Here is a 57,671-nt window from a genome sequence, read left to right as displayed (position 1 = left end):
CTTCCAATGAAAGTAAGGAGGGGGTTCCATTCAAAAAAGCGTTCATGTCGGTAACCCACCAATCTTCCGGGGCAAACATTATGGTGGATTCCTTACCGTCTTTGTTCAGATGATACGCCCTAAAGCTGCCTGATTCCACAAAAAAAAGCATATCGCAAAGCCGCCCTTGATGTATGATCAGTTCTTTTTTTGAAACCGGGATATTTTGAAAAAAAGAAAGTAGGGTCTCTGTTTCCGACCTTCCCAGCGATACATGCTTTTCAATATTCCTTAAAATTGTGGTCATGTGCAATCTATGTTACTCACCTTTGATTCTATTCTTTTACAAAATGAATGCGTCTGAAATAAATATAAAAGTATTCCGAATATCAACCGGAATTACCTCAACCCTTTTTGCGACCCGCACATTTATGACGATATTTAGAGTCTAAATTCAACCAAACCGAACAAAATGCGTAGCCTTCTACTTTCAATATCTCTTTTTGCCCTTTTAATCAGTTGTGAACAGAAACCCGAAAAAAAACTGCCTCGAATCGCCATAGCTGGCTTGGGTATCGAATCCAGTACTTTTTCCCCTGCTTTGACCCATGAAGAGGCCTTCCATGCCAAAATTGGAGATTCCATTTTCGGTCGCTACCCGTTTATGGCGTTGGATTCCACCTTGAGAAAACGCGCTGACTGGGTCCCTACTTTAGTGGGAAAATCGTTGCCCGGCGGCACGGTAACCCGTGAAGCTTATGAATCATTGGTGGCCCAAACGCTTCAACTATTGGAAGAAAACAAACCCTATGATGGACTTTTCTTTGATATTCACGGCGCCATGAGTGTAGTCGGTTTGGATGACCCCGAAGGTGACCTGATCAAAAGAATACGGGAAGTGGTGGGCACCGATGTGTTGGTCTCCACCTCCATGGACCTACACGGCAATGTTTCCAAGCGATTGGCGGAAAACAGCGACCTGATTACCTGCTATCGGATGGCACCGCACGAGGATGCCACCGAATCCAAAAGACGTGCCGTACAAAACCTGGTGGAACGTTTGGAGAATGGCAAGGGCAAACCCCAATACAAAGCTTGGATTCCCATACCTATTTTATTGCCTGGGGAAAAAACGAGCACCCGGGTAGAACCAGGGAAAAGTCTATATGCACAGGTGCCCCAAGTGGAGCAACAGGAAGGTGTGATCGATGCCGCCATTTGGATCGGGTATGCGTGGGCGGATGAACCCCGAAACCACGCCGTGGTCATGGTAACAGGGGACAACAAGGAGCAGGTAGCCAAAGGTGCCGAAAAATTGGCCGAGAGTTTCTGGGATGTGCGCAAGGAATTCGAATTTGTGGCCCCCACAAAATCGTACGAAGAGGCCCTGAACCTAGCTTTGGCAAGTGATAAAAAGCCCTTTATGTTGAGTGACATGGGAGACAACCCCACCGCCGGCGGTGCTGGGGATGTAACCTGGACCCTTACCGAACTTTTAAAACGAGATGAATTTCACACGCCGGGGGGCAAATCATTGATTTATGCCTCCATTCCCGGACCCAAATTGGTGGAACAGGCCTTGGAAGTTGGGGTTGGCGGAAAGGTGAGTGCCCCTGTAGGTGCCGAAATTGACAACCGATTTGCCCCACCTCTCATTCTGACCGGAGAGGTAACGGCCATAAAACAAGGGGACGTGCATGCCGAAACCGAGGTAGTAGTCAAAGTGGGCAATGCCAGCGTTATTGTCACCAAAAAAAGAAAGCCATATCACAACGAATCCGATTTTACAGCGTTGGGACTCGACCCAAGAAACACCGACATTGTCGTAGTAAAAATTGGTTATCTGGTACCTGAGTTGTACAACATGAGGGGCGATTGGATCATGGCGTTGACCCCAGGCGGCGTGGATCAGGATTTGGAGCGATTGGGACACAAACGCATCATCCGCCCCATGTTTCCGTTGGATGCCGATATGGAGCACCCCGATCTGTCCGCGCGCCTGCTGCGTGCTTCGGACCAACTGGATTAATGCTTAAACCGTTACCGTTCGGTTCAAATATTGACGGAACGGAAGCATTTCTTGGTACACTTCCACGATTTTCTCCTTGAAATTCGGTTGAAGGACTTCCTTTTGGGTCATTTCATGTACCACGGCAAAGGTTTTGTTCTTCAATAGGTCGATATGGGGATGGTCATTGGAAAACCCTTTCGGGGCATTGGTCAATTTTTCATCTTCATATAAATTACCGAACGTTTTTTGGAAGGAAGGCTTGTCCAATATTTGCTGTAACACTTCCCCATCATAATCAATGCCTTCCCGGATACTACGAAGGGTTTTCTGGTCGGGACGCCAAAAACCACCTGCCAACAAACAGTTTTTTAGACCAATTTCAATATAAAAATCCGCCGAATGAGGAGCCTTGTCCAACCCCGCACCAAAATGATCCTTGTACACCGGTTTATTGGGGTGGAACATGAGGTTATTGTTGATCCGATTGATGCCCTTTTTGCCCGGAGTCGGGTAATAATCATCGTGCAATTGGGCCATGGTCAGGTCCAAATCGTCCAACCAGGCGATGAAATCATGTCGAAGGGAGCGGTACCATTTACGGTTCGCATCCATCCATTCCTTATTGTTGTTTTGTTGTAGTTCTTCCAGAAAACGGAATAGGTCTTTAAAATCCATAGCCTACAAAAGAAAGGAAAATAGTGAATGGATCACTGGATTTTTGGATTTTTGAAGCGATTCTTCATCCCGATAGCTATCGGGACGTTCAGAATGACCAAGGAAGTATTACTTTAGGACAATTGTTCATTGTTCATTGTTTATTGTTTATTGAAATTAGGACCGAGAGATTCTTCACTTCGTTCAGAATGACATTGAAACGGCGCTAATCTATATCCTAATTACCAACTGCCAACTACTAAATACTTACTCCTAAAACCGATTATCCCCATCCAACAAATCGCCAAGTCCACCCAAAATACTGCCTTCCCCTTTGTCTTTTCCACCTCCTTTGGGAGCTGCGGCCCAAACACGACCTGCCAATCGGCTAAACGGCAAAGACTGAATATAAACGGTTCCAGGACCACGAAGGGTAGCAAAGAACAAACCTTCCCCACCAAAAACGGTATTCCGGATGCCCCCAACAAATTCAATATCATAATCCACGGTATGGGAGAAGCCCACGATACAACCGGTATCCACCTTTAAAACTTCTCCGGGAGCCAGCACTTTTTTGGCCATGGTACCACCCGCATGAACGAATGCCATACCATCCCCTTCCAATTTTTGCATGATGAAGCCCTCTCCACCAAAAAGTCCGCGCCCCAAACGTTTCGAAAACTCGATACCAATGGAAACGCCTTTGGCGGCACACAAAAAGGCATCTTTTTGGCAGATGAACTTCCCTCCTTTTTCCGAAAGATCGATGGGAATGATCTTGCCTGGGTATGGAGAAGCAAAGCTTACCTGTTTTTTACCTTGGCCCACATTCAGGAAAGCGGTCATGAACAGACTCTCGCCCGTAAGCAAACGTTTACCAGCGGAAAACAGTTTTCCAAGGACCCCGGTTTCTTGATTGGAGCCATCACCAAAGATGGTGTCCATTTTAATATCGGTGTCCATCATCATAAAACTACCTGCTTCTGCCACAACGGCTTCTTGTGGATCCAGTTCGATCTCCACATATTGCATTTCCTCTCCGTAAATGTGATAGTCTATTTCGTGTGCGTTCATTTTTTTGATTGTTTTTTGATTACTGTTTATATGTTGATTTGTTTGGAGTTTTGTTACAACACCCAATAGATATTTAGTTTGATTTGCCTTTCACCCTCACGGTCCACTCAAAATGAAAAGTAGAAACCTCTACCCCATCCGCATTGACCCCCACGGATTTCATCCAGCACGTTTGTCCCTCTCCCGTTTCCACGGTTTTTCGAATGGCATCGGCAATCAATGGCCCATCTTCACAGGTAAATGAAATACGCCCCGTTGCTTTTTTGGTAAAGGTGGCCTTGTTATTGGCCACGAGCATGGAAATTTTTTTGCCGCTTTTTTGAATCTCGTTCATCACCAAGGCACCCGTACTCAGCTCGGCGGCCATCCCCTGTACCGCCCAAAACATGGATTTGAACGGATTTTGATTCACCCATTTGTGCTTTACCGAGGTGACAGCCTTCCGCTCATCGATATATTTAAGACGAACCCCGCACCACCAGGCAGAAGGGAGTTTTAGAAACGTGAATGTGTTGATTTTACTGGGTGTAAGTGCCATAAGGAATTATTCTATGGCTTAAAAATAGACAAATTATCGCTATTATAAATTGTTAAAAATATGTTAATTATTAGTACTTTGTTTTGCATAGTACCATCCTTTGGATATATATTTGCATCGTAAGCTAATAGGTTTACCCGTTTACACATCAAAATCATCAATCAAAAATGGCAACTACATTAACCAAACACGAACGAAACTTATCTGCGATCATCCACGCATCTACGTTCTCGAAGTACTTTATCCCCTTCGGAAACTTTATTATGCCCTTGATCCTTTGGATGTCCAACAAAAAGCAGTACGACTTTGTCGATTACAACGGCAAACAGGCATTGAACTTTCAGATCAGCATGTTGTTGTATGCCATTGTGGCCGGTTTGATTACCATTCCTTTCTTTATCGGTTTTATGCCGGACCTTTTCGACTGGGATGTTTTCGGTTTTCACCGATTGAGCAACCTGAACAACTTGAATATCCACATCAGCAGTGACGATTTTAAGTTTGGTCGACTTTTTTGGCCGGCCAGCATTACAGGTCTGTTGCAGGTAGGTTTGGCCGTTGTGAACATTGTTTTCACCATTTTGGCCACCATCCGAACCAACGAGGGGCAACAATTTAAATATCCCTTCACCATTAAATTCATCAAGTAATGAAACAGATAAAAACATTATTCGCCCTTTCCCTTATCGGATTAACTACTATGGTGAACGCACAGGTTGGGCATGACTCTGAACTATACCAGACCATTGCCCGCATGGATAGCATTTATTTTAATGCCTATAATACCTGCGACATGGAAAAGCAGGCAGAGATCTATGACGAAGACCTGGAGTTCTATCATGACATGGGTGGTCTCTCTAAAGACAAACAAGGCATTTTGGAGAGCATTGAGAAGAACATTTGCGGAAAAGTGACCCGGGAATTGGTCCCTGGAAGCATAGAAGTGTACCCGATCAATGGCTTCGGAGCCGTTGAAATGGCACTGCACAAATTTCACAATAAGGAAGAACCAAATGCGCAATCCCACCCAAGTAAGTTCATCGTTATTTGGAAACAGGTGGGTGACCACTGGAAAATAAGTAGGGTCGTTAGCCTTCATTAAAATCAATCATCAATCAAAAAAAAGGAGTTCATTCATCAATCAAAAAAAAGGAGTTCATTCATCAATCAAAAAACGAAATCATCAATCAAAAAAGTGTTTCCACTCCCCTGCTCATCACAGGGGAATGGAGTGGAAACGAAACCAGACCCAGTTTGGTAAATCAAAAACGAACAGTTAATTTAATAGAACCATGAAGTTATGAACATAGAAAACACAAAAGCACAGATGCGCAAAGGGGTTCTAGAATACTGCATTCTGTCCATCTTAAAGGACGAGGACAAGTATGCCTCAGAGATTCTGGACGCCTTAAAGGACGCTAAGATGTTAGTAGTGGAAGGTACCATATACCCATTGCTCACCAGGCTTAAAAATGCCGGATTGCTCAACTACCGTTGGGAAGAATCCACATCGGGACCTCCCCGCAAATATTACGCCCTTACCGAAACGGGCCGATTGTTCCTAAAAGAATTGAACGGCACCTGGGATGAACTTAGAAATGCAGTAAATCTGGTAACCAACACAAAATAAGAATCAAAAAATGAACAAGACAGTAAACATAAATTTGGCAAATACGCTCTTCCATATAGATGACGATGCGTATAACAAGCTGAGGCGGTACCTGGAGTCCATTAAACGGTCCTTTGCCGGTACCACTGGAAGCGATGAGATCATAGCCGACATTGAGGCAAGGATCGCCGAACTCTTTTTGGAGAAAATGGAGAACGAAAGACAGGTGATCACCCATAAAGAGGTAGACCAGGTCATCAATGTAATGGGTCAACCTGAAGATTACATGGTAGATGAGGACATTTTTGAGGACGAACCCAAAAAGTCGCACACCCAACCGGAACCTAAGTCCAAAAAACTGTACCGTGACATTGACCATAAATATATTGGCGGTGTATGTGCAGGTCTGGAACACTACTTGGGTATAGACGCGCTTTGGATCAGATTGATCTTTATCCTTTTGGCCGTTTTCACTAGTGGATTTGGATTGATTGCCTACATCCTACTTTGGATCTTGGTTCCCGAAGCCGTTACCACTTCGCAGAAATTGGACATGCGGGGAGAGCCTATCAACATCAGCAATATAGAACGCAAAGTTAAAGAGGGGTTTGATGATGTTGCCGACAAGGTAAAAAGTGTTGACTATGAAAAAATGGGCAACAAGGTCAAAAGCAGCTCCAAGACCTTTTTTGATACTATCGGGGACGTTATATTGTTCCTGTTCAAGGTATTCGGTAAGTTCATCGGCATCTTGTTGATCATTATTGGCGCGGCCACTTTGATCGGTCTGTTCTTCGGACTGTTTACCGTGGGCATGTTCGATGCGGTACATTTTCCAGGAGTGGATTTTTATGAGATCGTGAACACCACTGGTGCACCTGTCTGGTTGGTATCCATCCTATTGTTCTTTGCTTTGGGGATTCCCTTCTTCTTCCTTTTATATCTTGGTTTGAAGATATTGGTGACCAATTTGAAATCCATCGGAAACATTGCCAAATTCTCACTTTTGGGGCTTTGGTTGATATCCATTGGTGTGTTGATCGCCCTTGGTATCCGTCAAGCTGCGGAATTCTCCAATACCGGAAGTGTGCATGAGCGCAATCCATTGGCAATGGAAAATATATCCGACACCTTGGTCATCAAAATGAGGAACCCTGGCTATGAATACACAAGGGATGATGTACACTTCGGTCGCATGTCCTTCGCGTACGATCAAAATGATAAAAGGATACTCATTTCGGATGCCGTGGAAATCCGTGTGAGAAAATCAGAGGACAGCTTGGTAAACATTACCGTTCGGAAAGATGCCGATGGCAGTTCTTCCTTGGCTGCCCGCGATAGGGCCAAAAATATTCAATTTGGCTACGAACTAACGGGCGATCAAATAGTGTTGGATGAATATTTGACCACCGACACTTCCAATAAGGCCAGAAACCAAGAAGTTTCCGTTACGATCCATGTGCCTGAAGGTAAAATGGTACGTTTTGAGCAATCCACCAAATACCACATCGCCAGAGGTATTGAAAACGACAGGGATTACTACAGAAGTGGTATTGTTGGATACCTATGGAGAATGGATAAGGATGGGGAATTGGAGTGTCTGGATTGTCCGGAATTGGACGATACCAATGATGGGGATGGCAACAACAAGATCATCATCAACGAAGACGGCATCGATATAGACATCAAGGACAACAACGATTCCTTTCAGATGAAGATCGATGAGGACGGTATCAAAATGAAGGCAGGGCAGAAAAATAACAATTGAGCTGCCATTTTTGACAGTTCAGTCAGATAAACTTCATTTCACAACCATTTAAAAGGACATTTACACTGATTCATTTCAGTACGAAACAAATCAATTTTCAAAATCAATCAATAATACATGCTCAGGTTAACCGGGCATAAAAAACAAACAATCATGACAACACTAGCAAGATTAGCCATCGCAGTCCTTCTTTCGTTGTTCGCATCGTCCTGTATGATGGATGTGAACTTTGGACAGGGCAAGACCGGAAACGGACAGGTCGTAGAGGAAACCCGTAACATTTCGGAGAAGTTCACCGAGGTTTTGGCTTCGGAAGGCATCGATGTATTTGTTACCCAAGATTCTGAGTTCAAGATCAAAGTGGAAGGTGACGAAAACATCATCGACTTGATCGGCACCGATGTAAGGGACGGTAAATTAAAGATCCATGCCATTGAAAACATTGGAAGGGCCACAAAGAACGTTTATGTTTCACTACCCACCATCACCGCGTTGAAAAGCTCCAGTGGTGCAGACCTGATCGTCCAAAACGTTATCGAATCCGGAAGCATTGAATTGGATGCCAGTAGTGGCTCCGACCTTACGGTGGAACTATCCGCAAGGGAAGTGACCGCCGATGCCAGTAGCGGTGCCGACATAAAGGTTTCCGGTAGGGCCGATATGTTGTATGCAGATGCCAGCAGTGGGTCGGATATTAAAGCTAGGGACCTTTTGGTAAAACGTTGCAATGCCGATGCCAGTAGCGGAGCCGATATTACGGTGAACGTAACCGAATCCCTGGTAGCCGATGCCAATAGTGGTGCGGACATCTCCTATACAGGCGAAGCCAGCGTACAGACCAAAAAATCGGTATCGGGTAGCGTTCGCAAATACTGATACCAAAACCAATCAAAAAATGAAGGGCCCATTGAAATTTCAATGGGCCCTTGTCTTTATTAACCGCTGCCGAAATGTTATCTTAGCGACTTTATAAATTTGGTCTTGATGCAAATAGAAATCCAAAAGCACACCCTTGAGTTAGCCCACACCTTTACCATTTCACGCGAATCACACGATACCCAGGACACCATGATCGTTGGGCTTTCCTTTGACGGGAAAACGGGTTATGGTGAAGCTACTTCCAATCCGTATTATAGCAGTACGGTGGAAAGCATGACGGCGGAAATTGAAGCTGTTCGGGAAGCGATAGAAAATTATGATTTTGACTCTCCCGAAAATTTCTACCAACATTTGGTATCATTAGGATTGCAGAACTTTACCCTTTGTGCCTTGGATTTGGCCGCCAACGACCTGTATGGAAAATTAAAAGAAAAGCCCTTATACGAGATTTGGGGAACCAATACAAGCTATTACCCGACTACCAACTATACCATCGGAATTGATACCATTGAAAAAATGGTCGAAAAACTGAAAGAAAAGCCGTGGCCGGTGTACAAAATTAAATTGGGCACCAAGGATGACGTGGCCATTGTTAGGGAACTTCGGAAACATACCGATAGTATCTTCCGTATTGATGCCAACTGTGCCTGGACGGCAGAGGAAACCATCAAAAATGCTCCATTGCTCAAGGAACTTGGGGTGGAGTTTTTGGAACAACCCCTAAAGGCAGATAACTGGGAAGGGATGAAAAAAGTAAAAGCATCTTGCGTACTTCCTGTCATTGCGGATGAAAGCTGTATTGTGGAAAGCGATGTGGAAAAATGCGGACCTTATTTTGATGGCATCAATATTAAACTTACCAAATGTGGAGGTTTGACCCCTGCACGGCGGATGATCACAAAAGGCAAGGAGCTGGGATTGAAAATAATGGTGGGGTGTATGACGGAATCCACGGTTGGTATTTCGGCCATTGCCCAATTGTTGCCCCAATTGGATTTTGTGGATATGGACGGAGCCATGCTTTTGAAAGGAGATATTGCTACCGGGGTTGAAATTCTTGAAGGCGGTAAAGTCGTTTTCCCTGAACTACCTGGTAGCGGGATAGCATTAATGTAATGGCCATTTCCATTCCCAGAATACCGGACCGATTGATCCAGGCCAATGGCACGGAATATCTCTATTTTGGAGGGACCGCCTATTTGGGACTTCAAGCATATCCAGCATTTACCGAGATTTTTTTAAAAAATGTGGAACGATATGGCATGCATTACGGGGCATCCCGTCGTTCCAATGTCGCGTTGGATATCTATCAACAAGCCGAAGCGCATTTGGCCAGTTGGGTGGGTAGCGCAGCTTGTTTGACCATGTCCTCGGGTTATCTGGCTGCACAATTGGTCATTCAGCATTTATTGGAGCAAGGACATGCATTATTCGCGGCACCGAATGCCCATACTGCCATGTTGATGAATGGCGTCAAGAAAACGAGCAGTTTTGAAGAGCTGAATCTGGCATTGCGAAAAGAGATTTCCAATAATAGACCCCTACCCGTTCTCCTTTTTGACACCATCGATTTTACAAGCAAACAGTTTCCCCATTTTGAGGCATTGCAACAACTCCCGTTGGATAAAATGATATTGGTGGGTGATGATTCCCATGGCATTGGCATAGTTGGCGATTATGGAACAGGCTGTTATGGCATTCTGAAGAAATTAAACCCAGTCCAATTGTTGGTCTGTTGTTCGTTAGGCAAAGGTTTAGGAATACAAGCGGGTGCTGTTTTTGGAAATAGCAAGCTTATAACATCATTGAAGGCCACTCCTTTTTTTGGTGGGGCAAGTCCGGCATTACCAGCATTTATGGGTACATTGATTGATGCCGAACCTGTTTATGAGACACGCAGAAAAACTTTGATGGAAAACTATCAGTTGTTCTTGGATACACTAGATAAACACCAATCTTTCCAACACATGATAGGGCATCCCACTTTTGAATTTGAAAATGCCACGTTGGCCCAAAAATTGGAAGAACGGGGCTTTATCGTCACCAACTTCAATTATCCAGATGCCAACGGCCCCTTAGTCAGTAGAATTGTATTGAGTGCCTACCACAAAAAAGAGGATGTTCTGCAATTGACCAACTGCTTGAACACCCTCTTGACTTAAGGATTGTATTTTACTATTTATTCATCCCACCAAACTGGGGTTACCGGTGTTTGCTGGTTGGCCAGTACATTGGCTTCATTTCTGGTCAATTCCGTATCAGGGTAATTGGCCCTTCGAAACCACTGCCCGGGAAACTCCGTATCCGCGCTCTCCACTTCACTTCTTATTTCCAATCCAGTGAATACATCATCTGAAAAATCATATCTGCGATAGTCTACAAAGGTTTCTGGATTCAGGAAGTTATGGATGTATTTTTCCTTCATGATGTGATGTAAGCTCAATGCCCCTTCACCAACCGCTACTGCGCCATCGGCCATATAATCTTCCCCATCAACACCATACATTTCCATACTGGCGGCTATACCGTCCATGTAAGCTTGATAGGCCGTTGCATTGGTCCCAACACTAGTAGTGGTACCTCCATTGGCCAAAAAGGCTGCCTCCGCTTTAATGAACAATACTTCAGCATAGGTAATCAACATTAAAGGGGAATCCACACTGGTATAAAAACCGTCTTCCCTGAAACGGGCATTGGCATCGGTACCATCAGGAGCGATTCCTCCTCCGCCACTAACAAAACCCTTATACTCTGCTTCGTCATTATTTTCGGCAAATAGGGGCAATCTAGGGTCTATTTCAACCAAACCTCCTTGGAATGGATAATAATCGCCATTCATGGAACTTACCAGTTGGCTCGCAATATCTTTGCTCAGATTTCCGGTACGTCTTGCCAAGATTTCTTCCGAATACCATGGATTGATATTTTTTTCATCATAGTACATGGCAAAATTATCGGCATTGGAAGTAAAGCCATTCTCGACAGTTGCCAGCACCTCGGCAGGGGTTACTATCCCTCTGTTCACCAAGTGCAATTGATATCTAGCCTTTAATGAATAGGCCGCCCTTAACCATTTATCGGTATCACCTCCGTAAATCAAATCCGATGAACCTAAACTAAATCCAGAGTCATCTGCAGCATTTAATTTAGCAATGGCATCATCCAACAGACCAAATACCTCGGTATAGATCTGCTCTTGGGTATCAAAGGATGCAAAATTGTTATCGGGTCCCTGGGTCGCTTCAGAATATGGAATATTGTCCCAAGAATCAGTTGCAATTCCAATATTGGCAGCAATTAGGATATCGGCAATGGCATCAATATGGTTTGCACCCGTCTCGGCGGCCTTTACTTTGACCGCTTTAAGATTCGGCAATACATACAGATAGACCTGGGTCCAAAGCCCACTCACGGACGTCTGCCCAGCAGCCCCTCCCCCTGTAGTCACAAAATTCTGGACGTAATTTCCGAATGAGAGTTCCGCCGAACGCTGTCCTTCCAAAGTACTGTGAATCACTGGGGCAATAAGATCTTGCATACGTAAATCCTCCAGCGGAGCCGTATTGGAGGGCGTATTCACATCAAAATAATCCTCACTACATCCTATGGCAAATACCATTAAGGAACATAGTAGGAACGATTTAATTATATCTGTTTTTTTCATAGTTCTTTTTTAAAATGCAATGTTTAATCCAAAGGAATAGCTTCTAGCCAACGGAATGTTCAATCCGGTAAACCCATATACGTTACTTCCTGCACTGTATTGGTTACCCTCTGGGTCATAGCCATCAAATGGGGTCCAAATAAGAATATTGTTGGCACTTGCCGATATACTCACCTTTTCCAAGCTCAGGTCTTTGATGATCTTGGATGGTAAATCGTAGGATAGGGAAATATTCCTAAGTTTTACCCAAGAGGCATCCTGCACCAAAATTTCGGATGCACGGTTATAGACATTGGAATTCCTATAATAGTTCTCATCAATGAAGAAAGACGTGGTGTTGGGCACAAAGCCGCCGTTACCATCATCCATTACACCATCCAAAACAACATCAACATACCTTTCAATGGTACTTTGGGGCGTTCCGTTACGGATGGCATTGCGGATCCCGGCATCGTACAGATCTCCACCTTTTTTCCATTCCAACAAGAAGTTAAAGCCTATACCTTTGTAGTGGAAATTACTCCCGATGGATGAAATAAAGTCGGGAAATGCATTACCGACAACCACTCTTTCATCTAAATTGATGGTCGGCAATCCATTTTCGCCAATATAGCGTTCCCCATTTTCATAGACCCATTTGTAACCATAAAGATTACCCATTTTGTCCCCTTCACGAACCTCGGATGTTATACCAGTAAATCCTGAGTCGGCAAAGACAACCGCCTCAATATCTTCTGGAATTTCCAAAACCTTACCCTCACTGGTTGACCAGTTGAGGATGACTTCCCATCTCAAATCTTGGTTTCTGATAATATCCGCGCTCAGTAAAATTTCGTGTCCAAAAACCTCAAAATCTCCCGCGTTCCTGGTTATCCCTGAAAGTCCTGAAGAATAAGCGGTCCCTACGGTGAAAATCTGATCTTTCACCCTGGTATTGTAATAGGCATAATCAAGACGGATACGGTCATTCAAGAATCTAAGATCGGCTCCAAATTCTGTGGATTGGTTCTTTTCAGGCACAATGTTCATGTCTCCCAACAAAGTACTTCTGCGATATCCACCCACTCCACCGAATGGAAAGTCACCATCGACTAGAAAGTACTGTCCAACATCCCCGAACCCAGGTCCTTTTCCTACTTCGGCCCACGAAGCCCTAAGTTTTCCAAATGTAAAAATGTCGTTGTCCCCGAACAGGTCCGATACATCATAGGCAAAACTTACAGATGGGTAGAAGAATGATCTATTTTCCTTTGGCAAGGTTGAAACCCAGTCGTTCCTTCCTGTAATGGATAGGAACAACTTGTCCTTATAACCCAATTTCAACTCTCCAAAAACACCCACATTCCTCAACTGTACAATATCCTTGTTGATGAAATAGTTTGTGGTGTTACCGATTTCATTGATACCCGGCACGTTCAACCCTTCACCCCTTGCTTCAAGATAGGTTCTTTTGGAATCGGACACTTGATGCCCTAAAGTTAAATCGGTAGTAAAATCCTCCGTCCAGTCCTTATTCAATGCCACCAAGAAATTGGATTCCAAGCCAGTAAAATTGATGTTCTGTTCCAAAACGAATCCACCAACTTGAGATCCACCATCCAGATCAGGACCCATGTATCGGTTTCTGGCATCGGAATAGTTGTCTATCTGTGCAGCATAGGTCACGGTCACCCAATCTTTTGGCGACCATGTAAGGGTCGTATTCCCGATCCAACGGTTCACATCATCTTCAAGATTACTTGTCTCCAAAAGATAACGGGGGTTATCAATAATTCCAAAGGAATAATCCCTTTCACTACCGTCGGCGTTTTTGTAATCGTTTATGGGGAAAGTACCTGAGTAATAATATAAGGCACTCATTACCGATTTATCACCTCCGTTGGCTCTTTTACCTCCAGAATTGGTGAAAGCCACCGACCCATCCAAAGTTATGTTGTCCGTAACTTTATAACCGGCCTTCAACCTAAAGTTGGTCTTTTTATAATCAGTATTGGGCAGCACTCCTTGCTCACTGTTGTTACCCATTGAAAAATAGTAATTCAATCGGTCACTTGCTCCGCTTAGGTTAAGGTTCAATTGAGTATTAAAACCTGTTCTGAAGATGTCGTACGGGCTATAGAACCTATCATCTGAAAGATCAACTATGTTACCGCCACCCAAATCATAAGAATCCAATGCATACTCCGGACCCCATGAATAAAATGAAGTGGAGTTCTGAACGCGGTTGAACCCGGTCTCTGAAGTAGGGTCGTACAATGTTCTTGGTGCCCCTGCGAATCCTTCACGATACTTGGTCTGTAGTTCAGGGGTTGTTTTAACATCCCTAAATGTAGTTGAGGCCGTTAAATTGATCTTTGCCTTCCCTTGTTTTCCTTTTTTGGTTGTAATGACAATGGCACCATTGGATGCCCTAACCCCATAAAGAGCCGTTGCCGCTGCACCTTTCAACACGTTGAAGCTTTCTATATCCTCAGGGTTTAAGTCCATTGCCCTGTTAGAGAAGGCAAATTGCTCAGAGCTACTTGGGGAATTGGATCCCGAACTAGGCCTTACCTCACCCGCAAAAGTGTCGTTGTTCAAGGCCAAACCATCCACAATGATCAAGGGTTGGTTGCTCCTGTTTGGATTAACCGATGTTACACCCCTGATCAAAATGTCAACTCCACCCCCGGAAGTTCCCGAGGAACGATTGATCTGTACTCCGGCCACCCGGCCTTGAAGACTTTCGATAGGGTTAGCCTGACCCGCAAGATTTAGGTCTTCTGTGCTTACCTTTGTAACAGAATATCCAAGTGATTTCTGCTTTTGCTCCACACCGAAAGCTGTGACCACTACTTCATCAAGTTGGGTGGAATCTTCTTCCAGAACAACATTGATGGTGCTTTCAAAGCCTACGGTAATGTCTTTGGTCTGCATTCCCAAATAAGAGAATCTCAGCACTTGCCCATTTGAGGCATTGATGGTATAATTACCATCAAAATCGGTTGTTGTACCATTGTTTGTACCACTAACTACAATAGTCACCCCAGGTAAAGGAGTACCCGATACATCGGATACCGTTCCAGTTATGGTTTGACCAAAAGCAGTAATACAAGAAAACACTGCAACGAATGTCAAAAAAATGTTTCTCATTACTTAATTTTGTGTTAATAACCCCGAAATTTGTCTAAAAAAATTTAGAAATCAAACATTTTTAAACAAAAATGTTCATTTCATAAAAATTCATACAGATTTCCACTTATTCTTCAAACACATCGCGAATCTGTTGATGATGACATTTCCAATCTTACTTCGGCAAGATTCCGAAAACATTGATCTAAAAATCTTCTGTTGAGCATCTGTCAATTTTTTAAGGTTTTAAATTTAATTTTATCATAATTTTTTGTTATCTTTTAGTTAAAATTTAATCACCATTAAGTCAGACGGTATGAAAAAATCAATTTTACTTATTGCATGTTTTGTTGTGTTCTTAATGGCGGGAAGCTTCAAGGGACTAGAACATAACCGTCCCACAATTGAGGGAACTTGGGAACTCCAAAGTTTTTATAATTATGATGGACAGAACGTGACGGATACCCTTCCAAAATCGGATGGGTATAGACAGGTTAAAATGTATTCCAAAGAGAAGATTATGTGGACCCGATATGTTCCGGATGATCCCAACGGTCGATTCGGGTATGGTTCTTATCGCATTACCGAAGACCAACTTATAGAGGTCATCGAATATGGGGATGATGAAATGATGAAGGCTTTGGATACCATGAGGAATTTTACATTCGAGCTGATCTTGAATGAGGATACCTTTAGCCAGATTTCGGTAGATGCCGATGGCAACCGAACTTTTTCAGAAAACTACAGACGGATTGATTGAGTTAGCATTCCACAAAAAAAGGCACTGAAATTCAGTGCCTTTTTTAACAAGTTTTCCTAAAAGAGTTTAGGATGCTATCATTTCCTTGCTTTCCACTGCGGCCAAGTAACGCTCAGCATCCAATGCCGCCATGCATCCAGTACCTGCGGCCGTTACGGCTTGCCTATAGATTTTGTCCTGTGCATCACCACTTGCAAACACACCGGGTTTGTTTGTCCTTGTGGATTTGGCTTGCGTGATGATATACCCTGTTTCATCCAATTCCAGTTGCCCTTTGAATATATCGGTGTTGGGTTTGTGTCCAATGGCGATGAACAAACCTGTGATGGCAATCTCCTCTTTCTCCCCGGTTTGGTTATTTAGAATCCTAAGCCCTTCTACCACTTGGTCACCCAATACCTCATCCACTTCTGAATTATACCTGACCTCAATGTTGGCAATGCTGTTTACCCGATGCTGCATGGCTTTGGATGCCCTCATATGGTCCTTGCGCACCAACATGGTCACTTTTTTACAGATATTCGCCAAGTACGATGCCTCTTCTGCGGCAGTATCCCCTGCTCCAACAATGGCCACTTCCTGACCTTTGTAAAAGAAACCATCACAAACCGCACATGCCGATACACCGCCACCACGCAAACGCTGCTCACTTGGAATGTTCAGATATTTGGCAGAGGCACCAGTGGAAATAATAACCGTTTCGGCCTCAATCAATTTGGAATCGTCTACGGTAATTTTATGCAAACCTCCCACTTCATCACTAAAATCAACTGCAGTCACCATCCCGATCCTTACATCGGTACCAAAGCGTTCTGCTTGCTGTTGCAATTGCATCATCATGGTTGGGCCATCAATACCCTCTGGATAACCTGGGAAGTTATCCACCTCAGTAGTGGTGGTCAATTGTCCCCCAGGTTCCATACCCGTATACATCACTGGTTTCAAATCTGCCCTTGAAGCATAAATTGCGGCGGTATAGCCCGCTGGACCTGAACCAATGATCAGTGTTTTTATTCTTTCAACTTGTTCTGACATAACAAAAATTCCTCAATGCATTATGTTACAAAAGTAGGTTTTTTGTGCAAAAACTTACAGTGGCACGGTTCTACGATTTCTTAAAAGATGTGAACAATTTCCGTGAATAAGATTAAGGGGTGTAAAATCAAGGAAAAACAAAAGGAGCCATTTCCATAGCTCCTTTTCAAATAAAGTAGGTCAAATTTATGGGAAACATATATTTGATCTTTAAAACCGTTGCAACCAAGGGGGCTCAACCTCAAAAACCCCCATGGCGCAACGTAAACCTCGTTCATGATAAGATTTGGGGCAAAAGAACCTTGGTTCCCTACAAACACCCCGTCCTATTTTTAAGGAGGCTTTGCGTTAACTGGAACAAACATACTATGGTCACTAGATATAGAAAGGAACCAATTAACAAATGGGGCATCTGCTTTAACGGATGCCCTATTTGAATTCATAGTCCTAAAAAGAGTAGGTTGTGTAAGAAATTATATGCTAAAATCGTAATTGACTGACTAAAAACGAGTTAGTTAAAATCCAAGGTTACTGTACGTATTTCAGCTTACGTTCAATGGTCTCGATCATTACATTGGCAATATCCATGCCAGTAGTATTCTCTATGCCTTCCAATCCTGGCGATGAGTTCACCTCCAATAACAATGGCCCACGATTGGAACGGATAATGTCAACCCCAGCTACATCCAAGTTGAGCACTTTGGCCGACTTAATGGCCAATTTGCGCTCTTCCGAAGTAATTTTTATGAGGGATGCCGCACCGCCTTGGTGTATGTTTGCCCTGAACTCCCCCTTTTGTGCCTGCCGTTGCATGGAGGCCACTACCTTGCCATTGACCACAAAGCAACGGATATCCTGACCGTTGGCCTCTTTGATGAACTCCTGTACCAAAATATTGGTCTGCACACTCTTGAACGCATTGATAACACTCTCCGCAGCCTTGTTCGTTTCGGCCAAGACCACTCCTTTCCCCTGGGTGCTTTCCAAAAGTTTGATGATCAAGGGAGCCCCGTTCACCATTCGGATCAAATCTTTGGTGTCCATAGGTGATTTTGCAAACCCTGTAATAGGTATGTGGATATCGTGTTTGGAGAACAATTGGGAGGCAAAAAGTTTGTCCCTCGACTTACTGATAGAATCTGCCGAGTTCAAGCAATAAACTCCCAAAGTATCAAACTGTCTAAGCAGTGCACAACCGTAAAAGGTAACGGAAGGCTTGATCCTTGGAATCACTGCATCGAACTTATCCAGTATGTTTCCCCCACGGTACCTAATTTCGGGTGAGGTGGCATCCAATTTCATGTAAACGTTCTCCACGTTCAAAAAAACCACCTTGTGCCCGCGCATTTCACCTGCCTCAATGATCCTTTTGTTGCTATACAATTCTGGATTACTGGCCAAAAGCCCAATGCTCAGTCCCGTTTTATCGGATTGGTATGGGCGGTATTTATGTGATAAATCGTCATCGGAAATGACCCCTTGGTTAAAACTTTTAGAAGGATCTACCAAATACCTACCGTTCAAGGCTTCGCGACCAAGTAACATCCTATATTCCATGGTATCTCGGTTGGCAAGGGTAAGTTCAATTTCGAAAACAGTACCGCCAATTTTCACCGGTGTTTTGATCACGGGCCGCTCCTCAGAAATGCCTTGGGAACTTTTCACACTCCTAACATCTACCAATTTGGCCTGGCAAAGTATGGAGATGCTCCTATTGTCCTGTAATGGGTTTACCTCAAAGCGTACCCAATCTTCCAAACCCTTGGTAAAAATCTTGATTTTGTTGGCCTGTATGGATGATGTCTTCGCCCCGGAATCCACCCTTGCCTTTATGGCTGGTATCCCCAATTCTTCAAATCGGCACCATTCCTCACTGCCCAATACTTTATTGTCTTTCAAAATAAGTTGATGTTAATTGATTATTCTCATGATAAACAGATCAACAACCTCTACTAAAATAAGTATGATGATGATCCATTCCAATCTGTTGCTTTCCCTATGATCCATGATGTCCTTAAACAGACTCAAATTCTCTTTAATGATAAAGCCCTGCTCCTTGATGGTGCGGTACCGCTCCTTTAAATCAAAGATCTGTTTTAGGTGCTTATCCAATTTATCCAAATACTCGTCTTCCCAAGCCACTTCGGGGGAATCAAAAATATAGAGGTTCTCGGAAATCTGGTTGTTGATGTTCAATACCCTTGCGATATATTTCTTTAATTTCTTTCCCCCTAAATCCAATCTCCCGTGCTGTTCCAAATAACTGGTATGCAATCGGGTCTCGTTCATGATCTGATCGGACAGTCCTTCAAAATAATCCAACGCCACAGATTGGGATAAGTGCAACAAGGCCAATCGTATGCCCTCTACATTCGATCCGGGCAATAGAATTTTATTGTTTGTTACCCTTGAGGCCTGCTCGCTGGACACCCATTCTATTTGAATTTCTTCCGTAAGCTCGGACCTACGCCATTTGACACAAAAGGGTTGAAGATCGGCAAATATTTCGGAAACGGTGGTTTCCGGCAATCCATAATAGGACACGATCCCATACTTAAAGATATAGAGGTAGCCCAAAGCTCCATCCGAATAGAACAGTTCGTCCCTGTCACCATACAAAAGTTCCTTATCAATGGCCCGTCTGCAACCAGATATGTCGATGCTTTCGGCTATATGTAAGGCTATGGCTTTGGAATCCATGATTTAAGTTGCGAAAATATCCTTGGGATCTTTAAAGCTTTTGAATTCCACCATGTAACCGTTAGGGTCCTGTACGAAGAATGACAAGTGTTCCCCTATTCTATCCTGCATAAAGGTGGTCTCCGTAGTAATCTCAAGATCCATCTGGAACAATCTGGAATACAATTCGCCCCAAACCTCAACAGGTACGATTACCCCAAAGTGGAAGGATGGCAAGATATAATCTTCCAAACGGTAGTTCTTAAAATCGAAATTGAAACTACCCGATTGGGTAAAGGTCAACTGGTTACCAAAAAGGTCTACATCCAGCCAATGCTCTGCCTGCCTGCCAATACCAGCTTTGATCACATCCAAATAAAAGGTCCTTGTTTCTGCAATATCCTTACATGGCAATGCGAGGTGGAATTTTGTATCCATCTGAATTTTGTTTCTTTAAATTTCTACCCAAACTTTTGAAATATGACCTAACGGCCGTACGATCCATTTTGTCCATAAACGGCAAAGCTTCTTTCCACTCCAACCACAATGCTTCTTCAAACTTGTGTTTTTCTTTGACCTTTATGCTCTTTTGCTTCAATTGAACCAAATAATAGTTTTTTAACACGGTCTGGAACTTGCCCTTTTTAACATGGGAGAGGTAAAATTGCAATTGCTTGTCTGTAAGCTTCAACTTTATTTCTTCCCCAACTTCCCTGATCAAGGTCTCCGATTCGGTTTCTTTCTTCTTCTTAACTCCTCCAGGCAAGGTATACCGGAGTGGTCGGGCTACTTTTTTCAGCACCAGGACTTTATCCTTATGAACGGCAATTAGTCGGGATTTGATCAATTTTTTCATAATGGGCCCTTTTGATTTTTGTTCTACTCCTCATCGGAGTCCTCCAAACCATCTGTGTCCAAAGATGTTTCACCGTCGTTGCCAGAAATATTCTCCGAGTCGTCATAATCCTCCATGGCCATCACCAATCGCTTGCTCACGCGAACCAAATAAGCAGTGTCCTCGGTACGCACCTCGATACATTCCACCACTTCATTGTTAGCGTTGCGATACGTCACGATATCGGCGTCGTCATATCCTTCGGGGTATTTTTCCACCAAAAGGTTAAGGATATGATTGTCCAGCTTTTTGCAATCAACAATTACACGTTTTAAAGCCACTGTTTGTCTGTTCCTCATCATCACATATCTAAAAGGTAGGCAAAAATCAATGGTGCCACAATGGTAGCATCTGATTCCACAATGAACTTGGGTGTATCAATGTCCAATTTGCCCCAGGTAATCTTTTCATTCGGAACGGCCCCTGAATAGGATCCGTAACTGGTGGTGGAATCACTGATTTGGCAGAAATAGCTCCAAAAAGGGGTTTCGGTCTGTTCCAAATCTTGATATAGCATGGGTACCACGCAAATGGGGAAATCCCCCGCGATACCTCCACCAATCTGGAAGAACCCAATTCCTTTTTCGGAATTTTTCTGGTACCAATCGGCCAAAAAGGCCATGTATTCAATACCGGATTTCATGGTACTTGCCTTCAGTTCTCCTTTGATCACATAACTGGCAAAAATGTTGCCCATGGTGCTGTCTTCCCAACCTGGAACCACAATGGGCAGGTTCTTCTTGGCAGCTGCATACATCCAGGAATCCTTGATATCAATCTCATAATATTGCTCCAAAACCCCGGAAAGCAACAATTTGTACATAAACTCGTGTGGAAAATAGCGTTCGCCCTTATCTTCAGCATCTTTCCAAATTTCATAAATATGCTTTTGCAATCTCCTAAAAGCTTCTTCTTCAGGGATACAGGTATCGGTAACCCGGTTAAGGCCCTGCTCCAATAGGTCCCACTCTTCCTGTGGGGTCAAATCCCTGTAATTGGGAACCCTTTTATAATGGGAATGCGCCACTAGGTTCATCAGGTCCTCTTCCAAGTTGGCACCGGTACAGGACACGATGTGCACCTTGTTGGTACGGATGATCTCGGCAAAGATCTTTCCTAGTTCCGCAGTACTCATGGCACCGGCCAAGGACACCAACATTTTGGAACCTTGGTTCAACTGATTTTCATAACCTTTGGCGGCATCCACCAAGGCGGCTGCATTAAAATGCAAATAATACTTCTGAATAAATTGTGATATTGCTCCTTTGTTGCTCATTTTACTAGTCTATCGGGTTTTGGATCTTCTCAAATTTCATTTTCGTCCTTCACCCTATTTTCATTCTTGATTAATTTCTTTTCAATGCCAACAGACTTTATGTCTTATCCTCAATTTTTGCTGGGTACTGGCAAGGCTTTGGACTTCACCAATGAACCGGTTTCTTTTTTAGCCCCATATCCTAAGATGGAAAGGAATTGTTGTGCCGTCTGCTGCTCTGCAAAAACGGTTGTTTTCATGTTGCCCTCTTCATCCTTATCGATTAGAACGTGTTTTGGATGTGGAATCAAGCAGTGTTGCAACCCTCCAAAACCACCAATGGTCTCTTGGTACGCCCCTGTGTTGAAAAATCCAATATATAGTGGCCTATCCCTTCGATATTTGGGAAGATAAATAGCGTTCATGTGCTGTTCGGAATTGTAATAATCGTCACTATCACAAGTTAATCCGCCCAGTAGTACACGCTCATACTCATCGTTCCAACGGTTAATGGATAGAGTGATGAACCTTTTGCTGATAGCCCAAGAATCTGGCATGGTGGTAATGAAAGATGAATTGATCATGTTCCATTTTTCCCTGTCGTTCTGTTGTTTTTGATACAATACTTCGTAAATGGTACCGCCACTCTCACCAACGGTAAAACTGCCAAATTCGGTAAAAATATTGGGCACATCCACCCCAGCCTCATCGCAAGCCTGCTTGATCTGATGGATGATCTCATCCACCATATACTCATAATCATATTCGAAGGCCAAGGAATTTTTGATGGGGAACCCACCGCCAATGTTCAAACTGTCCAAAGTGGGGCATACCCTTTTTAGGCTGATGTATACCTTTAAACATTTTAAAAGTTCGTTCCAGTAGTAGGCCGTATCCCTGATACCGGTATTGATAAAGAAGTGAAGCATCTTCAGCTCTACTTTATCGTTGGTTTTGATGGACTGATTGTAAAAAGGCACTATGTTCTTGTAACCAATCCCTAAACGAGACGTATAGAACTCAAATTTTGGCTCTTCCTCGGAGGCAATCCTGATCCCTACCTTAAAATTGCCTTCTATTGCATCGCTCAAAAGCTCTATTTCCTCATAATTATCAATAATTGGAATACAGTTCTTATGACCATTGTTGATCAACCCAGCTATATTCTGGATGTATTGATCCCTTTTGAAACCGTTGCAAATTACAAAGGTATTCTTGGTAATCTTGCCACTTTTCATCAAGTGTTGCACGATGTCGATATCAAAAGCCGAAGAGGTTTCAATATGGATATCATTTTTAAGGGCCTCGTTCAGCACATGCTCAAAATGGGAACTCTTGGTACAGTAGCAATAGTGATAGCTTCCCGCATATTTATGTTTTTTCATGGCACTCTTGAACCACTTTTTGGCCCTTTGGATATTATCCGAAATTTTGGGCAAATAGGTGAATTTGAGCGGGGTACCATATTGTTGGATCAAACCGTAAAGATCTATGCCATGGAATTGCAGTTTATTGTCTTCCAACTGAAATTCTTCTTGGGGAAAATCATAGGTCTGTTCGATCAAATCGATATATTTCGTTTTCATTCTAATTTTCGTATTGAGGATTAATTAATACAATAAAACATTAAAAGCCAGAACAATGACTGGTTCTCAGATACGAAATTCAAAAACGGTGTATGGAACAAAGTTAGGGGTCCGTGAAATATCACGGATTAAGGGGTGTTTTTCGGAAGTCAGCCCTAAGATACGGTGTCTTATCCCTAAGACGGCTTGGGGGATAGACTTCCTTTTTCCCAAAAGCCCGATCATGAAAAAAAATTTCAACGCTAATAGGCAAATGCGTCCAAATATTAAGGACCCATTCATGGATCAAACATAAACAAAAAACAAACACCGCAACTTTTTTACCGAAAAATAATTTTCAATAATAAATTGCTGTAATTCAATAATTTACATACACGAAAATCCAAGAACGTCGCTATTGAATATAGCCTCATATCATAAAGATACGACTGCCAACGGAAATATTCCCATGTTTTACCGAGAAATCCGGTTTTCTATCCCACTAATGGTGGCCTATCATTGATGAAAGGTTGGCTGTAATGTCTTCTTCCTGTTGCTTTGTACAAGGCATTTGCCAAGGCTCCAACAATAGGCGGCAAGGAAGGTTCACCCAATCCAGTTGGGTCTATTCCATTATCCACAAAAAAGGTTTCCACTTCCTTAGGTGCCTCTGTATTTCTGATCAACCTGTAGGTATCAAAATTGCTTTGGTTCGGTTTCCCATCTGTAAAGGTCATAGCACTATACGTAGAGTGTCCAATACCGTCCACAATACCACCTTCCACTTGGTTTTTGGCACTCAATGGGTTGATGACAATTCCGCAATCCACGGCACACCAAACTTTGCCTACTCTTGGAGCTCCACTGCCTTCTTCCAGATCCAATACCTGGGCCACATAGGAATCATGACAGAAATAGGCGGATACCCCTCTGGACTTACCATTGTCCATTCCGTTCCAATTGGATTTTTCCTTGACGAGTTTCAATACCCCGGCATAACGTTCAGGGTCATAATCGTTTTGTTTAGGATCACCCACCGGATTGTTGATGGCACGATCGAACAACTCTAATCTGAACTCGATCGGATCTTTTCCTGAAGCCTCCGCCACCTCATCCATAAAAGCTTGCTCGGCACCAGCAATAAAATTGGAACGTGGTGCACGCCATGCCCCAGTGGTTACATTGGTCTGCAACACATGTTTTTCCGCCAGGTAATTGTCCACTGCTCCTGCCGGGAATCGATTTTCCCAAACCAAATCATCATTGGTACCAGCACCACGTACATGCCAGGCGATCAGGTTGCCCTTTTCGTCCAAACCTGCTTTGTATTTTATTTTGTATGAAGGGCGATATGTTCCTTGGGTCATATCATCTTCCCTAGAATACACCAATTTCACCGGGGCGTTCATTTTTTGGGAAATGACTGCAGCCTCCACAGCAAAGGTTCCGTAGAGTCGGCGACCAAAGCCACCACCCATACGGGTCATCATGATATCAATTTTCTCCGCTGGCATCCCCAATCGGGATACCAAGGTTTTTTCCAAAAACTCAGGGGTTTGAATGGGGCCCAACAGTTCTGCCTTCTCTGGTGTAACGTGCGCAAAAAAGTTCATGGGCTCCATGGTATTATGCGCTAAATATGGTGCCGTATAGGTGCTTTCCACAATTTTGGCCGCTTTTTTAAAGGCCGCTTCCACATCGCCATCCTTTCTGGCTGGTTGTTCCGTGGGTTTATTCATTAGGGCAGCCAAGGCTTCATCATGGTAAGCAGAACTCTCCAATTTTGAAATTTCCTCCCATTCTACCTGTAATGCTTTTTTGGCCTGCATGCATTCCCAAGTGCTATTGCCCACAATGGCCACCAATTCGGGGATTCCTCCACCATCGGACCATTGCTTTTCAACCTCATCAGTATAGGCCTCAAAATGGAACACATCCTTTATACCTGGCATGGATTTCACCGATTCGGCGTTCATGCTTTTATATTTCATTCCAAATGCGGGAGGATGCACAATCATGGCGGTGAGCATTCCTTCCCTTTGAATATCCAAACCGTATAAGGGCTGACCGGTGACAATCTTGGGTCCATCCACATTTTTCTTGTCCGTTCCAATAATACTGAAGGTATTGATATCCTTAAGTTCCACTTCCTCGGGCACTTCAATAGCCGTAGCGGCTGATGCCATTTCGCCATAACCTGCCAATTTACCACTGGCCTCATGCATCAACTGGCCTTCCTTGGTGGTAATCTCACCAGCAGGAACCTCCCAAGCTTTGGCCGCGGCTTCCTTCAACATATGCCTTGCCGTGGCCCCCGCCATGCGAAGGCTCTCCCACCCTTGACGGATGGACTGGCTACCACCGGCCAACTGGCGGGTAAATATATCGGTGTTCAACGGTGCCTGTTCCACGATGACATCTTTCCAGGCCACGTCCAACTCTTCAGCAATGATCATGGGCATTGCCGTTTTTACGTTTTGTCCAATCTCTGGATTGGGTGACATGATGGTTACCAACCCGTTATCCCCTATTTTGAGGAAACCGTTCAGGTTAAACCATTCCTTGGGCAAACTGCTCACCTGTTCAGGTGTCATTTTACAAGAGGCCAGCCAATTGAAACCCAATACCAGACCTCCACCGGCAAGCCCGGTGTTTCTGATAAAGGCACGTCTTCCTATTTTTGTTTTAACTAGTGTCATTTTTTCTAGGTTTTCAGGTGGGTTGGATTATGAATTCGCTGCCATTTTAACGGCTTTCCTAATACGCAGATAAGTTCCACATCTGCAGATGTTGCCATTCATGGCCATCTCGATTTCTTCCTCTGTCGGATTTGGATTTTTTTCCAAGAATGCCGCTGCGGTCATGATCTGACCGGCCTGACAGTATCCACATTGGGGAACATCCACTTCCAACCATGCTTTTTGAACAGGATGGTCACCATTTTCAGACAAGCCTTCTATGGTGGTTATGGCCTGATTGCCCACTGCTGACACTGGTAGCATACAGGCACGTGTTGCCGTACCTTCCAAATGGATGGTACATGCACCGCATTGTGCGATCCCACAACCATATTTTGTTCCGACCAAATTCAAATGGTCCCTTAAAACCCAGAGCATTGGCGTGGTAGGATCCACATCCACCTCTTGTTTCTTTCCGTTGATGTTCAGTGTAAATAGTGCCATGATATAAAAATTCCCTTGAAGTTATGGATTTATTTTAAAATGCTTATATCCTCCGTTAATATCCTTAAAAAAATTAACATTGCATTTGCATTTTTCAATATTCATTGAATAAAGTGCAAATAATCGGGGCCGTAAATTTTATGGCAAAACCTACAAAATTCAAACAACTGATATTTTGAGGTCGAAGAAACGAGTTTTAAGGTACTACGAGACGTAACCGTGCAAATACCGGAAGGTGATCCGAAGGGTATCGGCAGTCTTTCGAGTCGCTCAAAATCGCACTTTTTAGAACCTCAACATTGTTTGGGGAGACGAATATGTAGTCTATCCTCCGCTCCACAGGTTTATTGAACTCAAACCCGTTGAAGGTACCATTAGGGCCAAAGGCATTTTTTCCCACAGCGACATGGGTGTCCGTCATTTCTCCCAAAATTACTTGCACCCCAGAGCTGTCGCTTTCCAAATTGAAATCACCCGTCAAAATAACAGGCAGACCATTAGGATTCAATTCTTTCATTTTTTTTAGGATAAGTTTGGAGCTTTCTGCCCTTGCCGTTACCCCCACATGATCAAAATGCGTATTGAAGACCATGAACTTGCTCCCATCCGCCTTATTTTCAAAAAGTCCATACGTACAGATACGGGGCAAGGCGGCATCCCATCCTTTGGATGGTACATCTGGAGTTTCGGACAGCCAAAACGTGGAATGCTTTAAAACGTTGAGTTTTTTGGTATTATAGAATAGAGCGGAAAACTCACCACGGTCATCACCATGATCACGCCCTATACCAACATAGGTATAGTCGCCAAGCCCTTGGTCAATATCCTTGAGTTGATGCACCAACCCCTCTTGCGTTCCAAAAACATCCGGGGCATAAAATTGCAATTGCGAAATCAGGAATGCCTTCCGGTTGTCCCAATTGTTGGGTTTGTCGTTGGGATTGTCATATCGGATGTTGTAAGTAATCACATCTATGGTCTGGCCATTAGCACCGACCATCACTACAAAAAGCAATAGGGCAATTAAATATTTTTTCATTGGATAGGTGTTCCTCTCAATTTTTTAAAGACTTCATAGGCATTATCGACTTTTTCCTTTGGAGTGGTCTCAAATTCCTTTTCGGTCACTTTATAAACAGCTTGCAAGCTATCCAATTTTTGGTGCATGGAGGTTATGATATCTTTATATTCTTCGTCATTTATGGCATTATGTACTTCGTGGGGGTCTTTTTGAAGGTCATAGAACTCCCATGCATCAATGTCATCATAAAAATGGATGAGTTTGTAGCGATCCGTGCGCACCCCATATTGCCTTTTCACCATGTGGAATGCCGGAAAATCATAGTAGTGGTAATACACGGCATTCTTGAAATCGTTTCCAGTTCCATCCAATACATGCCTAAAGGACTGACCTTGCATTTCCGATGCATATTGTGGCCCGCCTGCCAAATCCAAAAAGGTAGGGGCAAAATCAAGGTTCTGCACCATCGCATCGATTTCTGTTCCCGGTTCGATGACTCCTGGCAATTGCATCAGCAAAGGCATTTTCATGGATTCCTCATACATAAAACGCTTATCGAACCAGCCGTGCTCGCCCAAATAAAATCCTTGGTCAGAGGTATATACCACCAAAGTATTTTTATCCAACCCTGTTTTTTCCAGATAGTCCAAAATCCTACCAACACCTTCATCAACAGCTTTTATCGTGGCCAAATATTCCTGAAGAAACCTTTGTCCTTTCCATTCGGCCAGTTCTTTGCCATGAAGGTTGGCTTCCCAAAAGGCGTTGTTTTTGGGCAGATAGGCTTCGTCCCAAATTTTACGCTGCTCGGGTGTCATACGATCAAAATCGATGGTCCATGGATTTTGGGCCAATTCCGTACTTCCAGGGCCTTTGCTCATCCTAAGATCGTGCCCTTCGTACATATCGGTATAAATGGTTTGCAATTGTTCAGAAGCCGCCTGTTGGTTAACAAACTCTGGAAAATACGTTTCCGGCAACGGAAAGGTAATGGTGTCGTAGGCGTTCAGATGTCGCAGGGCCGGCATCCAATTTCTGTGAGGTGCCTTATGGTGCACCATCAAATAAAAAGGCTGTGCGCTGTCTCGGTGCTGTAACCAATCCAGACTTTTATCGGTGATCAAATCCGTGGCATAGCCTTCAACTATAGTGGTGTCGCCCCCGGAAATGAACTCGGGATTGTAATAATTGCCCTGATCGTTCAAAATATCCCAATAATCAAATCCTGTGGGTGCACCATGCAAATGCCACTTCCCAATAATCCCTGTCTGATACCCTAGCTCTTTCAAATATTTGGGTAAGGTTGGCTGTCTGCCATCAAACTGCTCGCCATTCATGCGAAAACCGTTGATGTGGCTCAATTTTCCCGTTAGGATCACCGCCCTACTTGGTCCGCATAAAGAATTGGTACAGAAATTATTCCTGAAAAGGGCCCCATTTTTAGCAATGCGATCTATATTGGGCGTAGGGGCCAATTTCCCTAATTCATGTCCATACGCACTGATCGCCTGAAAAGCATGGTCATCGGACATGATGAAAATAATGTTCGGCGGACCAGCTGCCACTTCTTCTTTTTGTTTTTCCTGTTGTTTACAGGCAGAAATCAACAATAGCAGCAGAATGGCTCTTTTCCAATACATATTTACAGTTTTTAGGTTGATGAAACAAAAGTGCTGTACAGCACTTTGTTCACCATTATTTCAATATAAATGATTTTGAAAGTTGGGCATCGGAGTTGGTCCCAACAAACACCTGAAACGCTCCTGGCTCTGCCACAAAATCCAATTGGCCGTTATAAAATTTCAAATCATCAGGGGATAGGGTGATGGTCACTGCCTTGCTCTCCCCTTTTTTCAATAGTATCTTTTGAAAACCTTTCAACTCGCGTTTTGGCGGGGTTATGCTTCTTACCTCATCCTTCAAATACAACTGTACCACTTCTTCCCCATCAAAATTTCCGGTATTGGTCACTGTAACTGTAGCAGAAATCGATTCTCCCTGACCTATGCTAGTTTTGTCCAATTTTAGATCCGAGTATTCAAAGTTGGTGTAGCTCAATCCATATCCAAAAGGCAATAATGGGGAATTGGGGGAATCCAGATAATTGGACCTGAATTTTTGGAACTCTCCATTTTCAGGGGCAGGCCTACCCGTGTTCTTGGCGCTGTAATAAATAGGGATTTGACCCACATTCCGTGGCCAGGTAACCGTCAATTTTCCAGAGGGATTGTAATCCCCAAAAACCACATCGGCAATGGCATTGCCCGCCTCTACACCAGGGTGCCACACCTGCAAAATGGCCACGGGCAATCCAAATTCATCAGGAATGGTTAAGGGTCGACCGCTCATCAATATCAAGGCAACAGGTTTTCCTGTCGCCACCAAGGCACGAATCAATATTTTCTGACTTTCAGGAATTGAAATATCGGTGCGGCTGGCTGCTTCCCCGCTCATTTCGGTAGCCTCTCCTACAACGGCCACCACAACATCAGAATTCTTGGCCAATTCCACTGCCTCATCCACCATCACTTCTTGGGAACGTTCATCGATTTCTATTCTTGGACCGAATACGTTCACATGTTCTGCGAATTCCTTATCATCTGAAATATTGGCTCCCTTTGCATACTTAATCGTTGCATTGGGGGCCACATTCTTGAATCCTTCCAAAATGGTCACAGCCAAACTTACATCTCCCGTAGGTGCCCAGGTACCCAACATATTGTTCCTGCTATCTGCCAATGGCCCTACCAAGGCAATCTTTTTGCTTTTTTGAAGGGGCAAAATATTGTTTTCATTTTTCAACAGAACAAAGGAATGGGCGGCCAAGGTACGGGCCAATGTCCTGTTTTCCGTAGTTAAAATATCCTTCGCAGGACGTTTGCTGTCCAAATAACGATATGGATCCTCAAAAAGTCCAGAAACGTATTTGGCTTCCAAAATTCTTCGGCAGGCGTTGGTGATCGCTTCCTCGGTCACCTTGCCTTCTTCCAAGGATTTTTTCAGGGTAGTGAGGAAGCCTTCGCCAACCATATCCATATCCAAACCTGCATTCAGAGCCAATGCGGAAACCGCTTGCAAGTCACCTAATCCGTGAGGGATCATTTCGTTTAGTGAGGTGTAGTCGGAAACCACAAATCCACTGAATCCCCATTTATCACGAAGTAAATCGGTCAACAACCACTTATTTCCCGTGGCAGGGATTCCATCCACATCATTGAAAGAGCTCATGACACTGGCCACACCAGCATCCACAGCGGCTTTGTATGGGGGCAAGTACTGGTTGAACATCTTAATCTTGCTCATATCCACGGAATGATAATCACGGCCAGCTTCGGCGGCTCCGTACAGTGCAAAGTGTTTTACGCAGGCCAACATGGTATGGGCCGCGGCTAAATCGTCTCCTTGATAGCCCTTTACGGTTGCCTCGGCTATTCTGGAGCCCAAATAGGGGTCTTCGCCTGCACCTTCAGCAATCCTTCCCCAACGCGGGTCTCGGGCAATATCCACCATAGGTGAAAAGTTCCAGTTGATGCCATCTGCCGTAGCTTCCCTTGCTGCCATTTGGGCCGCTTGTTTCACCAAATCCATATCCCAACTGGATGCCAATCCCAAAGGGATAGGGTACGTTGTCTTGTAGCCATGGATCACATCGGAACCGATAAGCAAGGGGATTCCCAATCGGCTTTTTTTAACGGCTAGCTCTTGCGCCACCCTTACTTTGTCGGGTCCAGCAACCCCAAAAAGACCGCCTACCTCACCGGCCTTGATCTTGGTTTCCACATTTTTGCTCACCACCTCACCGGTGGCCACTCCACCTCCAGGGGTCAACAGGTTCAACTGACCTATTTTTTCCTCCAAGGTCATTTTTTGCAAAAGTGCCTCAACCTCGGGAATCCGTTGTTGGGCCTTAGCGGTAGCCAAAGTGACCGCCAAGAGGGCGAAAAGTAATTTTCTATAGTACATGATCAGGTTGTTTTGTAGTCGTAATTATTCTGATTTCACAATGGGTGTCCGTTCCGAAATCCCATTGTTGTTGAATGCTTCTATCTGAAAATAATAGGCATCCGTTCGGTCCATTCCGGAAAAATAATATTCGTTTTTTCCATAGACCATGATACTTCCGTAGAGTTTGTCCGGAGACTTGCCAAAATAGATGATGTAACCATCGGCCAGATCGTTCTGTTTCCAGCGTAGCCATGAATTTCTGCGCTCTCCAAACTTTTTGGGATCTGTCCTAAGCACAATAAAATCTTCCACGGAATTTGGTTTTTCACCAGCTCCCTTGCCAAAGACCCTAAAACCACTCAGGGCAAACTTCCCTGTCGGCATTTTGATGTTTTCCATTTTCAGGTAGCGTGCCTTGGCAGGATTTTTTAGTTCGATGTAGTCATGGGGCACATCGGTCTCGTTCTTGCTTTTATCGATCAATACAGACCATTTTTTACCGTCGAGGGAACTGTAGATCTTGTATTGATGGTAGACACCTGATGATTTTCCCATAAATTCCACATCTTGATCCGCATAATTGATTTGGATGGCATTAATGGTAGAAACATCACCAAGATCCGTCTGGAACCATTCCCCATTGTTTCCCGTTTTGGCACTCCAGTAAGTCTTCATATCCTCATCAACCGCGTAATTGGAAGTATAACCTCCCAAGGTTGAAGAAGTTTGGACTGGTTTGTTATAGTTCAGCACCATCCAACCCGTGAAGAGTCCCTGAACGTGATTGGCATTTTTTTGAGGAAGATAGGTTGGGTAATCGCCATAAGCGGTGTTGCAATACATGATATCATCTTGATCAAAACCGGCTGGCCAGATACCAATGCGGCGTTCAAAATTGTTCTTTTGGTTCAGAATGATGGTAGACACGTGCCACCAATTTCCAAAAGTATCTTGATAAGTGGCCCCATGACCAGCTCCCCGGGCAAATCCTCCGGGTTTGTAGGCAAAAGGATTGTGGGATTGATATTCGAAACGATCCAAAGGCATTTCACTGATATACACCCCATCGGCATAGCCGCTGAATTCCGTACCAGGACCTCCGTACTGCAAATAGTACTTTCCGTTGTGTTTGGTCATCCAAGCACCTTCCATAAAGGGCTGTAAAAAGGTATTGTCGTTGTATTCACCAAAACGTTCCCATCCATGGTCTTCAGGAACCAAGGAAATCAAAGGTTTCACGTAACCTTCGGACTGTAATGTCTTGGTGTTGATCTCTGTTCCCAATATTGGGAATACGTTGCTGGATCCCCAGTACATGTAAAGTTTGTCCGTATCGTCTTCATATAAAAATCCGGGATCCCAAGCTCCCGCTTTGAGTGAATCCACGGCAATTTCCCAATTATCCGTGGTAGGGTCCTTACTCTTCCACATGGAAAAAGCAGGTCCATGTGTAGATCCGATCAAATACAGTTCATCTTTCATCACAAAGGCTGCAGGGGCACAAAGTTCATCGTAGGTTACGTTACGCTCCCTTAAAAATTTGCGCGGAACAAAGTTCCAATGGCACATATCATCACTATACCAATAACCCCATTGGTTGGTGGAAAACAGGTAGTACTTCCCTTTAAAGGTCACAATAACAGGATCTGCGGTGGCCCTATGTTTACCGTGGGTTGCCAAATTAGGAATTGGCGTGTACCCATAATCTATGTTAATGGGATTGCAATAGGTTCGCTGTTGTGCCTCAACCAATAATGGCGACATGGTCAAAAACACAACGAATAAGGAAGTTAAAAGTGTTCTTGACCCCATGGCTACTGATTTTGTTTTTTGTGAGCAAACAACCAAGGCAACAACTCGGGTTCTGCAAATGCGGGATCCCAGCTATTGTGATTGGCAAAATCATATAAGGTGAATTTTGGAAAAACCCCTGTCTTCAATAAGGCAGCAACCATTTCCATGGACTGCAATGGGTTCACCACATTGTCCTGTGCCCCATGAAATACCCATAATGGAGTATTCTTGGCATAAACCGACACCGAATTGGGGTCACCTCCACCACAAATGGGGATGGCAGCAGCGAACGTATCCGGCTTTCTGTTCAACAATTCAAAAGTGCCCATACCGCCCATAGAAAGACCCATTAAGTAAACTTGGTTATCGTCAGCATACGGTTGTTGGATGGTACTGTCAAGCAAATCCATGACCATACGCATGGGTGTGGTTGGTCCTTGGTCATATTTGAATTTCAAGTGGATGGGATAGGTACTTCGGTCCACATCTACATTGGACCAATAGCTTTCTTTGGGACACTGTGGAAAAATAACGATGGCAGGATATCGTTCTTGAAGGTAATCGGTTGCGAATAATTTTCCTCCATGTACCAACTGACTTTGATTATCATTGCCCCGTTCCCCTGCTCCATGCAAAAACAAAATGACCGGGTATTTTTCCGTTTCCTTGAAGTTCTTGGGATACATGATCCGATACCTTAAGGTATCGTTCCCTTGCACGAGTATCTTTTCCTCATACTTGGATTGCCACTGGGCATTGCCCAAGGCAAATCCCAAAAATAATAGCGATAATAACAGTTTACTTTTCATATCAAAATCCGAGTTTTGTTAGTCCTGCCTTCACATCTTCGTTGCCCATGAACAAGTTCCACAGTAAACCTGAACGGTAATTTTCGATCATGATGATCTGTGGTCCTTGGTCAATGGCCAAATAGGCTTCTGCGACCCAAAAATTATTTTCCGGACTGAAGGCATCGTAAAATCCGGCCGGACCTAAAAGCTTATCCTTGTTCTTGTAAAAATAGTGCATTGCTTTTAAAGATTCCTGAGGAGTGTACGGAATGGAACTGATGGCCGCAGTTGGTGAAATCACTCCTGTATCATTGGCAGGGCTGTGGGCATTATACCCCAAGCTACCATCATTATTCCTAGTATAACTGGCTGTCAATCCCCAACAATCTTCCCCATAATCTTCAAAACCTTTTGGGTTGGTGACACAATAGGTATAATTGATCTTGGAATGGTTCACGTTTACATCCCAATAATCCACATACTCATCTGAAAGGGTCTTGGGGTTAAGTCCCAAATAGGAGTAATGGGCCCAGAATAGAGGTCCGCCAAATTGTTCGTTCCCATTATGTTTCACCAAAAGGGGAAAACCATATTGGGTATTCGCAGATTTGATTCCACCACCCGATGCCCAACCATTGGTGTATACCGGTTTTTCAATGCTATAATCTGGTGATGCCGCTGCTAAAACATAGGTAATCAACACCTCGTTATAGCCTTTTAACTGCAGGTTAATGTCGAATCCGAAATTGGGACTCCAATGCCAATACAAAACGTTTTGATTTTGAGTATACCAATTCCACTCTACTCCCTTCCAAAGATTATCGGCCTGCTGGGCCAATGCTTTTTCTTCATCAGAACCGTTTTTGAAATATTCCTTCACACAGATGAGTCCTTGGGTCAGGAAGGCGGTTTCCACAAGGTCGCCACCATTATCCAAACTGCTAAATGGGATGACGGCCCCGGTTGAACCATTGATCCAATGGGACCATGCTCCGTGAAAACGATCTGCATTTTCCAAAAAATCCAACAGCGTGGTCAATCGGTCCACAGCTTCGCTTCGGGTAATGAACCCGCGTTCAACACCTACCAAAATTGCCATAAGACCAAAACCTGTCCCACCAGATGTTACCACCTCGGCATTGAGACCTGGGTCCTTGGGATGATACCTTTCTTTGGCTCCACCTGAATTAGTTTCGGCATAATCCCAGAAGTATTTAAAGGTTTCTTCTTGTACCAAGTCCATCAAATCATTATCGCTAATGGTTGGCACGTTGTTGGACCCATCATCAGGAATTTCAGGTGTTGTGGGAATATAGGTATAATCGTCTCCCCCGCCACATGCCATGATCAGCATTATCAGGGTTGACAGAAATAAGTTTCTTTTAATCATCTTGCTTTAAAAAGGGTGATTGAAACCCTAGCTTTTTAAGTCCGTTCTGGACGTCTTCATTTCCCATGAAAAGGTTCCAAAGTAAACCGGTTCTGTAATTTTCGATCATCACGGGAATAGGTCCTTGATCTATGGCCAAATATCTTGGCAAATACCAGCTATGCTCTTCACTAAAGGCATCATACGGGCCATACTTCCCTATCAAACTATCTTGTTGGGTATACAAATGTCTTAAAAATTGCTTGCTTTCCTCCGGTGTATAAGGCATGGATGACAACGCTGCTGTTGGAGAAATTACACCCAAATCATCACCAGGTCTGTGCCCTGCGTAGCCTTTCATGGAATAACTGGAGGTCAATCCCCAGTTGTCTTTCCCATAGCCTTTGTATTTTCGGGGATTGTCCAAGGCATATTTGTAATGGATCATGGCATGGTTCACGTTCAGTTTCCAGTAATCGGCATATTGATCGGTCAATCCTTTTGGATCCAATCCCAAGTAGGAATAATGGGCCCAAAACAATGGCCCTACCGGAGCCTTGTCATGTTCGTAATGGTTCAATTCGGTTTCCAGACCGTAATAGACGGTGTCCTTGGCAATTTTACCATTAAGCGCCCAACCTTTTTCGTAAACCGATTTTTTAATAGGATGCGTAGGCGATGCAGCTGCCAAAACATACATGATGAGACATTCGTTATAACCCCCAACTGGAAAGTTCATTTCCCATTGATACTCTGGGCTCCAATGCCAATACAAAACATCTTGACCCCCTTTGGTGTACCAATCCCACTCCACTCCTTCCCAAAGTTTTTGGATTTTTTGGGCAAGTGCCTGTTCCCTTTCGCTTTCATCCTTAAAATATTCCTTGACAGCCAAAAGTCCTTGAACCAAAAAAGCGGTTTCCACCAAATCCCCTCCGTTATCCTTTTTACTGAACGGAGTTACCTTTCCGGTGGACAACATCCAATGTGGCCATGCCCCATGAAAGCGGTCTGCCTTTTCCAGGAAATCAACAATTTTCTCGTAACGTTCCAAAGCTTGTTCACGGGTGATGAACTTGCGTTCCACACCCACTAAAATGGCCATCAGACCAAATCCGGAACCTCCAGTGGTAATGATATCCTTATCGTTATAAGGGTATTCATTATCCATGTGAAGGCGTTCCCTTGCCAAGCCTGAAACAGGTTCCGCACCATCCCAAAAATATTCAAAGGTCTGATACTGAACAGAATCCAGCAACGCTTCGTCTGAATAGGCAATGGTATCGTTACTAGTTGGTGTTGATTCTTCCGCTTTTTCAGTTTTATGGCCATTGCACCCTATCAGCATGGATGCAACGGCCATTGGAATTAAAACTAACCTCATAAAAACTAACTAACTCAAATGGTTTGTGCCAGTAATAAGCACTTACTTGTTCATGATTTCTTGAATCTCTTCTTGTGTCAAAGCTCTATCGAATAGATAAAGATCATCGATGAAGCTCAAGTCCGATAGGTGGTTCCAACCAATAAAGTTTGGCGCTCCCGATCCTACGGATAGGATGGAACAATTTGCCCAACTGATGGTTTTACCGGTCATATCACCCATATTGACCACAGGTTCCCCGTTGAAATAAATCTGGGTAGCTGTATCGGTCACAGTAAAGGCAATGTGTACCCATTCACCAGCGGTTACATCGATTACATCCCCATCGTTCCAAACATCACCTCCATCACTACCAACGTGAAGTTTAATGCGTTGTTCTGTAGCACTTCCTTCACGGAAAAGACGGAAACCAGCGGAAAGATCATTGTCTGCTCCGTTCATTGGAGGGCTTACCGTTAGGATACCAGCCCTGTCTGGATCGGCATCTACCTTGTACCAGAAAGCACCGCTGAACTGATTGGCAAACAATCCATCAATTGGGAAGGTCAAATAAGAATCCGTGGCACCAGCAAAGGCATCGCTGCCCACTCGACTTTCGCCAGCAAACCCAGGAGTACCCACAACTGCAGGAGCTAAATTGTTATTGGCATCGGTATTGGTTCCATCGAAAGGTAAATAAAGGGTAGATCCAAAGTTTTTTGGGGTTACCTGTCCACCGTACACCTCGGCAACCTCTTCCGCGGATAATGCCTTGTTGAAGAATCTTAGATCATCAATGGCACTATAATCGGATAAGTGGTTCCAATAAGAGAAGGTTGGTCCGCCAGCACCGATGGTAAAGGTATCACAGCCTGTCCAATCTATTGGTGCGGACATGGCCGAGCTCAACACCTCGGCACCGTTAAAATAAATGGTGCTCTTATCGCTGGCAATGGTGAAGGTCACGTGCACCCACTCCCCAGCGGTTACATCAATAACGCCACCATCGTTCCAACTTTCGCCTCCACCGGTACCAACGTTCAACTTGATACGCTGCTCTGTGGCACTTCCTTCACGGAACAATCTAAATCCTTGGAATCTATCCACTTCATCATCGCCAATAGTGATGATACCTGCCCTATCTGGACTAGCATCTACCTTGTACCAGAACGATCCACTGAATTCTGTGGTCATCAATCCATCTGCAGGATAGTTGATATAAGAATCCAAAGCACCCATATAGGCTTGGTCACCAACGTAACTGTCATTGGTGAAATCTGGCGTACCTACTTGGGAAGCAGCTTTGCTTCCAATCAAATCGATATAATCCCCATCAAATGGCATATACAAAGACTCACCAGCGAATTGTGGAACATATGGATTGGCAGCATTGATCATGATTTGTACATCGCTCTGTGTCAACGCTTTGTTGAAGATGCGTAATTCATCTATTTCACTATTATCTGAAAGGTGGTTCCAATAAGAGAAGGTCGGTCCACCAGCACCGATTACCAATTGTTCGCAACCTGTCCAATCAATTGGAGCGGAAAGGTTTGCACTCAACATTTCTATACCATTGAAATAAATGGTACTCTGTGTTTGGGAGATGGAAATGGCCACATGTACCCATTCACCAGCAGTTACATCGATCACGCCACCGTCGTTCCAGCTTTCGCCGCCACCGGTACCGACGTTCAACTTAAGCCGTTGCTCTGTGGCACTTCCTTCGCGGAACAAACGGAATCCTTGGTTTCTGTCGGTTTCATCATCACCAACAACCAAAATACCAGCCCTATCCGGAGTAGCATTGACTTTGTACCAGAATGCGGCACTGAATTCGCTGCTCTTTAGGTTATCCATCGGGAAAGTCAGGTAGGCGTCCGTAGCTCCCATGTAGGCATCCGCCCCAAGGAACCCTCCTCCTGCAAAACCGGGATTGCCCACTTCGCCAGCTTCTTCAAAGCTGATGAAGTCCATATAATCCCCATTGAACGGCATGTAGAATACCTCGCCATCAAATTGGGCGCTATACGGAGCAAGTTTGGCAAAGTTGACCTCTTGTGTAGTGGTCTTTCCTTCCAAATCGGTTGCGGTAACGGCCACAACGTGGTCGCCATTACCCAAACCATTATATGTCACTTCTTCCAAAACAATCCTATAGTCAGTAAAAGAACTGAAAGTGGCTATTTGGGTTCCATCCATCGAAACTTTTACGTTGGCAACCTCAATATCGTCGGTAACCTCAAACTTGATGGTAATGGATGTTTCTTCCTCAAATGGCATCAATTCCACTCCTTCGGTCGGGTAGGTAATGGTAACCTGCGGAGCTGTGGCGTCCACTCCGGCGTCAACAGCCGTTATTGGGTCGATCCCCTCGTTACAGGAAACCACCAGAAGACCCAAAAGGAACCATATGGATTTAAGTACGTATTTCATCTTGTGCTGTTTATTTAGTTAATGTTAATCGGTACTCCCTGATAATGTTGGAAGTGCATCCACTTGGGCTTGAGGGTAAGGTAGCAACTGCTTGTCCGCAGTAAAGGTCCTTCCATCATAGCTCAACTCGGAGAAATTGTCCAAACGGATCATATCGAAGTAACGAATACCCCATTCCATACCCAATTCGGCAAACTTTTCATCCATTACGTCATCTGAAGAAACCCCAGAGATTGAGGGCATATTGGCCCTAGCCCTGACCAGGTTCACGGCTTGATCAGCTGTCATACCTGAGCCAGATGCCCCTCGGGTCAATGCTTCGGCATACATCAACAAGACTTCCGCATAACGGATTACGATATAGTTTTTTCCTCCACCGTAATTGTTCCGTCCATCTGTCAACTGTACGGAAGGCAAATAGTGTTTACCACTTGCGAACAATGCCCTTGCATAATCGTTAAAGATATCGCCATCTCTTGTTGTGTTGTTCACAAATGATGGCAACGTTGCATAATTGGGATCTGTTTGAAGTTCTGCGATACCTCTGTCCGTGAAAATCACACTGGTTTCCAATCTTTGGGTCTCACCTCTGTCCAACATGAACTTGATAAATTTCATGCTGGGCTCATAAAATCCCCAACCGTCCGAGGCATTGGCTCTAGCGGGTGTCCAACCTTGTGGACCAAATGGTGCATACAAATGATAAAAGGTGTCTCCTGTACTGGAACCATAATCCGAAAACTGAAACTCCATCAAACTTTCATCGCTCAACTCTCCTGGTTTTTTGAACAAGCTATAAAAATCGGGGTACAAGGAAAATTTATTGGAATTGATGATCGCTGCACTGGCGTCGGCAACTCCTTGGTAGTCTTCCATTTCCAAATGAGCCATTGCCTTTAAGGCATAAGCAGTATAACGGGTTACCCCACCTGGAATATCGGTTCGTTCATTGGGCCTCATATTGGGCAACAATGGAATCACCTCATCCATTTGATCGGAAATGAACTGCATCACATCATTTTTGGACGCCGTCCCATCTGCAATCTCGGCATCTGGCTGGTTGGTCTGGATGATGAACACATCTCCCCAAACCCTGGCCAAGTTAAAGTGCAACCAGGCTCTCATCACCTTGATCTCGGCGATGTATTGGTCTCCTTTTGCCACATCTGTTTCAGTTGCAAAAGCCTGGAAATTCTCAATAAGACTGATTTCGGTGTTCAAACTAACGATATCCCCATAATGAAGGTTCCAAAGGGAATTGTACATCCAATACCCTTGATCGTAAACGAAATTATCCGTATCGGCAAAGGGTTGTTGGTCTCCCAAACCACCGGCATTCACATCATCACCACGAACGGATAGTAGCAAAGGCTCTTCCCAACCACGGGTTGCGAAAATATTATAGGCCCCCACCAACGCTTGAACCATGTCCTCGGTTGCTGAATAATCTAGGTCATCTGCGTTCAACTGACCTTCAATGTCATTGAATTTGTCATCGCACGACTGCACAAAAAGCACGGCCATCAAGACAAATACCAATTTATATACTGGGTTCATACTATTTTTCATTTCAATTTTTTTACAATTTAACATTAACACCGATTGTGTATATGGAAGGTACCGGATAGGTTTGACGGTCAACGCCATCAGAAACTTCAGGGTTGAAACCGTTGTAATTGAACAAGGTCAAAGGTCTTTCCGCAGTAAGGGTGAACTTAAAGTCAGGAGCATTGCCTTTCAATTTAGCACCCCTCAACGTGTAGGCCAATTGGATGTTCTGGATTCGGAAGAAATCCCCATCCTCTACCCAAAAATTGCTGAGTTTTTGGTTCCAACTGTCCCTTAGACCGGCAGAAGAAGGATAGCTGTTGCTGGTTCCCTCACCATGCCAACGGTTTTTGGCCAAATCGGCATCCATATTGGTATCGCTGGTAAAAATGATTTCTCCTCGTTTCCTGTTCAATATCTTGTTACCGCTTTGACCATAGAAATTCATGGTGAAGCCAAAATCTTTATAGTTGATCCCAATATTTCCACCGTAGGTGAACTTGGGCAAGAAAGATCCCAACACGGTCCTGTCTTCATCAGTAATAGATCCATCGCCATTTCTGTCCCTATAGATCAGATAACCAGGTTCAATATCCTGACCGTTGGCAATAGCGCTTTGCGCAACCGGATCTGCATCTATCTGGGCTTGGTTTTGGTAAACACCTGTAGTCTCGTAACCGTAGAAAGCGTACAAAGGCTCCCCTACAATGGTTCTTTGGCGAAACTCTGCCGAACCAGAATCAATATATCCCCTCTCATCCTCAATTTCCAAGGTTTCGTTCTTCACGGTAGTGAAGTTGGCGCCCACTGTATAGTTGAAATCGGGAGTGATGTCATTGGTCCAGTTCAATGCTACCTCCACACCAGAGTTACGGATCACACCGGAGTTCCTGCTCACTGTAACGTTTGCGATCGGAATGTAAACCGGCATAATGGCATTCTTGGTATCCCTAATGTAGTAATCGGCCTCCAAGGACAATCTGTTGTTGAAAGTTCTCATGTTGATACCGAAATCCGTTTCCTCCACTAACTCCCAAGTCAAATCGGTATAGGTACTGGTAGCGGTGATCCCGGTAACTGGGGTATCGCCTAAGTCCACGGTAGTGTTGGTAACTGTATTTGCTCCTGCACTGGCAGCTACGTTATCGTTACCCAAACGACCCCAGGCGGCCCTTAGCTTCAAGAAATCAAAAATATTGTTGTCCTTCATGAAAGGCTCTTGGGAAATCACCCAACCTGCCCCTACGGATGGGAAATAACCCCACTGGTCCTGTGTGAATTTAGAAGACCTATCCGCTCTAAAGGTTCCATATAATAGGTATCTATCTTTATAATTGTATGAGAGCCTGCTAAAATAAGATTGGCCATAAATCCTTCTATTTGCCTCTTCTACGTTATTGTTGAAGGAAAGGGGATCGGCAAAATCCAGATACCAAGAGGTATCATAATCTATACCTACAATATCACTACCAGTAGCCTCGAAACGGTTGGCGGCCTCATCCCTGTAGGAGGCACCTGCCATGAGCGTCACATTGTGATCATCGGCAAAAGTATCATTATAGGTGAGGATGTTATCCCAGATCTGGTTATAGTAGTTGTTCTGCTTCCTATTGATGGAAGATATCCGTTGATCACCAAATCCCATGTTATAGGGTAGGTTGGTATAGCGCTCTTCCAAAGCGGAAAAGTCCACATTGTAAGTTGTCTTGAAGGTCAACTTATCCTTGATCAAATCGGTTTGTAAATAAACGTTGGCTAACAGCTTTCTAATTTTTAACCTGTTGTCATTGTATTTCATATCAGGGAACGGGTTTTGGGTTCCCCTATACCCCAAAGCTTGGGCATTGGCGTACCGTATTGGGGTAGCGTCGGTATTCAAATCATCGTACACCGGGAGAATAGGTACCGCAAAATAGGCTTTAAACCAAGCGGAATCTTCCGGGGTGTACTGAGTGGCATTACTAAAAACCGTGTTGACACCAACCTTAACATTGTCCAAAACATCCACATCCAATTTAGATCTGATGTTGAACCTTTCATATTCGTTTTTCATGTCGAGCAACCCTTCTTGGGCGAAGTAGTTGGTACCCAACGAATAGGAAACATTATCTGTTCCCCCTGTTACGCTTAAACTATGGTTTTGTATCAAACCATCACGAATAATCTCATCGTACCAATCCGTATTCACATTAGGCACGTTTGGATTCACCCTGCTCCTGCCATATCGCTGCATGGCATTCAGCACGAATTGAACGTCCGCAGTAGAACCGGATTCCACGGCCATCGTCACAAACTGTTCGGCATTGGCCATTTTCAAAACATTTTGTGCACGCTGTATCCCAGTATACCCATTGTACTCAATCTGCGGTTTTCTATTCTTGCCACCAGATTTGGTTTCAATGATGATGACCCCGTTTGCAGCACGCACCCCATAAATCGCTGAAGATGAAGCATCTTTCAAAACGTTCATCGATTTAATATCGTTGGGGTTCAAAAAGTCGATGTTACTATAAAACATGCCGTCAACAACATATAAGATGTTGGTAGCATCAGAATAGGTGCCCAAACCTCGTATTCTCACGGTTGGTGAAGCACCCGGAGAGCCTGTGGTCACAATCTGGACCCCAGCTACTTTACCTTGTAATGATTGTACGGGGTTGGCAGAAGGTGTTTTTTCAATTTGCTCCGAATTTATGGTTACAATGGAACCCGTAAGGTCTGCTTTCTTCTGTGTACCATAACCAACGACCACCACTTCGTCCAGACTTTGAGTGTCCAATCTCATGTTGACTTCCATGACCGTTCGATTGTTCACAGGCACTTCTTGGGTTGTAAATCCGATGTAACTAAACACCAGAATCCCATCCCCAGGGACATTGTCCAATGTAAAGTTTCCGTCAAAATCGGTTTGGATACCTGTAGTAGTACCCTTTACGACAACATTGGTACCAGGCAACGGTTGACCCTGATCATCGAGCACCGTTCCCGAAATCGTTATCTTGTTTTGTGCGAAAAGTACCGCCTGAAACAACAAAAACGAGATTAGCAATAGTTTGCTTTTAATTTTCATAATTGTGCAAAAATAGAGTTAGATTTTTACTAAATTAATAAAGAGCTCGGTATCTGTATCGCCAAGGCATTACATAATAAATACATCATTAAAATACCTTCTGAAACCCCTTATTTCGCCGTATTTGCAGTAGTATGGCGGTTGAAGATGTAAAAAAAATTAACATAGTGATGTAGTAATGATGTAATCAGGCGGGAGCCCCATTAACAGTTGCAGAGAGCTTTCTCAACCTAAAAAGTGATCAGAAAGTTTGAAAGATTATCAGAACTATCTATTTCCAGCTTCTTTCTTAAACGATAACGATGTATTTCAACACCCCTCACCGAAATGGCCATCAGTGGTGCAATCTCCTTTGTGGAAAGATTCATTTTAAGATAAGCGCATAATTTAAGGTCCTTCGGCGTCAAGGTGGGATATGCTTTTAAGAGTCGCTCGAAGAAATCCTCATGAAGTTCCTTGAAATTTACCTCAAACCGTTTCCAATCTTCGGTATCTTCAATGGAGTTGTTCAATTTTTTGATGAATGCCCTGTAGCGCTGAGAATTTGAAAACTTGTCTTTGTTGACCAATAACATATTCTTGAGTTCCAGGATCATTTCGTTCTTTTTGGCAATATTCAAGGTAGTGCTGGCCAATTCGTTCTGCTTCAACCGCACTTCTTTTGCCAATTCCTCCTTTTCAAGTTTTGCCATCCGTTCACGCTGCTCCTTCTCCATTTGTTTTTGTAACTCCATATGCTTCCGCAATAATTTTTTGCGGTTGTAATGTCTGACCAAGTAGATCACCAACACAATGATTGCCGCATATAGCAATAAACTGGCCCAAGAAAAATACCAAGGTGGTGCTATTGAAAATTCCAGGACACTGGCCTCGGATAACTCGTTGTCCATACCCAGAGTGTATACTTTAAAAGTATAGTCGCCAAATGGTAGGTTCTGGAAATTGATGAAACCGTTCTCCGAATACTCGGAATATTGTTTGGGACCGCTCAATTCATAATAAAATTGAGGCGAGATATAAAGGGGCGATGCCACTTCTATAGTAAGGGATTGTGACCATCTGTTAGGGATCCCAATCTCTTGTGCGGATGCTGGATAGATCTTTTTTTGATCCTTCAATACAATAATATCCGGGGCGGGCAACTCTTGACCTGTGTACTGTTTTTCCAGTTTTGCATTGTTGATCTTGGCAAAGCCATCGGTAAGGGTAATGTAAGAGGTACTATCATTCACCTTGATCACATTTTGGGAATCGGGGGCCAACCTTTCTCTTAACGGAGCATCCGCTATTACCAAGCTATCTCCCTTCAAGTTGGTATGGATGATGGCCTTCTCATTATCCGAATCCACAAACCAATAATAATCCTCGTCATAGAATAAAAGCTCTTTATTCCTATAATACCTGAATTCCTCAAAAGGAACTATGGTGTCCCCTATTGAGTTATAACGGTACCAATTACCCTCACTATTGAGTACAATATGCGTTTTGATATTAAAAATCTTCACGTTATATGGACTAGGGGCACCTTCTCCATCAAATTGTTGGATGTTGCTTACATGATCATAACCATCGTCAAAATGGACCCTATAAAATCCCTTGTATGGGTGGGCCACCCATAATATTTTTGGGGTTTCAAAACACAATTGTTTCACAGGAAAATCCAAACCTTGAATCTTTTGGATCTGCCATTCGCCATTGTCAAGTTTTTCAAATTTTGCCAAACCGTTGTAGGTTCCCTGCATATAGGTAGCCTCGTGATCGGGAACTTTTATGATCTCATACCCTCCCGCAACCGTGCTCAACTGTTGGAACCCTTTTTCGGTTACCTTATAGGTTCCTGTGTTGTGCCCACAGATCAAATCACCTTCCAGTTCCACCAAATCCCAAACATGGTCCTGAGAACCGTTGACGAAACGCAAGATTCCCCCATCAAAATAAAATACGCCTGTGTTGCTCCCTAAGAAGAGCTTCCCTTTATAACTGGCCACATCATAGACCATGCCCAGCGTTCCTGAATAATCCGTATAATAGGTTATGGGATTATGAAGTTTTACACGAGCAATACCGTTATCCAGACCCAACCATAATTGATCGTTGAACTGCAAGATGGAAAGTACCGTATTGTTCTCCAGTCCTGTTTCACGATTAAGGACTTGGTAATCCTTTGTGACAACATCATAGATATAAATCCCGTTTTTGATGGAACCAAAACCAATTTGACCTTGTCCCAACATGGCAATTTTGTTCAATTGGTGCTGTTTGAGTTCATTGTTGATCTTGTCTTCCCACGGTTGCATTTTTAGCCCATCGAACAGATAACAGCCGTTCAGTTTGGTTCCCACAAGCAATTTCCCTTGAAAAACCACCATATCGGTTACTGTTTTTCCCAAAAGGGAATCCTGATCGGGAAGCGGCACCAATTCCTTATCCTTCACCTCAAATAATCCGAGGGAACCTCCGGCCACGATCAATTTGTCCTCGTATTCGATAATATCCGTCACCACATGGGGAGGATCTACCACTACAATCTTATCTCCCTTGTAACAATAGATTGCGGAGAAGGAACGGAAGAGCACGTTTCCATCCTTTGCAGGATAAATCTCCCAAAATTCCTCGCTTGTAAACGTGTGATCCTTTATTAAATGAGTAAGCGAGGTATATTCCAATCCCCCTATTGCATTCTTGGTCCAATAGCCGAACTCTTCGTATGATCCGGTATAAACCCGATCACCAATGCATTCAACCGAACGTATAATAGTGTTGTTGGGCAATTTGTTCAAGGTCCATTGCTCGCCATTGAAATGGAGCAATCCCTTATTATTAGCTACGAACAACTCGCCATTGGCATTGGCCGAAACATCCCAATTCTTACTAGCACCCTTATATTCTGACAACCTATAGTTATATATGGGCGGTAACAGATTCTGTCCAAAAATGTAAAAGGGAACAAAATAAAGTACTATCCTAAAAAGATTTTTGAGCATTATGTCCTGTTTAGCCTAAGGTCAAAGGTCTTTTGTTTCCCTTAAATTACAAAACTATCCACTTCCCAAATAATCGCAAATCAAAAGTATTCCATCCTTCCATCTGCCGCCTGTCACAAAATACTTTTAAAAGTTTGGCCTTTGTTAATCCAATTTGATGATCGTTGTCATGGAATTTACTTTTTCCTAATCCATTTTAACCGTTGGACAACCTGATTGTCTTTTTCATAATGTTTCTTGGTAAAACCTTAATCCCAATTGATTTTACATGATACTATTTTAGCCCCGAATGATTTTTTGCACAAACTAAAATTCCCTCAAAAACTGATAATTAAATACTTGTAAATCACAACCGAACTTTAACATGACATTTCAAAAATTATTTCGCCACGGGTGCCCCTGGCATAAAAAAAAGGTGGCCCCAACATTATGTGCCTTCATTTTGGGATTGACCTATATGGTCCTGCCCTATTCGCTTTCGGCACAGACCCCATCGGATGCATTGATGATGCCTTCCAAGAATGTCTGCGTACTCTTTTCTTATGACTTGGGTTCCTTTGATAGGTATTGGGAAGGTTCTAATCTCCGATCAAACGAAACCATTGCCACAGTAGACCAGAATATTATCTTGCCCATGGCCGCCATTGGGATTTTGGACAACCTCAATTTTTACATAAGTCTTCCCTATGTCAGCACCGAATCCTCTGAACCCAATGGGGGTAAATTCACAGGGGCACGGGGATTTCAGGATATTGGATTTGCCATAAAATACCGAGCCGTTCGGACAGAAGTGGGAAATGGCAGACTTTCCGCGTTGGCAACGGCAGGTTTTTCCACACCCATATCCAATTACCTTTCCGATTATAGGCCTTACAGTATTGGATCGGGTGCTCCCGAATTTTCATTGCGTGGGATAGGTCAATACCAATGGAACAACGGCTTTTATATCCGCGCTGCATTGGCCCATCTTTGGAGAGGGTATACCGAAGCGGAACGCGATTATTATTACAACAACGGGAGCTACTACACCGCTTGGATGGATGTGCCCAATGCGGTGACTTACGAAGGAATCCTAGGTAAATGGTTTTTCAATACGTCCTTGAAACTGGAGCTCAGCTACTTCAGCCTGAATTCGACCAGCGGGGATGACATCAGGGCCTACAATGCCGCCCAACCTACCAACAAAGTTGAGTCTGACAGGATTGGATTTTCTGCCCAATACTTTTTTAAATCGATAAAGGGATTGGGAGTAGTGGCCTATCACAACCGAATCGTAGATGGCCGAAATGCCCCAAAAATGAGTAACACCGGATTTGGGATCACCTACCAATTCAACGTAATCAAAAAACAAACCGATGAACAAGATGCGCAATAAAATACTAACCCTTATCTCGACCTTCGGCCTTGTCGTTTTGGTCTCTTGCGAAAAGGACACGCCAAGATACTTGCCCTATGAAGGGTATAGCTTTACGGAACTCAATGAAAATGGAGGGGATTGGACCCCAGTTTTGGAGGATTCCGGTGCTTCCATTGCAGTGGATGCACCCAATGCAACGGATTCTCAGGCCTATCAGGATGAGCTAGCTGAAGTGAAACAAGTTATGGACAACATGACCTCCGAGCAAAAGAAAGCGGTAAAGTATTGGACTAATAATCCTGCCATCCGTTGGAACGAGATTGCTTTGGAGCTTATCGCCAAATACAACCTTATCCCAGGTCCAAATGCAGATGGCTCCTATACGTTGCCCAATCAGGCCAATCCCGAAGGTCCACCGGCATTTCCCTTTGCTCACCCGCCATATGCGTGTAGGGCACTTGCCTATATCTCCGTAGCGCAATTTGATGGACTCATCACGGCATGGCACTATAAATATGAGTACAATCGAGCTGCTCCTTATCAATTGGATGAAGCTATTGACTATGCCTATGAGGAAAATGATATTCCCTCCTATCCTTCGGATGGTGCAGTGATTGCAAGGGCCTCAAGGAATATCTTAACGGCTATGTTTCCCCTTGAAGCCGAGTATCTCCAAGGATTGGAAGAAGAAAACTTGGAAAGCCTATTATTGTCGGGCGGTTATGTGAAGAGTGATATCGATGCAGGGCTTGTCATTGGGGATGCCGTTGCAACAACAGGCTTGGCTAGGGCTGCCAATGATGGAATGAAAAATGCTCAGACCCCAAAAGCTGTCTCGGATTCCATCAAGCAAGCTGCTTATGATCGATTCGGCTGGGCTTGGGACAATCTGGAGATTCCCGAACGTCCCGTAGGACTTACTCCTTTGTTCGGAAAAGTGACCATGTGGAGCATTGATGACGTGGAGAGCGTTCGACCTATAGCACCCCCACAATTGGATTCGCAAGAATTTTTGGATGATGTGGAGCTATTGAAGGACTTTGCCCGTAACATGACCGACGAACACCGAAGGATTGCCAATTTTTGGCAGGACGGATTGGGTACCTATACTCCACCCGGACATTGGAACCGTATTGCCAATGAAATGATTGTGGAGCACCAATTGAATCCGCTACAAACCACACGAACCTTGGCCTATATGAACATGGCTATCATGGATTCCGGAATCAGTTGTTGGGATGCCAAATACTATTACCATTATCCGCGACCCATCCAAATGATCGACAATTTTGAAACCATAGCGGGCACTCCGAACTTTCCAAGTTATACTTCAGGACACAGCGTATTTTCAGCAGCGGCATCCGAAGTATTGGCCTATATTTTTCCCGATGAGGCGGCCAAAGTGCGTGGATGGGCCGAGGAAGCAGCCATTTCTAGAGTGTATGGGGGCATTCACTGGAGTTTTGATGCCTTTGTGGGCACCGATCAAGGAAGGGAAGTCGCCCAATACACCATTGACCGAGCCAAAGCGGACGGAGCGGACAATTAAAATCTAAACTTGATGACTATTTATGGCCCTGAAGGTGAGATTCACCCTTGGGGCCTTAATCATTTTGGTGGGCGGTAATCGGTGTAACCAGTGGGTCTGTGTGGTACTCTTCATCACCAACAGGCTACCATGTTCCAACACCAACCCCACCTTTTCCTGGGTCTGTTTGTGTTTGAAGGCAAACTTTCGTTCCGCTCCAAAACTCATCGAGGCAATGGCCCCATTTTTCTTGAGCTCCTTTTCGGCATCACTATGCCAAGCCATCCCTTCTTCCCCGGAATGGTACAAATTCAATAGGCAAGAATTATAGGCCTCTCCCGTGAGCTCCTCAGACCGTTTTTTCAGCTCCAAAAGCTCCTTGGTCCATGGCAAGGCCTTCTTGGTGTTGTTGGAATAGGTGTAATCAAAAGGTTGATCGCCATACCAAGCCACCTTCCGTTTGGTTACGATGCGTTTGCCGAAAATCACGGCCACATCGTTCTCCCAAGCAATGGTCTCCATCAATTTTTGATAATACGCATTGGCATCCTCCAAATCCATAATGGTGCCGTAGTAGTTTACCGTACCGTCCTTTGGCAACCAATTGTAGTTGTGATCCACTTCATTGCTGAACAAATCCATCCTTCCATTTTTTAAACAATTCTTGCGAACAATGTCCGCAGGGCCTGTATCCCATTGCTATGGCTTCCCTTTCAGTGCCAAAGAAAACCCGGTTTTCCCTTTTCATCCGTTTTCCCGATTTGCATTTCAAGGTACCATAAATCTTCAACTTCCTGTTGCCCCCATATTGGATTATCCCCGTCTTGATTCCCTGTCGAACCTCCAAATCCGTTAGATTTTCATGCTCCATCATATCAAGTGGTGGCATCATGAAAAATGATTCCCAAGGTGTAGCGCTCCCCCCAATGCAGTTCACTGACTCCATGTTTCATGTTCATCCGGTAATAGCCATTTTTCCCTTGTACCGGTCTAAAATTTGTGGTAAAAAGCAGCACATCCCCTTTTTTAGGTTGCAACACTATGGCCTTGGATTGTGCCCTGGGCGTCTGCTGGGTAAGTACAAACTCCCCACCTGCGTAATCCACAGTAGGCTCGCTCAAAAATAGCACGGCCTGCATGGGAAAATAGACCTCACCATATAAATCTTGGTGCAAGGTGTTGAATCCTCTTTCTCCATATTTCAAGATCAAAGGTGTTGGTTTGGTTTGATGGTTCTGCCTACATTCCTTCAATAATTGTTGATGGGTTTTCGGAAAATGGGCATCAATTTTCAGGGCTTTCATCCAAAGGTTGGCAATAGGAGCCAAATGCGGATAAAGTTCCGTTCTTAAGGTTTGAATGATTTCCGGCAAGGGGTAATCAAAATACTTATACTCCCCGAGCCCAAACCGATAGCGCTCCATAGCCACTGTCTTTCTATACCCATCCGGCTTGTCATAGAGCTTTTTCAAATGCTCTACCTCTACATCGATCAAAAGGTTCGATATCAGCCCATACCCTTTGCTATGTAAACTTTCACCAATGGCATCCCAATCCAGGTGCCTGATGCTCTCTGAAATCCTATCCATTCTGTATCAACTTTTGATTATACCAATTAGGCTTCCATGTTGGCATCGGTCTGCGCGGCTTCCCAACCAATAATGGCCGTTTTTCGGGTATTGCCCCACATATACCCTCCAATCTTTCCAGTGGATTGGATCACTCGGTGGCAAGGGATCAAGAACGCTACAGGATTGTTCCCTATGGCTGTCCCTACGGCTCTCGAGGCATTCGGCTTTTCTATCTTTTGGGCAATATCACCATAGGTGACCAGACTTCCCATAGGAATCTTGAGCAAGGTTTCCCATACCTTCAATTGGAATGGAGTGCCGTTCAAATGCAGTTTGATCTGATCCAGTTTGCTCCAATCGTGCTGAAAGATGAACAAACCATCTTGCTGGTGCTTGTCCAACAATTGCTGGTAATGGGCATTCGGGAACCGGGATTTCAGTTCGTTGAAGGCGAGCTGTGCATCCTCCATAAAAGACATGTGGCAAATACCCTTTTCGGTAGAAGCCACTATCATTTTACCAAAAGGGCTTTCTGCAAAACTATAATTGATAAACAGATTTTCACCCCCATTTTTGAACTCCCCTGGGGTCATCCCCTCAATGCCCACAAAAAGATCGTGTAACCTGCCCGTGCCCGAAAATCCGGTATCCCATGCGACATCGGCCAAGGTGGTCCCTTTCTGTTTCAATAGCTGTTTGGCATGCTCCACACTGATGTACTGCATGAACTTTTTAGGGCTTACCCCTGCCCATTCGGTGAACAAACGTTGAAAATGATATGGGCTTACATGTATGGTCTCAGCAATCTCTCCCAAGGAGGGTTGCTCCTGAAAGTGCTCCTGAATAAACGCAATTGCCTTGGCAATCCGGTTGTAGTTGAATTCTGCTTGACTTGTCATGATCTATTTTGTTTGGAGCAAATGTAGGGGCGTATACTTGGGCTTAAAACCCGAATCTTGCGAACTTAATTCACCTCATCAACCCAACAATTTTTCCTGGCTTTTCTGCAAGATATCCGACACTCGTTGTTTAAGGGCTTCGGGTTCCAGAATGGTAGCATAATCGGCAAACATGAGGTACCAGCGGGCAAAACCATTGTTCATATCCATGGACATAAAGGTCATTTCTACCCCTTGATCCGTATTTTTTTCAGAAACAAAACCATAATACTTCCTTCCATTTCGGATGTATTTGGCAACGGTCTTGTCAACTAAGATCCTTACCTTGGTCTTTTGCACGTTCTCCCTTTTCTCTCGATGTTCGTCCAAAGTGCCATGCTCCAAGGCAAAAGGTTCATGGGTTCGTTTTATACGATGGATCCTATCCGTTCTAAAATGACGGTAATCCATCCGAAGGTGGCAATACCCTAGAATGTACCAATAGCCGTTCTCATGAAAAAGGCCCACAGGTTCTATCTTCCGTTCCGAAGGATCTTCTTCCCGAAGGGATTCATACCGCAAAAAAACCTGTTTCCGCTCCGCAATGCTCTCAAACAAGATCTCGAGGGCATCCGGTACCTCCTTGTTGAACAATTCCTGCCCTGGCACTATGGAAACCTGGTTTTCCAGTGCCTCTACCCAGTCCTTTTCCCTCCCCCTGAGCACGGATTTGAGTTTGAACATGGCCGATTCATAATACGCCCCGAGGGACTTGTCGGTGAACTTTTGCATCAACTTCTCCGCGGCCACAAAACTTCCAGCTTCTTCACGGGTGAACATGACAGGGGGTAAACGGTACCCTTCCATAATGGAATAACCAATGCCTGCCTCACTCGCAATGGGCACTCCGGAAGCCTCCAATGTCCTGATATCCCTGTAAATGGTACGAAGGCTCACTTCAAAACGGTCGGCCAATTCCTGGGCCTTTACAATCTTTTTGGACTGCAACTGAATCAAGATGGCGACAATCCTATCAAAACGTTTTACGGTATCCATTCCCATAATTGCATAGGCTATCTCCCAAAGATAGGACTTAAGCCCAAAGCCGGGAGATGATTTCCTTTTCATTTTTAAATGATTTTACATAGGACAATCCAATGTATGTCCTTTATTTTCAAGCAATATTACTTATGGCCAGTGACAACAGTTTGTCAAGAATATTTTTTTTGCCCTTCTTTTTTTTCTGTTGACACAGGGCTGTCACACCCCCCTTCTACCTTTGGTTCAAATTCTAAAATCCTTTAAATAAAACATCATGGAAAAAACAACAACAACACAGCAAACAATGGATCAAGTCATTTCACCTGCCCAATTATTGGAGCACTGGCAAGGACACCGGGGGTTGACCCGACGTGTGATCGAAGCTTTCCCAGAAAAAGAGTTCTTCAACCATAGTATTGGTGGCATGAGACCGTTTTCCGAAATGGTTTCCGAACTTTTGGCCATTGCAGTACCCGGACTTAGGGAAATTGTGGGTGGAAAAACCACTGAATTGGAGGAAAAGATCGATTTTGGAAACGATAAATCCAAAGTATTACAGCTATGGGACGAATCCACCGAAGAAATCAACCAGCTTTGGAGTCAACTCGGCTTGGAGCATTTTCAGGAGTATATCAAGCTCTTCGGACAGTATGAAGGTACCGTTCAGTCATCCATTTTCTACTTTATCGACAATGAGATCCATCACAGAGGGCAAGCTTATGTGTACCTACGTTCGCTGAACATTGAGCCACCATTTTTCTACGAGCGATAAAAGCAATGGCTATGAAGACCGTTTTAGTTTTTAAGACGTCGGTTTTGGGCAAAGGTCACGTTAAGACACTTAAACCCTTATTAAACCAATTGATCGACAAAAACGGACACTGGAATTTTGACCTGGAGGATTGCGATAACATTCTCCGGGTCGAAACCCAGCATGTGCGGGCACAAAACATATCAACCTTATTGGAAAAAAATGGCTTTAGTTGTGAGGAACTCCATTGAAAAAGCTACCCCAAGCACAAATGTTGAAAAAGAAAACGGCCAAAACCACCGATTAAGGGATTTTGACCGCGCACTTCGTTTTTGGACTATCAGACCCAGCCTTCAAAAAAAGTCGGCATCATGATCTTTTGGGTCAGATGCCCGCTTTTTGTTTCAATTCATTGAATTGGCCCAATAATTCATTATATCGGTCTTTCTCTTCCTGTCCGGGCTCTTTATCAGCCCCTGACAAAATATAGTACAAATAGGAGATTTGACCTACCATCATGGGTTGTGGATAGGCCCCTTCCTCATTTTTCAATTGTTTTAAAATGGTTTTGTAATGGTCTAGTTTGTCATCGCCTACTTTTGATTTTTCAAGTTCCTTGATTTTCTTTTCCAATTTGTCCTGGAGCATTTTGGCATCGGACAACAAATCAATCACTTCGAAAACTAATTGTTGTTGTTCCAAAATGTTGTCCAAGGTCACCCCATCCTCCTTCAATTTGGGGTCTATCAAAATCTCGAAGGGTTGTTCAAAAGTGGTGTCCCCCACCGTTAATTTTGCTTTGTACATTCCAGGAGGAACTACAGGTCCGCCTTTGTACCTTCTGTTCTTGTTTTTGTCCCAAGGCCCTTTTTGACGAAGGTCCCAAGCGAATCGGTTAATGCCTTTTTTGGTCTCCAGTTTTTTATCCAGATATACAAAGGTCATGTTCAGTCCCATGTCCTCAACCTCTTCCTTAGTTGACTTCAATTGGGTAGAATCACTAACAATGGAGGCTACTACCTTGTTTTGAACATCGAGGATATCCAACTGCACCCCGCTCTTCATATCGCTGGGCAAATAGTAATCGATGAGCACGCTGGTAGATGGGTAATCTGGGAAATCGCCTCCCCTTGGACTATCATAACGGATGGTATTGATCGGTTTGAAGAGCACTGCCGAATCCCCTAAATTGGCTATATTTTGGTCTTCCAAGGAAGTAATGTTGTCAATGATCCAAAAACCGCGACCCATGGTGCTCAAAATCAAGTCCCCACGGAACAAGATAATGTCGGTAATCGGCACTATGGGAAGGTTTTGCTGGAATTTCTTCCAAGTCTTCCCGTCATCAAAGGAAACGAACATGCCATATTCCGTACCGGCATACAACAATCCTTCACGAACGGGGTCTTCACGGAGTACACGAGCAAAATAATCAGAAGGAATACCATTGGAATCCGTGCTGATCAATTCCCAGCTTTCCCCATAATTGTCCGTTTTATAGAAATAGGGCTTGTTATCTCCAAGCAGGTGACGTTCCACAGCAATGTAGGCCTTTGCTGGGTTGAATTGGGAGGGTTCCACGGATTCTACCCTTCCACCTTTGGGCAGTTTTTTGGGTGTGACGTTCTTCCAAGTTTTGCCACCATCCTTAGTTACAGAAATGACGCCGTCATTGGAACCCGTCCAAATGGTGCCTTTGGCAATCTTGGATTCCCTGATGGAATACAAGGTGCTGTAATACTCTTCCCCAGTGATGTCCCTTGTGATGGGATTCCCTGAGATGACCTGTTTGTCCGATTCGTTGGCCGTAAGGTCTGGGGAAATGATCTCCCAATTTTTACCTCCGTTACTGGTCCTGTGCAGGAATTGGGACCCCATATACACCACTTCTGGGTCGAACGGCGACACATGGATGGGCGCTACCCTTTGAAAGCGATATTTTAAATCCTTCGGATTATGACCATAGATGTTGGAAGCCCCAATGGAGTATTCACGGTCGATCCCTGTTTTTTTGCTATACACACTGAAGCGCCCTTTACAATTGTTGTAGACCATATAGTGATTGCCGGGCATGGGGATCACGGGCCCGGTTTCGCACCCGCCCACGTTCAACATGATGGGTGTTCCGGGAGTGGTCGTTGCGCTGGGGGCCGTGCTAGGAATGGCAATGGTGGTATTGTCTTGCTGGGCACCATATACCCAATACGGATATTGGTCATCCACCGCTACTTGGTAGATTTCCGCCGTGGGTTGGTTAAACTGGGTGGACCAGGTTTTTCCTCCGTTATGTGAAATATTGGCACCCCCATCGTTACATTGGATCAACAAATCGGGATTGTTGGGGTTGAGCCAAATATCGTGGTTGTCACCGTGTGGCACGCTCATTTGTTTCCAAGTTTTACCACCATCGGTAGATTTTATCAATGGGTTGGCGTTGGAATAAATGATATCGGGATTGGTGGGATCCAACTCCAAATTGGTATAGTAAAAGGGTCGGTTCACCAAATCTTCATTGTCGGAAACATGGGTAAACGATTTGCCCTGATCCACGGATTTATATAGTCCCCTTTCTTTGTCCGGGGCTTCAATAACGGCATATAGGATTCTTGAATCCACTGGGGAAACGGCCAAATCTATTTTACCAATGAGGCCTTTGGGCAATCCTTCTTCCAGTTTCACCCAATCTTTTCCTCCATTCACGGATTTGTAGATACCACCGTCCTTGTTTTCACCACCGGAATCGATGGTCCATGGGGTTCTGCGTGCTTTCCATGCTGCAGCATACACCACATTGGGGTTGCCAGGAAGCAGCTCCAGATCGGCAAATCCTACCTCATCGGAAACAAACAATACCTTTTCCCAAGTCTTGCCACCATCCGTGGTCTTAAAAACACCCCTTTCAGGGTTGGATTTAAAAGCATTGCCAATAGCAGCTACCCAAACTATGTTGTTATTGGTCGGATCAATTTCTACGGCCCCAATTTGGCCCACGTTTTCTAATCCAATGTGTTCCCAAGTTTTTCCAGCATCAATGGACTTGTACATTCCTTTACCGGCAATGATGTTGCTTCGGATACCATCGGAACCCGTGCCCACATACACAATATTGGCATCGTTTTCGGCTACCTCAATGGCTCCTATGGATGGTGTATCAAAAAAGCCATCCGAAACATTGGACCATGAAGTTCCGTAATCCTCTGTTTTCCAAACTCCTCCACCGGATGCACCCAAATAAAAGGTGCCGGGTTCCAGAGCGGTTCCTGTTACCGTGGTAACACGACCTCCACGTGCTGGGCCAATGGTGCGGTATTGAAAAGCTTCAAAATCTTGCGCGAAGATTATGGTTGTCAGAAAAAAAGTAAAAAGGAATAGAGAAGAACGGTAGTTGATTTGCATGATTCAGTAGAATAGTTTGGTTTTTCCAAATCTACTGAATACTGTGGATAGGGCGGTCAATGTATACCACCTGCGGCGGATGAAAGTGAGCAGTGCAAATCAAGTGCACGAGATCGACTCATTTTGGTGCTGAAGTTAACGTTTATTTTTAATTTTTTTTCTCATTGATT

The 57,671-nt window shown here is 44.1% G+C and carries 46 protein-coding genes (1 of these 46 running past the window's edge); 13 read left to right on the top strand and 33 right to left on the bottom strand.

Annotation, left to right across the window (positions count from 1 at the left end; all coding sequences use genetic code 11):
* Positions 1-286: the 5' portion of a Crp/Fnr family transcriptional regulator gene (locus GTK07_RS11040; RefSeq protein ID WP_163635308.1), read on the bottom strand. Its footprint begins 278 nt before the window's first position; 286 of the gene's 564 nt are visible here — the first part of the coding sequence; the start codon lies at positions 284-286; its stop codon lies off the left edge, out of view.
* Between the two features lie 165 nt (positions 287-451).
* Between GTK07_RS11040 and GTK07_RS11035 the strand changes: the two genes are divergently transcribed.
* A complete protein-coding gene (locus GTK07_RS11035; RefSeq protein ID WP_163635307.1) occupies positions 452-2,008 on the top strand; it encodes a M81 family metallopeptidase in 1,557 nt (518 codons plus the stop codon).
* 3 nt (positions 2,009-2,011) lie between these two features.
* Here the strand turns inward: GTK07_RS11035 and GTK07_RS11030 are convergent, their stop codons facing one another.
* From GTK07_RS11030 to GTK07_RS11020, 3 genes are all read right to left on the bottom strand, one after another.
* A complete protein-coding gene (locus GTK07_RS11030) occupies positions 2,012-2,665 on the bottom strand; it encodes a DUF2461 domain-containing protein (protein WP_163635306.1) in 654 nt (217 codons plus the stop codon).
* 252 nt (positions 2,666-2,917) lie between these two features.
* Entirely contained in the window at positions 2,918-3,718 is an 801-nt protein-coding gene (locus tag GTK07_RS11025; RefSeq protein WP_163635305.1) for a TIGR00266 family protein, read from the bottom strand.
* Between the two features lie 73 nt (positions 3,719-3,791).
* The gene (locus tag GTK07_RS11020; RefSeq protein WP_163635304.1) at positions 3,792-4,256 is read right to left on the bottom strand and encodes a DUF4442 domain-containing protein; all 465 of its coding nucleotides are present in this window, start codon (positions 4,254-4,256) and stop codon (positions 3,792-3,794) included.
* Between the two features lie 167 nt (positions 4,257-4,423).
* Here GTK07_RS11020 and GTK07_RS11015 point away from each other — a divergent pair, with 167 nt between their 5' ends.
* From GTK07_RS11015 to GTK07_RS10985, 7 genes are all read left to right on the top strand, one after another.
* Positions 4,424-4,906: a DUF4870 domain-containing protein gene (locus GTK07_RS11015; protein WP_163635303.1), complete on the top strand. Its 483-nt coding sequence runs from the start codon at positions 4,424-4,426 to the stop codon at positions 4,904-4,906.
* A complete protein-coding gene (locus GTK07_RS11010) occupies positions 4,906-5,358 on the top strand; it encodes a nuclear transport factor 2 family protein (RefSeq protein WP_235932773.1) in 453 nt (150 codons plus the stop codon). The genes GTK07_RS11015 and GTK07_RS11010 overlap by 1 nt, the downstream gene beginning before the upstream one ends.
* A 198-nt stretch (positions 5,359-5,556) precedes the next feature.
* Complete coding sequence (locus tag GTK07_RS11005) at positions 5,557-5,886, top strand: PadR family transcriptional regulator (protein ID WP_163635302.1); 330 nt, start codon at positions 5,557-5,559, stop codon at positions 5,884-5,886.
* A gap of 10 nt (positions 5,887-5,896) precedes the next feature.
* Positions 5,897-7,633: a PspC domain-containing protein gene (locus GTK07_RS11000; protein ID WP_163635301.1), complete on the top strand. Its 1,737-nt coding sequence runs from the start codon at positions 5,897-5,899 to the stop codon at positions 7,631-7,633.
* Between the two features lie 153 nt (positions 7,634-7,786).
* Entirely contained in the window at positions 7,787-8,509 is a 723-nt protein-coding gene (locus tag GTK07_RS10995) for a head GIN domain-containing protein (RefSeq protein WP_163635300.1), read from the top strand.
* 108 nt (positions 8,510-8,617) lie between these two features.
* A complete protein-coding gene (locus tag GTK07_RS10990) occupies positions 8,618-9,628 on the top strand; it encodes a dipeptide epimerase (protein WP_163635299.1) in 1,011 nt (336 codons plus the stop codon).
* Positions 9,628-10,674, top strand: coding sequence for an aminotransferase class I/II-fold pyridoxal phosphate-dependent enzyme (locus tag GTK07_RS10985; protein WP_163635298.1), 1,047 nt, complete (start codon positions 9,628-9,630; stop codon positions 10,672-10,674). Before GTK07_RS10990 ends, GTK07_RS10985 begins: the two co-directional genes overlap by 1 nt.
* A 17-nt stretch (positions 10,675-10,691) precedes the next feature.
* On the opposite strand, the gene GTK07_RS10980 is transcribed toward GTK07_RS10985, so the two are convergent.
* On the bottom strand, positions 10,692-12,176 hold the full coding sequence (locus GTK07_RS10980; protein WP_163635297.1) for a SusD/RagB family nutrient-binding outer membrane lipoprotein: 1,485 nt from the start codon (positions 12,174-12,176) through the stop codon (positions 10,692-10,694).
* A 9-nt stretch (positions 12,177-12,185) separates the two neighbouring features.
* Complete coding sequence (locus GTK07_RS10975; RefSeq protein ID WP_163635296.1) at positions 12,186-15,308, bottom strand: SusC/RagA family TonB-linked outer membrane protein; 3,123 nt, start codon at positions 15,306-15,308, stop codon at positions 12,186-12,188.
* Between the two features lie 295 nt (positions 15,309-15,603).
* Here GTK07_RS10975 and GTK07_RS10970 point away from each other — a divergent pair, with 295 nt between their 5' ends.
* Positions 15,604-16,047 carry a hypothetical protein gene (locus GTK07_RS10970; RefSeq protein WP_163635295.1) on the top strand — a complete coding sequence of 148 codons (444 nt, stop codon included), beginning with the start codon at positions 15,604-15,606 and terminating at the stop codon, positions 16,045-16,047.
* Between the two features lie 66 nt (positions 16,048-16,113).
* Here GTK07_RS10970 and trxB read toward each other — a convergent pair whose 3' ends face one another.
* The 21 genes from trxB to GTK07_RS10865 form a co-directional block, all read right to left on the bottom strand.
* Positions 16,114-17,082 carry a thioredoxin-disulfide reductase gene (gene trxB, locus GTK07_RS10965; RefSeq protein WP_163635294.1) on the bottom strand — a complete coding sequence of 323 codons (969 nt, stop codon included), beginning with the start codon at positions 17,080-17,082 and terminating at the stop codon, positions 16,114-16,116.
* 528 nt (positions 17,083-17,610) lie between these two features.
* Positions 17,611-18,981, bottom strand: a complete 1,371-nt coding sequence (gene rimK / locus GTK07_RS10960) for a 30S ribosomal protein S6--L-glutamate ligase (RefSeq protein ID WP_163635293.1) — start codon at positions 18,979-18,981, stop codon at positions 17,611-17,613.
* A 12-nt stretch (positions 18,982-18,993) separates the two neighbouring features.
* Positions 18,994-19,782: an RMD1 family protein gene (locus GTK07_RS10955; protein ID WP_163635292.1), complete on the bottom strand. Its 789-nt coding sequence runs from the start codon at positions 19,780-19,782 to the stop codon at positions 18,994-18,996.
* 3 nt (positions 19,783-19,785) lie between these two features.
* A complete protein-coding gene (locus tag GTK07_RS10950; RefSeq protein ID WP_163635291.1) occupies positions 19,786-20,199 on the bottom strand; it encodes a VOC family protein in 414 nt (137 codons plus the stop codon).
* On the bottom strand, positions 20,165-20,617 hold the full coding sequence (locus GTK07_RS10945; RefSeq protein ID WP_163635290.1) for an NUDIX hydrolase: 453 nt from the start codon (positions 20,615-20,617) through the stop codon (positions 20,165-20,167). The genes GTK07_RS10950 and GTK07_RS10945 overlap by 35 nt, the downstream gene beginning before the upstream one ends.
* Before the next feature lie 23 nt (positions 20,618-20,640).
* Positions 20,641-20,958: a hypothetical protein gene (locus GTK07_RS10940; protein WP_313790802.1), complete on the bottom strand. Its 318-nt coding sequence runs from the start codon at positions 20,956-20,958 to the stop codon at positions 20,641-20,643.
* Complete coding sequence (locus GTK07_RS10935; protein WP_163635289.1) at positions 20,958-21,932, bottom strand: deoxyhypusine synthase family protein; 975 nt, start codon at positions 21,930-21,932, stop codon at positions 20,958-20,960. Before GTK07_RS10935 ends, GTK07_RS10940 begins: the two co-directional genes overlap by 1 nt.
* 110 nt (positions 21,933-22,042) lie before the next feature.
* Entirely contained in the window at positions 22,043-23,497 is a 1,455-nt protein-coding gene (locus GTK07_RS10930) for an arginine decarboxylase (protein WP_163635288.1), read from the bottom strand.
* Positions 23,498-23,970: 473 nt separating this feature from the next.
* Positions 23,971-26,175, bottom strand: coding sequence for a xanthine dehydrogenase family protein molybdopterin-binding subunit (locus GTK07_RS10925; RefSeq protein ID WP_163635287.1), 2,205 nt, complete (start codon positions 26,173-26,175; stop codon positions 23,971-23,973).
* A 27-nt stretch (positions 26,176-26,202) separates the two neighbouring features.
* Positions 26,203-26,658: a (2Fe-2S)-binding protein gene (locus GTK07_RS10920; protein ID WP_163635286.1), complete on the bottom strand. Its 456-nt coding sequence runs from the start codon at positions 26,656-26,658 to the stop codon at positions 26,203-26,205.
* A gap of 196 nt (positions 26,659-26,854) precedes the next feature.
* Positions 26,855-27,697: an endonuclease/exonuclease/phosphatase family protein gene (locus tag GTK07_RS10915; protein ID WP_163635285.1), complete on the bottom strand. Its 843-nt coding sequence runs from the start codon at positions 27,695-27,697 to the stop codon at positions 26,855-26,857.
* On the bottom strand, positions 27,694-29,319 hold the full coding sequence (locus GTK07_RS10910) for a sulfatase family protein (protein WP_163635284.1): 1,626 nt from the start codon (positions 29,317-29,319) through the stop codon (positions 27,694-27,696). The genes GTK07_RS10915 and GTK07_RS10910 overlap by 4 nt, the downstream gene beginning before the upstream one ends.
* Before the next feature lie 55 nt (positions 29,320-29,374).
* On the bottom strand, positions 29,375-31,642 hold the full coding sequence (gene bglX, locus GTK07_RS10905) for a beta-glucosidase BglX (RefSeq protein WP_163635283.1): 2,268 nt from the start codon (positions 31,640-31,642) through the stop codon (positions 29,375-29,377).
* 24 nt (positions 31,643-31,666) lie between these two features.
* Positions 31,667-33,436, bottom strand: a complete 1,770-nt coding sequence (locus GTK07_RS10900) for a discoidin domain-containing protein (RefSeq protein ID WP_163635282.1) — start codon at positions 33,434-33,436, stop codon at positions 31,667-31,669.
* Positions 33,437-33,438: 2 nt separating this feature from the next.
* On the bottom strand, positions 33,439-34,227 hold the full coding sequence (locus tag GTK07_RS10895) for a carboxylesterase family protein (protein ID WP_163635281.1): 789 nt from the start codon (positions 34,225-34,227) through the stop codon (positions 33,439-33,441).
* Between the two features lies 1 nt (position 34,228).
* The gene (locus GTK07_RS10890; protein WP_417939212.1) at positions 34,229-35,563 is read right to left on the bottom strand and encodes a glucoamylase family protein; all 1,335 of its coding nucleotides are present in this window, start codon (positions 35,561-35,563) and stop codon (positions 34,229-34,231) included.
* Positions 35,564-35,591: 28 nt separating this feature from the next.
* Complete coding sequence (locus GTK07_RS10885; RefSeq protein ID WP_163635279.1) at positions 35,592-36,962, bottom strand: glucoamylase family protein; 1,371 nt, start codon at positions 36,960-36,962, stop codon at positions 35,592-35,594.
* A 42-nt stretch (positions 36,963-37,004) separates the two neighbouring features.
* Positions 37,005-39,377 carry a LamG-like jellyroll fold domain-containing protein gene (locus GTK07_RS10880; RefSeq protein WP_163635278.1) on the bottom strand — a complete coding sequence of 791 codons (2,373 nt, stop codon included), beginning with the start codon at positions 39,375-39,377 and terminating at the stop codon, positions 37,005-37,007.
* A gap of 24 nt (positions 39,378-39,401) precedes the next feature.
* Positions 39,402-40,946: a RagB/SusD family nutrient uptake outer membrane protein gene (locus GTK07_RS10875; protein ID WP_163635277.1), complete on the bottom strand. Its 1,545-nt coding sequence runs from the start codon at positions 40,944-40,946 to the stop codon at positions 39,402-39,404.
* A 10-nt stretch (positions 40,947-40,956) separates the two neighbouring features.
* Positions 40,957-43,995, bottom strand: a complete 3,039-nt coding sequence (locus tag GTK07_RS10870) for a SusC/RagA family TonB-linked outer membrane protein (RefSeq protein ID WP_163635276.1) — start codon at positions 43,993-43,995, stop codon at positions 40,957-40,959.
* Positions 43,996-44,225: 230 nt separating this feature from the next.
* On the bottom strand, positions 44,226-46,979 hold the full coding sequence (locus tag GTK07_RS10865; protein WP_163635275.1) for a helix-turn-helix and ligand-binding sensor domain-containing protein: 2,754 nt from the start codon (positions 46,977-46,979) through the stop codon (positions 44,226-44,228).
* A 415-nt stretch (positions 46,980-47,394) separates the two neighbouring features.
* On the opposite strand from GTK07_RS10865, the gene GTK07_RS10860 reads away from it, so the two are divergent.
* Positions 47,395-48,354: a transporter gene (locus GTK07_RS10860; RefSeq protein WP_163635274.1), complete on the top strand. Its 960-nt coding sequence runs from the start codon at positions 47,395-47,397 to the stop codon at positions 48,352-48,354.
* Positions 48,344-49,885: a vanadium-dependent haloperoxidase gene (locus GTK07_RS10855; RefSeq protein WP_163635273.1), complete on the top strand. Its 1,542-nt coding sequence runs from the start codon at positions 48,344-48,346 to the stop codon at positions 49,883-49,885. Before GTK07_RS10860 ends, GTK07_RS10855 begins: the two co-directional genes overlap by 11 nt.
* A 3-nt stretch (positions 49,886-49,888) precedes the next feature.
* Here GTK07_RS10855 and GTK07_RS10850 read toward each other — a convergent pair whose 3' ends face one another.
* From GTK07_RS10850 to GTK07_RS10830, 5 genes are all read right to left on the bottom strand, one after another.
* Positions 49,889-50,506, bottom strand: a complete 618-nt coding sequence (locus tag GTK07_RS10850) for an alpha-ketoglutarate-dependent dioxygenase AlkB family protein (RefSeq protein WP_163635272.1) — start codon at positions 50,504-50,506, stop codon at positions 49,889-49,891.
* Positions 50,487-50,756, bottom strand: coding sequence for an Ada metal-binding domain-containing protein (locus GTK07_RS10845; RefSeq protein ID WP_313790801.1), 270 nt, complete (start codon positions 50,754-50,756; stop codon positions 50,487-50,489). The genes GTK07_RS10850 and GTK07_RS10845 overlap by 20 nt, the downstream gene beginning before the upstream one ends.
* Entirely contained in the window at positions 50,740-51,453 is a 714-nt protein-coding gene (locus GTK07_RS10840; protein WP_163635271.1) for a 2OG-Fe(II) oxygenase, read from the bottom strand. The genes GTK07_RS10845 and GTK07_RS10840 overlap by 17 nt, the downstream gene beginning before the upstream one ends.
* 26 nt (positions 51,454-51,479) lie before the next feature.
* Positions 51,480-52,334: a methylated-DNA--[protein]-cysteine S-methyltransferase gene (locus tag GTK07_RS10835; protein WP_163635270.1), complete on the bottom strand. Its 855-nt coding sequence runs from the start codon at positions 52,332-52,334 to the stop codon at positions 51,480-51,482.
* 78 nt (positions 52,335-52,412) lie between these two features.
* On the bottom strand, positions 52,413-53,375 hold the full coding sequence (locus GTK07_RS10830; protein WP_203583785.1) for a helix-turn-helix transcriptional regulator: 963 nt from the start codon (positions 53,373-53,375) through the stop codon (positions 52,413-52,415).
* Positions 53,376-53,628: 253 nt separating this feature from the next.
* Here GTK07_RS10830 and GTK07_RS10825 point away from each other — a divergent pair, with 253 nt between their 5' ends.
* Both GTK07_RS10825 and GTK07_RS10820 read left to right on the top strand, forming a co-directional pair.
* Positions 53,629-54,126: a DinB family protein gene (locus GTK07_RS10825; protein WP_163635268.1), complete on the top strand. Its 498-nt coding sequence runs from the start codon at positions 53,629-53,631 to the stop codon at positions 54,124-54,126.
* Between the two features lie 11 nt (positions 54,127-54,137).
* Positions 54,138-54,356, top strand: coding sequence for a hypothetical protein (locus GTK07_RS10820; RefSeq protein WP_163635267.1), 219 nt, complete (start codon positions 54,138-54,140; stop codon positions 54,354-54,356).
* Between the two features lie 133 nt (positions 54,357-54,489).
* On the opposite strand, the gene GTK07_RS10815 is transcribed toward GTK07_RS10820, so the two are convergent.
* Positions 54,490-57,501, bottom strand: a complete 3,012-nt coding sequence (locus GTK07_RS10815) for a VPS10 domain-containing protein (protein WP_163635266.1) — start codon at positions 57,499-57,501, stop codon at positions 54,490-54,492.
* Positions 57,502-57,671 lie beyond the last annotated feature (170 nt).

Origin of the sequence: Flagellimonas sediminis (assembly GCF_010500845.1) — a bacterium.
GTDB classification, from domain to species: domain Bacteria; phylum Bacteroidota; class Bacteroidia; order Flavobacteriales; family Flavobacteriaceae; genus Flagellimonas; species Flagellimonas sediminis.
The sequence above is the reverse complement of the archived record's forward strand: the minus strand, read 5'-3'. Positions and strand labels throughout refer to the sequence as shown.

Excerpts from the sequence above, each read along its gene's own strand:
- GTK07_RS10900 (WP_163635282.1), bottom strand. The coding sequence starts at position 33,436 with ATGGGGTCAAGAACACTTTTAACTTCCTTATTCGTTGTGTTTTTGACC.
- GTK07_RS10880 (WP_163635278.1), bottom strand. The coding sequence starts at position 39,377 with ATGAAATACGTACTTAAATCCATATGGTTCCTTTTGGGTCTTCTGGTG.
- GTK07_RS10845 (WP_313790801.1), bottom strand. The coding sequence starts at position 50,756 with ATGATGCCACCACTTGATATGATGGAGCATGAAAATCTAACGGATTTG.
- GTK07_RS11020 (WP_163635304.1), bottom strand. The coding sequence starts at position 4,256 with ATGGCACTTACACCCAGTAAAATCAACACATTCACGTTTCTAAAACTC.
- GTK07_RS11005 (WP_163635302.1), top strand. The coding sequence starts at position 5,557 with ATGAACATAGAAAACACAAAAGCACAGATGCGCAAAGGGGTTCTAGAA.
- GTK07_RS10970 (WP_163635295.1), top strand. The coding sequence starts at position 15,604 with ATGAAAAAATCAATTTTACTTATTGCATGTTTTGTTGTGTTCTTAATG.
- GTK07_RS10990 (WP_163635299.1), top strand. The coding sequence starts at position 8,618 with ATGCAAATAGAAATCCAAAAGCACACCCTTGAGTTAGCCCACACCTTT.
- GTK07_RS10915 (WP_163635285.1), bottom strand. The coding sequence starts at position 27,697 with ATGAAAAAATATTTAATTGCCCTATTGCTTTTTGTAGTGATGGTCGGT.
- GTK07_RS10840 (WP_163635271.1), bottom strand. The coding sequence starts at position 51,453 with ATGGATAGGATTTCAGAGAGCATCAGGCACCTGGATTGGGATGCCATT.
- GTK07_RS10825 (WP_163635268.1), top strand. The coding sequence starts at position 53,629 with ATGGAAAAAACAACAACAACACAGCAAACAATGGATCAAGTCATTTCA.
- GTK07_RS11035 (WP_163635307.1), top strand. The coding sequence starts at position 452 with ATGCGTAGCCTTCTACTTTCAATATCTCTTTTTGCCCTTTTAATCAGT.
- GTK07_RS10955 (WP_163635292.1), bottom strand. The coding sequence starts at position 19,782 with ATGGATTCCAAAGCCATAGCCTTACATATAGCCGAAAGCATCGACATA.
- GTK07_RS10865 (WP_163635275.1), bottom strand. The coding sequence starts at position 46,979 with ATGCTCAAAAATCTTTTTAGGATAGTACTTTATTTTGTTCCCTTTTAC.
- GTK07_RS10925 (WP_163635287.1), bottom strand. The coding sequence starts at position 26,175 with ATGACACTAGTTAAAACAAAAATAGGAAGACGTGCCTTTATCAGAAAC.
- GTK07_RS10890 (WP_417939212.1), bottom strand. The coding sequence starts at position 35,563 with ATGCTGATCATGGCATGTGGCGGGGGAGACGATTATACCTATATTCCC.
- GTK07_RS10830 (WP_203583785.1), bottom strand. The coding sequence starts at position 53,375 with ATGGGAATGGATACCGTAAAACGTTTTGATAGGATTGTCGCCATCTTG.
- GTK07_RS10975 (WP_163635296.1), bottom strand. The coding sequence starts at position 15,308 with ATGAGAAACATTTTTTTGACATTCGTTGCAGTGTTTTCTTGTATTACT.
- GTK07_RS11000 (WP_163635301.1), top strand. The coding sequence starts at position 5,897 with ATGAACAAGACAGTAAACATAAATTTGGCAAATACGCTCTTCCATATA.
- GTK07_RS10930 (WP_163635288.1), bottom strand. The coding sequence starts at position 23,497 with ATGAAAACGAAATATATCGATTTGATCGAACAGACCTATGATTTTCCC.
- GTK07_RS10985 (WP_163635298.1), top strand. The coding sequence starts at position 9,628 with ATGGCCATTTCCATTCCCAGAATACCGGACCGATTGATCCAGGCCAAT.
- GTK07_RS11030 (WP_163635306.1), bottom strand. The coding sequence starts at position 2,665 with ATGGATTTTAAAGACCTATTCCGTTTTCTGGAAGAACTACAACAAAAC.
- GTK07_RS10940 (WP_313790802.1), bottom strand. The coding sequence starts at position 20,958 with ATGATGAGGAACAGACAAACAGTGGCTTTAAAACGTGTAATTGTTGAT.
- GTK07_RS10945 (WP_163635290.1), bottom strand. The coding sequence starts at position 20,617 with ATGAAAAAATTGATCAAATCCCGACTAATTGCCGTTCATAAGGATAAA.
- GTK07_RS10820 (WP_163635267.1), top strand. The coding sequence starts at position 54,138 with ATGAAGACCGTTTTAGTTTTTAAGACGTCGGTTTTGGGCAAAGGTCAC.
- GTK07_RS10815 (WP_163635266.1), bottom strand. The coding sequence starts at position 57,501 with ATGCAAATCAACTACCGTTCTTCTCTATTCCTTTTTACTTTTTTTCTG.
- GTK07_RS10895 (WP_163635281.1), bottom strand. The coding sequence starts at position 34,227 with ATGAAAAGTAAACTGTTATTATCGCTATTATTTTTGGGATTTGCCTTG.
- GTK07_RS10935 (WP_163635289.1), bottom strand. The coding sequence starts at position 21,932 with ATGAGCAACAAAGGAGCAATATCACAATTTATTCAGAAGTATTATTTG.
- GTK07_RS10835 (WP_163635270.1), bottom strand. The coding sequence starts at position 52,334 with ATGACAAGTCAAGCAGAATTCAACTACAACCGGATTGCCAAGGCAATT.
- GTK07_RS10910 (WP_163635284.1), bottom strand. The coding sequence starts at position 29,319 with ATGTATTGGAAAAGAGCCATTCTGCTGCTATTGTTGATTTCTGCCTGT.
- bglX (WP_163635283.1), bottom strand. The coding sequence starts at position 31,642 with ATGTACTATAGAAAATTACTTTTCGCCCTCTTGGCGGTCACTTTGGCT.
- GTK07_RS10980 (WP_163635297.1), bottom strand. The coding sequence starts at position 12,176 with ATGAAAAAAACAGATATAATTAAATCGTTCCTACTATGTTCCTTAATG.
- trxB (WP_163635294.1), bottom strand. The coding sequence starts at position 17,082 with ATGTCAGAACAAGTTGAAAGAATAAAAACACTGATCATTGGTTCAGGT.
- GTK07_RS10870 (WP_163635276.1), bottom strand. The coding sequence starts at position 43,995 with ATGAAAATTAAAAGCAAACTATTGCTAATCTCGTTTTTGTTGTTTCAG.
- GTK07_RS10995 (WP_163635300.1), top strand. The coding sequence starts at position 7,787 with ATGACAACACTAGCAAGATTAGCCATCGCAGTCCTTCTTTCGTTGTTC.
- GTK07_RS10950 (WP_163635291.1), bottom strand. The coding sequence starts at position 20,199 with ATGGATACAAAATTCCACCTCGCATTGCCATGTAAGGATATTGCAGAA.
- GTK07_RS11025 (WP_163635305.1), bottom strand. The coding sequence starts at position 3,718 with ATGAACGCACACGAAATAGACTATCACATTTACGGAGAGGAAATGCAA.
- GTK07_RS10875 (WP_163635277.1), bottom strand. The coding sequence starts at position 40,946 with ATGAAAAATAGTATGAACCCAGTATATAAATTGGTATTTGTCTTGATG.
- GTK07_RS10885 (WP_163635279.1), bottom strand. The coding sequence starts at position 36,962 with ATGAGGTTAGTTTTAATTCCAATGGCCGTTGCATCCATGCTGATAGGG.
- GTK07_RS10920 (WP_163635286.1), bottom strand. The coding sequence starts at position 26,658 with ATGGCACTATTTACACTGAACATCAACGGAAAGAAACAAGAGGTGGAT.
- GTK07_RS11010 (WP_235932773.1), top strand. The coding sequence starts at position 4,906 with ATGAAACAGATAAAAACATTATTCGCCCTTTCCCTTATCGGATTAACT.
- GTK07_RS10855 (WP_163635273.1), top strand. The coding sequence starts at position 48,344 with ATGCGCAATAAAATACTAACCCTTATCTCGACCTTCGGCCTTGTCGTT.
- GTK07_RS11015 (WP_163635303.1), top strand. The coding sequence starts at position 4,424 with ATGGCAACTACATTAACCAAACACGAACGAAACTTATCTGCGATCATC.
- GTK07_RS10850 (WP_163635272.1), bottom strand. The coding sequence starts at position 50,506 with ATGGATTTGTTCAGCAATGAAGTGGATCACAACTACAATTGGTTGCCA.